36 protein-coding genes and 1 pseudogene (2 of these 37 only partly in view) are annotated in these 57,671 nt (G+C 75.4%); 29 read left to right on the plus strand and 8 right to left on the minus strand.

Annotated features, from left to right (window positions below; genetic code table 11):
• From HCN08_RS13180 to HCN08_RS13205, 6 genes and pseudogenes are all read left to right on the plus strand, one after another.
• Nucleotides 1–109, plus strand: the final stretch of a protein-coding gene (locus HCN08_RS13180) for an SDR family NAD(P)-dependent oxidoreductase (protein WP_407648753.1). The gene continues 10,856 nt to the left of window position 1, outside the view; the window shows 109 of its 10,965 coding nt (coding positions 10,857–10,965); the start codon falls outside the window, past its left edge; it ends in the stop codon at nucleotides 107–109.
• 18 nt (nucleotides 110–127) lie between these two features.
• A pseudogene (locus tag HCN08_RS13185) lies at nucleotides 128–8,611 on the plus strand (SDR family NAD(P)-dependent oxidoreductase); the annotation flags it as partial.
• Between the two features lie 144 nt (nucleotides 8,612–8,755).
• Nucleotides 8,756–9,655, plus strand: a complete 900-nt coding sequence (locus HCN08_RS13190) for a proline iminopeptidase-family hydrolase (RefSeq protein WP_167983211.1) — start codon at nucleotides 8,756–8,758, stop codon at nucleotides 9,653–9,655.
• Between the two features lie 169 nt (nucleotides 9,656–9,824).
• Nucleotides 9,825–10,691 carry a hypothetical protein gene (locus HCN08_RS13195; protein ID WP_167983212.1) on the plus strand — a complete coding sequence of 289 codons (867 nt, stop codon included), beginning with the start codon at nucleotides 9,825–9,827 and terminating at the stop codon, nucleotides 10,689–10,691.
• Between the two features lie 64 nt (nucleotides 10,692–10,755).
• Nucleotides 10,756–13,866, plus strand: coding sequence for a non-ribosomal peptide synthetase (locus HCN08_RS13200; protein ID WP_167983213.1), 3,111 nt, complete (start codon nucleotides 10,756–10,758; stop codon nucleotides 13,864–13,866).
• Nucleotides 13,867–13,931: 65 nt separating this feature from the next.
• The gene (locus tag HCN08_RS13205) at nucleotides 13,932–14,885 is read left to right on the plus strand and encodes an asparaginase (RefSeq protein ID WP_167983214.1); all 954 of its coding nucleotides are present in this window, start codon (nucleotides 13,932–13,934) and stop codon (nucleotides 14,883–14,885) included.
• A 118-nt stretch (nucleotides 14,886–15,003) separates the two neighbouring features.
• Here the strand turns inward: HCN08_RS13205 and HCN08_RS13210 are convergent, their stop codons facing one another.
• Nucleotides 15,004–15,735, minus strand: coding sequence for an ABC transporter permease (locus HCN08_RS13210; RefSeq protein ID WP_167983215.1), 732 nt, complete (start codon nucleotides 15,733–15,735; stop codon nucleotides 15,004–15,006).
• A gap of 12 nt (nucleotides 15,736–15,747) precedes the next feature.
• On the minus strand, nucleotides 15,748–16,713 hold the full coding sequence (locus HCN08_RS13215) for an ABC transporter ATP-binding protein (RefSeq protein ID WP_167983216.1): 966 nt from the start codon (nucleotides 16,711–16,713) through the stop codon (nucleotides 15,748–15,750).
• Between the two features lie 210 nt (nucleotides 16,714–16,923).
• Here HCN08_RS13215 and HCN08_RS13220 point away from each other — a divergent pair, with 210 nt between their 5' ends.
• The 7 genes from HCN08_RS13220 to HCN08_RS13250 all read left to right on the plus strand — a co-directional run bounded on the left by HCN08_RS13220 (nucleotide 16,924) and on the right by HCN08_RS13250 (nucleotide 34,625).
• Nucleotides 16,924–17,817 carry a hypothetical protein gene (locus HCN08_RS13220; protein ID WP_167983217.1) on the plus strand — a complete coding sequence of 298 codons (894 nt, stop codon included), beginning with the start codon at nucleotides 16,924–16,926 and terminating at the stop codon, nucleotides 17,815–17,817.
• Nucleotides 17,801–18,826 (plus strand): ACP S-malonyltransferase, encoded by a 1,026-nt coding sequence (locus HCN08_RS13225; RefSeq protein ID WP_167983218.1) that lies wholly within the window; start codon nucleotides 17,801–17,803, stop codon nucleotides 18,824–18,826. Before HCN08_RS13220 ends, HCN08_RS13225 begins: the two co-directional genes overlap by 17 nt.
• A gap of 7 nt (nucleotides 18,827–18,833) precedes the next feature.
• Nucleotides 18,834–19,082, plus strand: a complete 249-nt coding sequence (locus HCN08_RS13230; protein WP_167983219.1) for a phosphopantetheine-binding protein — start codon at nucleotides 18,834–18,836, stop codon at nucleotides 19,080–19,082.
• A 13-nt stretch (nucleotides 19,083–19,095) separates the two neighbouring features.
• Nucleotides 19,096–20,679: an AMP-binding protein gene (locus HCN08_RS13235; protein WP_167983220.1), complete on the plus strand. Its 1,584-nt coding sequence runs from the start codon at nucleotides 19,096–19,098 to the stop codon at nucleotides 20,677–20,679.
• 131 nt (nucleotides 20,680–20,810) lie between these two features.
• Nucleotides 20,811–22,292: an AMP-binding protein gene (locus HCN08_RS13240; protein WP_167983290.1), complete on the plus strand. Its 1,482-nt coding sequence runs from the start codon at nucleotides 20,811–20,813 to the stop codon at nucleotides 22,290–22,292.
• A gap of 131 nt (nucleotides 22,293–22,423) precedes the next feature.
• A complete protein-coding gene (locus HCN08_RS13245) occupies nucleotides 22,424–23,617 on the plus strand; it encodes a type III PLP-dependent enzyme domain-containing protein (RefSeq protein WP_206318762.1) in 1,194 nt (397 codons plus the stop codon).
• Nucleotides 23,618–23,927: 310 nt separating this feature from the next.
• Nucleotides 23,928–34,625 carry an SDR family NAD(P)-dependent oxidoreductase gene (locus tag HCN08_RS13250; RefSeq protein ID WP_456319007.1) on the plus strand — a complete coding sequence of 3,566 codons (10,698 nt, stop codon included), beginning with the start codon at nucleotides 23,928–23,930 and terminating at the stop codon, nucleotides 34,623–34,625.
• Between the two features lie 140 nt (nucleotides 34,626–34,765).
• On the opposite strand, the gene HCN08_RS13255 is transcribed toward HCN08_RS13250, so the two are convergent.
• A complete protein-coding gene (locus tag HCN08_RS13255; RefSeq protein ID WP_167983223.1) occupies nucleotides 34,766–35,761 on the minus strand; it encodes a ketoacyl-ACP synthase III family protein in 996 nt (331 codons plus the stop codon).
• A 228-nt stretch (nucleotides 35,762–35,989) separates the two neighbouring features.
• Between HCN08_RS13255 and HCN08_RS36145 the strand changes: the two genes are divergently transcribed.
• Nucleotides 35,990–37,183 carry a sensor histidine kinase gene (locus HCN08_RS36145; protein WP_167983224.1) on the plus strand — a complete coding sequence of 398 codons (1,194 nt, stop codon included), beginning with the start codon at nucleotides 35,990–35,992 and terminating at the stop codon, nucleotides 37,181–37,183.
• Nucleotides 37,184–37,219: 36 nt separating this feature from the next.
• On the opposite strand, the gene HCN08_RS13265 is transcribed toward HCN08_RS36145, so the two are convergent.
• Nucleotides 37,220–38,161 (minus strand): NmrA family NAD(P)-binding protein, encoded by a 942-nt coding sequence (locus HCN08_RS13265; RefSeq protein ID WP_167983225.1) that lies wholly within the window; start codon nucleotides 38,159–38,161, stop codon nucleotides 37,220–37,222.
• A gap of 111 nt (nucleotides 38,162–38,272) precedes the next feature.
• On the opposite strand from HCN08_RS13265, the gene HCN08_RS13270 reads away from it, so the two are divergent.
• Entirely contained in the window at nucleotides 38,273–39,160 is an 888-nt protein-coding gene (locus tag HCN08_RS13270) for a TetR/AcrR family transcriptional regulator (RefSeq protein WP_240970047.1), read from the plus strand.
• Here HCN08_RS13270 and HCN08_RS13275 read toward each other — a convergent pair.
• Entirely contained in the window at nucleotides 39,100–40,080 is a 981-nt protein-coding gene (locus HCN08_RS13275; RefSeq protein WP_167983226.1) for a TIGR03557 family F420-dependent LLM class oxidoreductase, read from the minus strand. The two genes, HCN08_RS13270 and HCN08_RS13275, sit on opposite strands and share 61 nt — an antisense overlap.
• Nucleotides 40,081–40,325: 245 nt before the next feature.
• Between HCN08_RS13275 and HCN08_RS13280 the strand changes: the two genes are divergently transcribed.
• The 3 genes from HCN08_RS13280 to HCN08_RS13290 all read left to right on the plus strand — a co-directional run bounded on the left by HCN08_RS13280 (nucleotide 40,326) and on the right by HCN08_RS13290 (nucleotide 42,725).
• Nucleotides 40,326–41,075 carry a D-Ala-D-Ala carboxypeptidase family metallohydrolase gene (locus HCN08_RS13280; RefSeq protein ID WP_167983227.1) on the plus strand — a complete coding sequence of 250 codons (750 nt, stop codon included), beginning with the start codon at nucleotides 40,326–40,328 and terminating at the stop codon, nucleotides 41,073–41,075.
• A 203-nt stretch (nucleotides 41,076–41,278) separates the two neighbouring features.
• Nucleotides 41,279–42,025 carry a DUF4097 family beta strand repeat-containing protein gene (locus HCN08_RS13285; protein WP_167983228.1) on the plus strand — a complete coding sequence of 249 codons (747 nt, stop codon included), beginning with the start codon at nucleotides 41,279–41,281 and terminating at the stop codon, nucleotides 42,023–42,025.
• 229 nt (nucleotides 42,026–42,254) lie between these two features.
• Nucleotides 42,255–42,725 (plus strand): ATP-binding protein, encoded by a 471-nt coding sequence (locus HCN08_RS13290; protein WP_167983229.1) that lies wholly within the window; start codon nucleotides 42,255–42,257, stop codon nucleotides 42,723–42,725.
• 157 nt (nucleotides 42,726–42,882) lie between these two features.
• On the opposite strand, the gene HCN08_RS13295 is transcribed toward HCN08_RS13290, so the two are convergent.
• The gene (locus HCN08_RS13295) at nucleotides 42,883–43,758 is read right to left on the minus strand and encodes an RNA polymerase sigma factor SigF (RefSeq protein ID WP_167983230.1); all 876 of its coding nucleotides are present in this window, start codon (nucleotides 43,756–43,758) and stop codon (nucleotides 42,883–42,885) included.
• Nucleotides 43,759–43,917: 159 nt separating this feature from the next.
• Here HCN08_RS13295 and HCN08_RS13300 point away from each other — a divergent pair, with 159 nt between their 5' ends.
• Genes HCN08_RS13300 through HCN08_RS13335 form a run of 8 tightly spaced genes read left to right on the plus strand, consistent with a single transcriptional unit; the run spans nucleotide 43,918 to nucleotide 51,626 of the window.
• The gene (locus tag HCN08_RS13300; RefSeq protein WP_322974421.1) at nucleotides 43,918–44,289 is read left to right on the plus strand and encodes an STAS domain-containing protein; all 372 of its coding nucleotides are present in this window, start codon (nucleotides 43,918–43,920) and stop codon (nucleotides 44,287–44,289) included.
• 56 nt (nucleotides 44,290–44,345) lie between these two features.
• Complete coding sequence (locus HCN08_RS13305; RefSeq protein ID WP_167983232.1) at nucleotides 44,346–45,191, plus strand: STAS domain-containing protein; 846 nt, start codon at nucleotides 44,346–44,348, stop codon at nucleotides 45,189–45,191.
• Nucleotides 45,188–45,565 carry an STAS domain-containing protein gene (locus tag HCN08_RS13310; protein WP_167983233.1) on the plus strand — a complete coding sequence of 126 codons (378 nt, stop codon included), beginning with the start codon at nucleotides 45,188–45,190 and terminating at the stop codon, nucleotides 45,563–45,565. Before HCN08_RS13305 ends, HCN08_RS13310 begins: the two co-directional genes overlap by 4 nt.
• 8 nt (nucleotides 45,566–45,573) lie before the next feature.
• Nucleotides 45,574–45,990 (plus strand): anti-sigma regulatory factor, encoded by a 417-nt coding sequence (locus HCN08_RS13315; RefSeq protein ID WP_167983234.1) that lies wholly within the window; start codon nucleotides 45,574–45,576, stop codon nucleotides 45,988–45,990.
• Complete coding sequence (locus tag HCN08_RS13320) at nucleotides 45,987–47,153, plus strand: ATP-binding SpoIIE family protein phosphatase (protein ID WP_167983235.1); 1,167 nt, start codon at nucleotides 45,987–45,989, stop codon at nucleotides 47,151–47,153. The genes HCN08_RS13315 and HCN08_RS13320 overlap by 4 nt, the downstream gene beginning before the upstream one ends.
• Nucleotides 47,150–48,979, plus strand: a complete 1,830-nt coding sequence (locus HCN08_RS13325; protein ID WP_322974422.1) for an ATP-binding protein — start codon at nucleotides 47,150–47,152, stop codon at nucleotides 48,977–48,979. The genes HCN08_RS13320 and HCN08_RS13325 overlap by 4 nt, the downstream gene beginning before the upstream one ends.
• Nucleotides 48,976–50,571: a SpoIIE family protein phosphatase gene (locus HCN08_RS13330; protein WP_167983236.1), complete on the plus strand. Its 1,596-nt coding sequence runs from the start codon at nucleotides 48,976–48,978 to the stop codon at nucleotides 50,569–50,571. The genes HCN08_RS13325 and HCN08_RS13330 overlap by 4 nt, the downstream gene beginning before the upstream one ends.
• Before the next feature lie 44 nt (nucleotides 50,572–50,615).
• Complete coding sequence (locus tag HCN08_RS13335) at nucleotides 50,616–51,626, plus strand: helix-turn-helix transcriptional regulator (protein ID WP_167983237.1); 1,011 nt, start codon at nucleotides 50,616–50,618, stop codon at nucleotides 51,624–51,626.
• Here HCN08_RS13335 and HCN08_RS13340 read toward each other — a convergent pair.
• Nucleotides 51,617–52,552 carry an SDR family oxidoreductase gene (locus tag HCN08_RS13340; protein WP_206318737.1) on the minus strand — a complete coding sequence of 312 codons (936 nt, stop codon included), beginning with the start codon at nucleotides 52,550–52,552 and terminating at the stop codon, nucleotides 51,617–51,619. The two genes, HCN08_RS13335 and HCN08_RS13340, sit on opposite strands and share 10 nt — an antisense overlap.
• A 218-nt stretch (nucleotides 52,553–52,770) precedes the next feature.
• Between HCN08_RS13340 and HCN08_RS13345 the strand changes: the two genes are divergently transcribed.
• Nucleotides 52,771–54,555, plus strand: a complete 1,785-nt coding sequence (locus HCN08_RS13345) for an MOSC and FAD-binding oxidoreductase domain-containing protein (RefSeq protein ID WP_322974423.1) — start codon at nucleotides 52,771–52,773, stop codon at nucleotides 54,553–54,555.
• Between the two features lie 21 nt (nucleotides 54,556–54,576).
• Here HCN08_RS13345 and HCN08_RS13350 read toward each other — a convergent pair whose 3' ends face one another.
• Nucleotides 54,577–55,029: a winged helix-turn-helix transcriptional regulator gene (locus HCN08_RS13350; RefSeq protein WP_167983239.1), complete on the minus strand. Its 453-nt coding sequence runs from the start codon at nucleotides 55,027–55,029 to the stop codon at nucleotides 54,577–54,579.
• A gap of 153 nt (nucleotides 55,030–55,182) precedes the next feature.
• Here HCN08_RS13350 and HCN08_RS13355 point away from each other — a divergent pair, with 153 nt between their 5' ends.
• Both HCN08_RS13355 and HCN08_RS13360 read left to right on the plus strand, forming a co-directional pair.
• Nucleotides 55,183–56,529 (plus strand): MFS transporter, encoded by a 1,347-nt coding sequence (locus tag HCN08_RS13355; RefSeq protein WP_167983240.1) that lies wholly within the window; start codon nucleotides 55,183–55,185, stop codon nucleotides 56,527–56,529.
• A gap of 309 nt (nucleotides 56,530–56,838) precedes the next feature.
• Nucleotides 56,839–57,671, plus strand: the 5' portion of a protein-coding gene (locus HCN08_RS13360; RefSeq protein WP_167983241.1) for an isopenicillin N synthase family dioxygenase. It continues 190 nt past the right edge of the window; only the first 833 of its 1,023 coding nucleotides appear in the window; the start codon lies at nucleotides 56,839–56,841; its stop codon lies off the right edge, out of view.

Consider the following 57,671-nt stretch of genomic DNA (forward strand, 5'->3'; position numbering starts at 1 on the left):
GGACACCAGGAAGAGCGCCGACGACGGCACCGACGTCACCTCCCGGCTGTCGGCGGCCAGCAAGGACGAAGTGCTCGACTTCATCACCAACGAGCTGGGGATCTCTTGAGGACCGCGGCGGGGAAAGGCGTACACAGTGGCTGACGAGAAAGAGTTGGTCGACTACCTCCGGCGGCTCGCGGCGGACCTGCACGACACCCGGCGGCAGCTGCGGGAGAACGAGGACCGGGCGCGCGAGCCCATCGCCATCGTCGGCATGGCCTGCCGCTACCCCGGCGACGTCAGCTCGCCCGACGACCTGTGGCGGCTCGTCGCGACCGGCGGCGACGGCATCGGGCCCGCGCCCGACGACCGCGGCTGGCAGGTCATGACCGACACCGGCGCGGCCGGCGCCGGCGCGCAGGCGCTGCGCGAGGGCGGCTTCCTGCACGGCGCGACCCGCTTCGACGCCGGCTTCTTCGGCATCTCGCCGCGCGAGGCGCTGGTCATGGACCCGCAGCAGCGCATCGCGCTGGAGGCGGCCTGGGAGGCCGTCGAGCACGCCGGCATCGACGCGACACGGCTGCGCGGCAGCCGCACCGGGGTCTTCCTCGGGGTGGCCAGCGCCGACTACGTGTCCGTGGCGCAGCGCATGCCCGAGCTCGCCAAGGGCTACATGATGACCGGCATCGGCACGTCCGTGGTGTCCGGCCGGGTCTCCTACGTCCTCGGCCTGGAGGGCCCGGCCGTCACCGTCGACACCGCGTGCTCCTCCTCGCTGGTCGCCCTGCACCTGGCCGCGCAGGCGCTGCGCTCCGGCGAGTGCACGCTCGCGCTCGCCGGCGGCGTCACCGTGATGTCCACGCCCGGCGTCTTCGTCGACTTCAGCAAGCAGAGCGGGCTCGCGCCCGACGGCCGCTGCAAGGCGTTCGGCGGCGCCGCGGACGGCACCGGCTTCGCCGAGGGCGTCGGCATGCTCGTCGTGGAACGCCTCTCGGACGCGCGGCGCAACGGGCACCGGGTGCTCGCGGTGGTGCGCGGCTCGGCGATCAACCAGGACGGCGCCTCCAACGGCCTGACCGCCCCCAACGGCCCTTCCCAGCAGCGGGTGATCCGGCAGGCGCTCGCCAACGCCCGTGTGCCGGCGGCCGAGATCGACGCCGTCGAGGCGCACGGCACCGGAACGGTGCTCGGCGACCCGATCGAGGCGCAGGCGCTGCTCGCCACCTACGGGCAGGAGCGGCCGGCCGAACGGCCGCTGTGGCTCGGCTCGCTCAAGTCCAACATCGGCCACGCGCAGGCCGCGGCGGGCGTCGGCGGCGTCATCAAGATGGTCATGGCGATGCGCCACGGCGTGCTGCCGCAGTCCCTGCACATCGACGAGCCGACCCCGCACGTGGAGTGGGACACCGGCGCGGTCGCCCTGCTCACCGAGGCACGGGAATGGGAGGCCGCCGAGGGCCGCCCGCGCCGCGCCGGCGTGTCCTCCTTCGGCATCAGCGGCACGAACGCGCACATCATCCTTGAGGAGGCGACGGAGCCCGAGCCCGCCGAGGGCGAGGAGTCCGCCGCCCCGGCCGCCGGGACGCCGGCGGGCGGCGTCGTGCCCTGGGTGCTCTCCGCACGCTCCGAGCCCGCCCTGCGCGGCCAGGCGGAACGCCTGCTCGCGGCGGTGGGCGGCGCGGGCGCCGGCGGCGCCGCGGACGCCGCCGCCTTCGACGGCGGGCGGCTCGTCGACACCGCGTGGTCGCTCGCCGGCGGGCGGGCCGCGCTGGAGCACCGGGCCGTGGTGGTCGGCGGGTTCGACCGGCTCACCGCGGGGCTGGCGGCGCTGGCCGGCGGGGAGCCGGCCGCGCAGGTCGTCAGCGGCGTCACCGGGACGGTCGGCAAGACCGTGTTCGTCTTCCCCGGGCAGGGTTCGCAGTGGCTGGGGATGGCGGCGGGGTTGCTGGAGTCCTCGCCGGTCTTCGCCGAGCGGATGCGTGAATGTGCCGCCGTGCTCTCGGAGTTCGCGGACTGGTCGCTGCTGGAGGTGCTGGAGGACGAGGCGGCGCTCAAGCGCGTCGATGTGATCCAGCCGGTGCTGTGGGCCGTCATGGTGTCGCTGGCCGCGGTGTGGCGGTCGGTCGGGGTCGAGCCGCAGGCCGTACTCGGGCACTCCCAGGGCGAGATCGCGGCGGCGGCCGTCTCGGGTGTGCTGTCGCTGCGGGACGCCGCGAAGGTCGTGGCCCTGCGCAGCAAGGCGATCATCGCCCTGTCGGGCCTGGGCGGCATGGCCTCGGTGGCGCAGCCCCAGGAGCTGGTACGGGAGCGGATCGCCGCGTGGGACGGGAAGTTGTCCGTCGCCGCCGTCAACGGCACCGCCTCGACGGTGGTGTCGGGTGAGGTCGGGGCGCTGGAGGAGCTGCTGGCCGCGTGCGAGGCCGACGACGTCCGGGCCCGCCGCATCGACGTGGACTACGCCTCGCACTCCGCCCAAGTCGAGACCATCCGCGAGGACTTGGCCCGGCTCCTGGCCGGGATCGAGCCGCGCCGCGCCGAAGTCCCCTTCTACTCCACCGTGACCGGCGGCTGGGTCACCGGCACCGAACTCGACGCCACGTACTGGTACACCAACCTGCGGGAGACCGTCGGCTTCGAGCCCGCCGTGCGGGCCCTGCTCGGCGAGGCGTTCTGGACGTACGTCGAGTGCAGCGCCCACCCGGTGCTCGCGATGGCCGTGCAGGAGACCGCCGAGGACGCCGGCATCGACATCGTCGGCGTCGGCACGCTGCGCCGCGGCGAAGGCGGCTGGGACCGGTTCCTGACCTCCGCCGCCGAGGCGTACGTCCGCGGCGTCGCCGTCGACTGGCCGTCGCTGCTGCCCGGCGGCGCCCACGTGGACCTGCCGACGTACGCCTTCCAGCACGAGCGCTACTGGCCCAAGGGTGGCGCGCCCGGCAACGCCACCGGGCTCGGCCTGCGCTCCACCCGGCACCCGCTGCTCGGCGCGGCCACGTCGCTGGCCGGCAGCGACGGCGTGCTGCTCACCGGCCGGGTCTCGCTCCAGTCGGCGCCCTGGCTCGCCGACCACCGGGTGGGCGGGCGCGCCCTGATGCCCGGCACCGCCTTCGTGGACCTGGCGGTACGCGCCGGCGACGAGGTCGGCTGCGACGTCGTCGAGGAGCTGACGCTCCAGGCGCCGCTGGTCTTCCCCGAGCAGGGCGGCATCCGGCTGCAGATCGTCGTCGAGGGCCCGGACGAGGCCGGCCGCCGGCCGTTCGGCATCCACGCGCAGACCGGCGACGACGAGCCCTGGACGCGGCACGCCACCGGCGTGCTCGCCACCGGCGCCCGCAGCACCACGCTCGGCGTCGACAGCTGGCCGCCCGCCGAGGCCGAGGCCCTCGACACCGCCGGCGTCTACGACGGCTTCGCCGCCATGGAGATCGGCTACGGTCCGCTCTTCCGCGGCCTGCGCAAGGCATGGCGGCTCGGCGACGACATCATCGCCGAGGTCGAACTGCCCGGCGAGGCGGGCAACTTCGCACTGCACCCGGCGCTGCTGGACGCCGCCCTGCACCCCATGGTGCTCGGCGTCGTCGAGACCGACACCGACGCGCCCGGCCCCTGGCTGCCCTTCGCCTGGCGCAACGTCGCCGTCCACGCCACCGGCGCGACCGCGCTGCGCGTCCGGCTCGCGCCCGCCGGCCCCAACGCGGTCGCGCTGACCGTCGCCGACGCCGGCAACGCCCTCGTGGCGTCGGTGGAGTCGCTGGTGGTCCGGCCGCTCGCCGAGGCCGGCGACGACGCGGGCCCCGCCGCGCACCGCCGCTCGCTCTTCCGCGTCGACTGGCAGCCGCTGCCCGCCGACAAGGGCGCGCTCCCGGTCTCGGCCGCCGTCGTCGGCGACCCCGGCCTCGCCGTCAGCGGCGCCCTCGGCATGCTGCCGCACCCGGACCTCGCCGCCCTGCGCGAGTCCGTCGCCGCGGGCACCCCCGCCCCCGACGCGGTGCTTGTGCCGTGCCCCGCCCCCGCCGAGGGCGAACTGCCCCAGCGGGTACGGGAGTCGGTCACCGCGGCCCTGGAACTGGTCAAGGAGTGGCTGGCCGACGAGGCGTTCGCCGACTCCCGCCTCGTCCTGCTCACCCGCGGCGCGGTCGAGGACCCGGCCCGCGACGGCGCCGCGCCCGAGGACCTGCCCGGCGCCGCGCTGTGGGGCCTGGTGCGCTCGGCGCAGACCGAGAACCCCGGCCGCGTCGTCCTGCTCGACACCGACGGCACGCAGGGCTCCTTCGACGCCCTGCGCACCGCCCTCGCCACCGACGAGCCGCAACTCGCCCTGCGCGAGGGCACGGCGTACGTCCCCCGGCTCGTCCGCGCCGAGCTGCCCGACACCCCCGCGGACACCGGCAGCTGGGACCCGGACGGCACCGTCCTGGTCACCGGCGCGACCGGCACCCTGGGCCGTACCGTGGCCCGCCACCTCGTCGCCGACCGGGGCGTACGGCACCTGCTGCTGCTCAGCCGCAGCGGCGCCGAAGCGCCCGGCGCCGCCGAACTCGCCGAAGAACTCATAGCGTTGGGCGCCTCGGTCGACTTCGCGGCCTGCGACGCCGCCGACCGCGACCAGCTCGCCGCCGCCCTCGCCCTGATCCCCGCCGACCGGCCGCTGCGCGGCGTCGTGCACGCCGCGGGCGCGCTCGCCGACGGCGTGCTCGGCTCGCTGACCGCCGAGCGCCTGGAGCCCGTGCTGCGCCCCAAGGTGGACGCGGCCGTGCACCTCGACGAGCTGACCCGCGACGCCGACCTGACCGCCTTCGTGCTCTTCTCCTCGCTCGCCGGCACCGTCGGCGCGGCCGGCCAGGCCAACTACGCCGCCGCCAACGCCTTCGTCGACGCCCTCGCCCGCCGCCGCGCCACGCAGGGGCGGCCAGCGGTGGCGCTGGCGTGGGGCATGTGGTCCCGGCTCAGCGGCCTGACCGGGCGGCTGGACGACGCCGACCTGGCACGTATGGCCCGCTCCGGGCTGGTGGGGCTCAGCGACGAGGACGGGCTGGCGCTGCTCGACGCGTCCGTCGCCTCCGGGCAGCCCGCGCTCGTGCCGGCCGGGCTGGACCTGTCCGCGCTGCGGGCCGCCGCCGCGGCCACCGGAGCACTGCCCGCGCTCTTCCGCGCCCTGGTGCGGATGCCCAACCGCCGTACGGTGGAGGCCGCTTCGGCCGCCGCCGACACCCTGCTGGACGACCTCGCCGCGGCCACCGAGAGCGACCGGCCGCGGATCGTGCTGGACGTCATCCGCTCCCAGGTCGCCGCGGTCCTCGGCTACGCCGGGCCGTCCGCGGTCGACACCGCGCGGCCCTTCCGCGAGATCGGCTTCGACTCGCTGACCGCCGTCGAGTTCCGCAACCGCCTCTCCCGCGCCACCGGCCTGAGGCTGCCCGCGACCCTCGTCTTCGACTACCCGACCGCGACCGTCCTGGCCGACCACCTGCTCCAGCACGTCACCGGCGGCACCGCGACCGCCCGTCCCGCGGCGGCCGTTCACACCGCCGGGAGCGACGAGCCCATCGCCATCGTCGGGATGAGCTGCCGCTTCCCCGGCGGCGTCGACTCGCCCGACGCGCTGTGGCAGCTGGTGGCCGACGGCGTGGACGCGATGTCCGGCTTCCCGACCGACCGCAACTGGGCGGTGCCCGCGCCCGACACCGCCGGCTACACCCCGCAGGGCGGATTCCTCTACGACGCCGCCGAGTTCGACGCCGCCCTGTTCGGCATCAGCCCGCGCGAGGCGCTCGCGATGGACCCGCAGCACCGGCTGTTCCTGGAGGCCGCGTGGGAGGCCGTGGAGCGGGCCGGCATCGACGCGACGACACTGCGCGGCAGCGACACCGGCGTCTTCGGCGGCCTGATGTACCACGACTACCTCGCGCAGCTCGCCCATGTGCCCGCCGACGCCGCCGGGTTCATCGGCACCGGCACCTCCGGCGGGGTGCTGTCCGGCCGGGTCGCCTACACCTTCGGCTTCGAGGGCCCGGCCGTCACCGTCGACACCGCCTGCTCCTCCTCGCTGGTGGCCCTGCACCTGGCGGTGCAGGCGCTGCGCAGCGGCGAGTGCTCGCTCGCGCTGGCCGGCGGTGTCACCGTGCTGTCCACGCCCGGCGCGTTCGCCGACTTCGGACGGCAGGGCGGGCTGTCCCACAACGGCCGCTGCAAGTCCTTCGCGGGCGCCGCCGACGGCACCGGCTGGGGCGAGGGCGTCGGGGTGCTGCTCGTGGAGCGGCTGTCGGACGCCCGGCGCAACGGCCACGACGTGCTCGCCGTCGTGCGCGGCACCGGCGTCAACCAGGACGGCGCGTCCAACGGCCTGACCGCCCCCAACGGCCCCGCCCAGCAGCGCCTCATCCGGCACACCCTCGCGCAGGCCCGGCTCACCGCCGACCAGGTGGACGTCGTCGAGGGCCACGGCACCGGCACCACCCTCGGCGACCCCATCGAGGCGCAGGCACTGCTCGCCACCTACGGCCAGGGCCGGCCCGCCGACCGGCCGCTGCTGCTCGGGTCGATCAAGTCCAACATCGGCCACACGCAGGGCGCGGCCGGTGTCGCCGGCGTCATCAAGATGGTCATGGCCATCCGCAACGGCGTCGCGCCGCGCACCCTGCACGTCGACGAGCCGTCGCCGCACGTGGACTGGTCGGAGGGCGCGGTGCGGCTGCTCACCGAGGCAGAGCCGTGGCCGGAGACCGGACGGCCGCGGCGCGCCGCCGTGTCGTCCTTCGGCATCAGCGGCACCAACGCGCACGCGATCATCGAGCAGGCCCCGCCCACCCCGGAGCCCGCCGCCGCCGAGCGCCCCGCCGCGGCCGGCCCCGTGCCGTGGCTGCTGTCCGCCCGCACCCCGGCGGCGCTCGCCGGGCAGGCCCGCGCGCTGCTCGCGCACGTCGGCGCCGACCAGGACGCCGACGTGCGCGACATCGGCTACTCGCTCGCCGTCACCCGGGCCCGCTTCAAGCACCGCGCCGCCGTCGTCGGCACCGACCACGCCGCCATGCTGCGCACCCTCGCCGAACTCGCCGACGGCGGCAGCCCCGCCGAGGCGCCGCGCGGCACCGCGGACCCGGGCCGTACCGCCTTCCTCTTCACCGGCCAGGGCAGCCAGCGGGCCGGCATGGGCCGCGAACTGCACGCCGCCCAGCCTGTGTTCGCCGCGTCCTTCGACGAGTGCTGCCGGCTGCTCGGCCTCGACCCGGCGGTCGTCCTGGACGGCGCGGGCGACCTGGACCGCACCGGGACCACCCAACGGGCGCTGTTCGCCCTGGAGGTGGCGCTCTTCCGGCTGCTGGAGTCGTGGGGCATCAGGCCCGACCTCGTCGCCGGCCACTCCGTCGGCGAGATCGCCGCCGCCCATGTCGCCGGCGTGCTGTCGCTGCCCGACGCGTGCGCCCTCGTCGAGGCCCGCGGCCGGCTGATGGAGGCGCTGCCCGAAGGCGGCGCCATGGTCTCGGTGCGGGCCGCCGAGCAGACCGTACGGCCGCTGCTCGACGGGCTGGAAGGCGTCGATGTCGCCGCCGTCAACGGGCCGGCGTCCGTGGTCATTTCGGGGGCGGCCGAGGCGGTGCACGCCGTCGCCGCGAGGCTCGCGGAACAGGGCGTCAGGACCCGGCAGTTGACCGTCAGCCACGCCTTCCACTCGCCGCTGATGGACCCGATGCTCGACGACTTCCGGGCCGTCGCCGAGGGACTGTCGTACGCGCCGCCGCGGCTGACCGTCGTCTCCGCGCTGACCGGCGCGGTCGCCGGCGACGACATCCGCACCCCCGGCCACTGGGTGCGGCACGTCCGCGACACCGTGCGGTTCGCCGACGCGGTGGCGGCGCTGGCCGCCGAGGGCGCCCGTACGTTCGTGGAGCTCGGCCCGGACGGGGTCCTCACCGCCATGGTCCGCGACGCGCTCGCAGGCACCGGAGAACGCGTCACCGCCGTGCCCGTGCTGCGCCGCGACAGGACCGAGGCGGCGAGCGTGGCCGGCGCGCTCGCCCAGCTGCACGCGTGCGGCGCCGACCCGGACTGGACGGCCGTCTTCGCCGGCACCGGCGCCCGCCGGGTGCCGCTGCCGCCGTACGCCTTCCAGCGCGAGCGCTACTGGCCCACCCCCGCGGGCGGCGCCGCCGCGTCCTACCCCGGCGCCGGGAGCGGCGCGGACGACGCGGGCTTCTGGACCGCGGTCGAGGCGGGCGACCCGGCCGCGCTCGCCAAGCTGCTCCAGGCCGACGGCGACCGCGGCGAACTCGCCGCCGTGCTGCCGCTGCTGGCCGCCTGGCGGCGGCGCTCCCGCGAGCAGGCCGCGGCCACCGCGAATACGCAGGCCGCCCCGGCGGCCCCGGCCGCCGACGAGGGCCCGGCGCTGCGCGAGCGGCTCCGGGCGCTGCCGCCGCACGAGCGCCTGGAGCTGCTGACCTCCGTCGTCGTCGCCGAGACCGCGACCGTCCTCGGCCACACCGGCAGCGGCGCCGTCGAGGCCGGCAGCGAGTTCTTCGACCTGGGCATGTCGTCGCTGGCCGCGGTGGACCTGCGCAACCGGCTCGGCGAACTCACCGGCGTGGAGCTGGCCGTGGACGTCGTCTACGACCACCCGACCCCGGCCGAGGTGGCCGGCCACCTCGCCGCGGAACTGGCCTGACGCCGGTCCGCCCCCCCGAAGACCGCCGGGCCCGGCCGCCAACCGCCGGGCCCGGCTCCGTACCGCCGCCCCACCCGCCCCAAACCGCCCGCCACGACACCCCGGAGAACCACCATGATCCCCCAGCCGACCCGGAAGGGCACCGCGCCCTTCCGCGGCCACAAGACCTGGTACCGGGTCACCGGCGACCTCGCCGGCGGACGCCCGCCGCTCGTCGCGGTGCACGGCGGCCCCGGCAGCACCCACGACTACCTGCTGCGGCTCGCCGAACTCGCCGCCGAGGGGCAGCCGGTGGTGCACTACGACCAGCTCGGCAACGGCGGCTCCAGCCATCTGCCGGGCGAGAAGCCCGACTTCTGGACCGTCGACCTCTTCCTCGACGAACTCGACAACCTGCTCGCCCACCTGGGCATCACCGACGGCTACGTGCTGTTCGGCCAGTCCTGGGGCGGCATGCTGTCGGCCGCCCACGCCGCCCGCCGCCCTGCCGGGCTGCGCGGCCTGGTCATCGCCAACTCGCCCGCCTCGATGCCCACATGGCGGCAGGAGATGACCGCCCTGCGCGCCGCCCTGCCGGCGCAGGCCCAGGCAGAGCTGCTGCGGCACGAAGAGGGCGGCACCACCGACAGCCCCGCGTACTTCGAGGCCGCCATGGCCTTCTACGACCGGCACGTGTGCCGCACCAAGCCGTGGCCGCGCGAGGTCGCCGCGACCATGATGGAGATCTACAACGACCCCACGGTCTACTTCACCATGAACGGCCCCAACGAATTCCATGTCGTCGGCACGCTCAAGGACTTCACCGTCGAGCCGCTGCTGCCCCGCATCACCGCCCCCACCCTGGTGATCAGCGGCGAGCACGACGAGGCCACCCCGGCGACGGTGCGCCCGTACGCCGAGCTCATCCCCGGCGCGCGCTGGGAGATCGTCGCCGGCTCCAGCCACATGCCGCACGTCGAGGCACCCGAAGCCTTCGACGCGGTGCTGCGGAAGTTCCTCGCGGAGCTGGGGTAGTGGCGCTGGGGTAGCGGTAGGGGCGGCTAGGGGTTCCGGGCCCGGCCCGCGCCGCCCTAGCGTTCCCGCGTCGGCGGGAACCCTCACACCGGGCCGAAATCCTCGCCGGGCCGCGCCTCCCACCGGAGCGCGCACCCGGCCCCGCGCACTCTTCAGGAGACTCGCTCGCATGGACACGCGCAACGACACGCTGCACTCGTGGAAGGTCGTCACCCCCGCCGAAGGCGCCGAGGGCGGCCAGGGCGGCGTGAGCGGTGAGGTCGTCGTCGCCGTCGACTTCCCCGTCACCGGCCGCCCCGAAGCCGGCTTCACCGACCTCGCCGGGCTGCTGGCCCCCGGCCGCGCCTTCTGGCAGACCGTCCCGCCGCCCGTCGTGCCCGGCTCCGGCGCCGGCGTCGAGACCTACGTCGGCGGCTGGGCGGACGAACTGACCGGCTCCGGGCTGGTCGTGCGCGGCATCCTCGGCTTCTGCGTCGGCTCGGTCTACGCCGCCGCGCTCGCCGACAAGGTCACCGCCGCGCAGGGCAGCGCGCCCGCGCTCATCCTCTTCGACCCCGAGCCGGCCACCGTCACCACCCTCTACTGGCAGTTCGAGAAGATGGTCGGCAACCTCGCCGGCGTCCTCACCGACGACGAGGCCGACGCCGTACGCCGCAAGGCCGAGGCGCTGTCGAAGGCCGACCCCGACGACGTGACCGCCTTCGCGGCGGAACTGCACGCCATGTTCCACCCGGTGGCCGTCGAGGCGTTCGGCCGGCTGGGCCTGGACGCCGAGCACACCGCCGAGGTGCTGGACCTCTTCGCGGCCTTCATCTCCTACCTCTCGGTCGCCGGCCAGCTCGACCCGTCCGCCGCCTGGAAGGGCGCCACCGCGATCAGCTCGGCCGGCCCGAACAGCGGCCTCAACCCGCACCGCGCCCACCCCGGCCAGGACAGCGACCTGGTCGCCCGCGAATACCGGCTGGACGTCCCGCACGCCGAACTGCTGCGCTCCGCCGACGCCGCCAGGACCGTCGACGAACTGCTGCGCGGCTGACCGCCCGCCCCGCGCCGGGCACGGACCCCCAGGCCGTCCCGGCCAGGAACGTTAAGGACTAGTGATGGACGCTGTCGCCGCCTCCCGCAAGGAACAGGCGCTGTGGCTGCTGGAGAGCTTCGTTCCCGACTCCGGCGTCAACAACCTCTCGACGGCCTTCCGGGTGGCCGGCGACCTCGCGCCGCAGCTGCTCCAGGACGTGGTCGACCGCCTCGTGGCCCGCCACGAGGTGCTTCGCACCGTCTTCCGCGAGCAGGACGGCACGCTGCTGCGCCAGGTGCTCACGACCGGCGCCGTACGCGTTGCCGTCGAGCCGCTGGCGCCCGCGGGCGGCACCGCCGAGGACGACCTGACCCCGTACATCGCCCGGCCCTTCCGCACCGACGGCAGCCCGCTGCTGCGCGCGGCGCACCTGCGGCACCCGGACGGCGACGTCTTCTGCGTCGCCGTCCACCACTCGGTCTTCGACGGCGCCTCCTCGATGATCCTGCTGCGCGAGGCCGCGACGCTCTACGAACTGCTCGCCGGCGGCCACGACGTGCCCGCCGAGCTCGCCGCGCCCGTACCGGCGTGGACCCCGCCGCCGCCCTCCGAGGCCAGCGAGCGCTTCTGGCGCGAGCAGCTGGACGGCTTCCGCCCCACCGACCTGGCCCTGCGCTGCGAGAAGCCCGGCGGCTCGCAGACCACGCTGCTCGGCGGCGTCGTCAACCACGAGCTGTCCGCGCAGGCACTCGCCGTCGTCCGCCGCCTCCAGCGCGCCCTGCGCGCCCCCGAGGCCGTCGTGCTGCTCGCCGCGTACTACGTGCTGCTCGCCGCGCACGGCGCCGGGCCCGACCTGACCGTCGGGTCGCCGGTGAGCCTGCGCGGGCAGGGCGAGCAGGACCGGATCGGCTACCACATCAACGTGCTGACGCTGCGGGCCCGCGTCACCCCCGAGGAATCGTTCCGCCAGCTGGTGTCCGCCACCCGCAAGGTCTTCCTCGGCGCCATGGCGCACGCCGACTACCCCGTCGACGACCTGCTGGAGATCGTGCCGCGCGACGACGCCGCCTGGCGCAACATCCTCTTCCGGCACGTCTTCAACTACGCGCCCATGGCCGGCGCGACCGAGTTCACCCTCACCGGCCTGCCCGCCCGGCAGATCGTCGCCGAGAACGGCTCCAGCAAGTTCGACCTGGAGTTCTTCGTCTCCTCCGCGGCCGACCGCCTCCAGGTGCGCGCCGCCTACTACGCCGACGTCTTCGAGCACGCCGACGTCGAGGCGCTCGTCCAGCGCTACGAGGCGCTGCTGCTCACCCTGGACACCGCGCACGACCGGCCCATCGGCGAGCTGCGGGTGTGGAGCCCGCGGGACACCGCCGTCATCGGCGCCGCCAACGCCACCGAGCGGCCCGTCCCGTACGGCTCGGTCCTCAAGGCCGTGGCCGCGGTCGCCGCCGCACGGCCCGCCGCGACCGCGCTGCGCGACGGCGACCGGGACGTCAGCTACGCCGCCCTGTGGACCGGCGCCCTGCGGGTCCGCGACGACCTGCGGGCCGCCGGCATCGGCCGCGGCGACGTCGTCGCCCTGGCCGCGCCCCGCGGCCCGGAGCTGGCCGCGGGCGCGCTGGGCGTCTGGCTCGCCGGCGCCGCCTACCTGCCCCTGGAGCCGAGCCACCCGGCCTCCCGGCTGGCCTACCAGCTCCAGGACTCCGGGGCCAGGGCCGTGCTGCGCGGCGCCGGCACCGCCCTCGACTGCGGGCAGACCCCCGCCCTCACCCTGCCCGCGCTGCCCGACGCCGCGGACACCGCGCCGCAGACCGACGCGGCCACCCCGTCCTCGGGGGAGTGCGCCTACCTGATCTACACCTCAGGCTCCACCGGCCGCCCCAAGGGCACCCTCGTCGGCCACGGGGCGCTCGCCAACCTCGTCGCGCACTTCGCCGACGAGCTGTCCGCCAAGGACACCGACTCCGCGCTGTGGCTGACCACCTTCAGCTTCGACATCTCCGCGCTGGAGCTGTTCCTGCCGCTGACCGTGGGCGGCGCCGTCGTCGTCGCCCCCGACGAGGCACGCACCGACGGTACCGCGCTCGCCGACGTGCTCGTACGCCACGACGTCGGCATCGTGCAGGCCACCCCGACGACCTGGCGGATGGTGCTGGACCAGGCCGGCGACCGGCTCGGCGGGCGCCGGGTGCTCAGCGGCGGCGAACCGCTGCCGCTCGCGCTCGCCCAGCGGCTGGCCGCGACCGGCTGCCGACTGCACAACGTCTACGGGCCCACCGAGACCACCATCTGGTCCACCTCAGGCGCCGTGCCCGAGGACGTGGCCCGCGTCGACGTCGGCGGGCCGCTCGCCAACACCCGGCTGTTCGTCGAGGGCCGGCCCGGGCAGGAGCTGCCGGTCGGCGTGAGCGGCGAGCTGTGCATCGCCGGCGCCGGCGTCGCCCTCGGCTACCACGGCCGCCCCGAGCTGACCGCCGAGCGCTTCGGCGACCACCCCGAGCACGGCCGCTACTACCGCACCGGCGACCTCGCGCGCTGGCTGCCCGGCGGCCGGATGGAGATCCTGGGCCGCGCCGACCGGCAGATCAAGCTGCGCGGCAACCGCATCGAGCTCGGCGAGATCGAGGCCGTGCTGCTGGAGCACCCGCAGGTGCGCGGCGCGGCCGTCGTCGTCGCCGGCGACCCGGGCTCCGACGCCGTACTGACCGCCTTCGTGGTCGTCGGCGACCCGGCCGCCACCGGCACCCTGTGGGAGCACGCCCGCGGCACCCTGCCGCCCGCCGCCGTCCCGCAGTCCTACGTCGCCGTGGAGTCCTTCCCCATGACGGGCAACAACAAGGTCGACATCCCCGCGCTCACCCGGCTCGCCGAACAGCACCGCGCCGAGGCGGAGTCGGGGACGGATACCGCCAACTCCCCTGCCACCGCGCCCGGTGACGACCCGGTCGTCGACTTCCTGGTCGGCCAGTGGGAGAAGCTGCTGCGCCGCACCGACCTCGGCCCGGACGCCAACTTCTTCGCCAGCGGCGGCCATTCGCTGCTCGGCGCGGTGCTCGTACAGCGCGCCGAGGCCGAGTTCGGGGTCCGGCTGAAACTCACCGAGCTCTTCGACCACCCCACCCCGGTCGCGCTGGCCGCCCGCGTCCGCGCGCTGCCGCCCCGGGAGGACGGCGCCGCCGGCGCCTGACGACACCCAGGTCCCCGCCCCCGCGCGGGGCGGGGACTTCCGCACCGCCGAACGAGGACACGCACATGAACGCACCCGCCGTGATGGCCCACGTCCTGAGATCGAGCATGGTGGAGAGCGTGCACCGCGGTTCGCTGGTGCTCCTCCACCCCGACGGATCGACCGCGTACGCCGCCGGCGACACCGACTCGCCGATCTACCCCCGCTCCAGCAACAAGCCGCTGCAAGCCGCCGCGATGCTGCGGGCCGGCGCCCGGCTGAGCGGGCGCTGGCTCGCGCTCGCCGCCGCCAGCCACGCGGGCGAGCCCTTCCATGTGCAGGCCGTCCGGGAGATTTTGGACGCCGCCGGCGTCGGCGTCGAGGCGCTGGGCTGCCCGGCCTTCCTGCCCAAGGACGTCGGGCAGCGCATCGCCATGGTGCGCGACGGCGACCCCACCGACCGCCGGCTGACCATGAACTGCTCCGGCAAGCACGCCGGGATGCTGCTCGCGTGCGTCACCAACGGCTGGCCCGTCGAGGGCTACCTCGACCCGCGGCACCCGCTCCAGATCGCCGTCAACGCCGAGATCGAGGCCGCCACCGGCGAACCCATCGCGCACATCGGCACCGACGGCTGCAACGCGCCCGCCGCCGCCTTCAGCCTCACCGGCCTCGCCCGCGCCTTCCAGCGGCTCGGCGCCGCCGCACCCGGCACCGCGCTCGGCAACGTCGCCGACGCGATGCGCGCCCACCCCGAATACGTCGCGGGCACCCACGAGCCCGACACCTGGCTGATGAGTGCCGTGCCCGGACTGCTCGCCAAGAGCGGCGCCGAGGGCGTCCAGGCGGTCGCGCTGCCGGACGGCCGGGCCTTCGCGTACAAGATCGAGGACGGCAGCGAGCGCGCCATGGGCCCGGTGCTGGCGCAGGTGCTGCGGCAGTGCGGTATCGACTCGCCGGTCCTGGAGCGGCTGGACACCGTCCAGCAGCCGCAGCCCGGCGCCGTCCCCACCGTCATCGAGGCCGTCGCCTTCACGTAGCCCCCGCGGACCTCGGTACGCAGGGGGTACGTACGGCGGCGCGCCCGGCACATGGTGTACGTGCCGGGCGCGCCGCCGTCTTCAGCGTGCAGGGTTCTTCTGCGTGCAGGGTCGAGGCTCAGCGGGCGCTGTCGCGCTGGTAGCGGAAGACCACGGCGACGCCCAGGACGACGGTCCAGGCGGCCAGCATGCCGATCGCGGTGCCGAGGTCGCTGATGCCGGTCACGGCGGCCCGGCCGATGTCGGCGAGCCAGTAGCTCGGCATGACCTTCGAGACGTGCTGGAGCCAGTCCGGGAAGCTCGTGGTCGGCATCAGCACACCGCCCAGGAAGCCCAGCAGCAGCAGCGCCGCCCCGAAGTAGCCCGACACCGTCTCGGCCTTGGCCATCTGGCCCAGCAGCGTGCCCAGCACCGCGAAGGGCAGCGTCGCCACCCAGGTGCCCAGCACCAGCTTGGCCCAGTCGCCCGACGACAGGTGCACGTCGTTGAAGCGGCCGACGATCGACATCAGGATCGGCGCCGGCAGCGTGATCATCATGCCCACCGTGACCTTCGCCGCGAGATACGCCTGCGGTCGCAGCGGGGTGAGCCGCAACTGCCGCTGCCAGCCCGACGACCGCTCGATCGCGATCCGCGACCCGACGATGAGGGTGGCGTGGATCGAGCCCCACGCGGCGAAGCTGCACATCAGGTACGCGGCGTAACTGATGTGCGTCCCCGGCACGTCGCCCTTGCCGTACGCCGAGATCTCCAGCAGGTACAGCACCACCGGGAGCGACAACGAGAAGATCCAGAACCGCCGGTTGGTGACCAGGCGCTTGAACTCCAGCCTGACAAATGCGATGTTCACGGTTCTTCGTCCTCAGCTGTTGGTGGGGGGCTTCGCGTCGTCGGAGGTCAGCAGCAAGAACGCCTCCTCCAGGCCCATCGACTTGATCTCGATGTCGTGCGCCCGCGGGTACATCGCGAGCAGCGCCTGCACGGGCGCGTCCGAGGCCGAGCACTTCAGCTCGAACCGGTCGCCGCGCTGCGTGCCGTCCAGCACGCCCGGCAGCTTCAGCAGCTGGCCGAGGTCGCCGCCCGGCACCACGACCCGCAGGATGCGGCCCGACGCGGCGGACTTGATCTGCGAGACCGTGCCGTCGCGGACGATCTTGCCGTGCCGCATCAGCACCACCCGGTCGGCGAACTCCTCGGCCTCCTCCAGGTAGTGGGTGGCGAAGACCACCGTGCGGCCCTCGTCGGTGAAGTGCCGCATCGACTCCCAGAACTCCCGCCGGGTCGCGACGTCCATCGCCGCCGTCGGCTCGTCCAGGATCAGCAGGTCGGGGTTGCCGACCAGGGCCACCGCGAACCGCACCCGCTGCTTCTGCCCGCCCGACAGCCGGGTGCTGCGCTGCTTGGCGAGGTCGGCGACGCCGGCCCGGCGCAGCGCCTCGGCGACCGGCATCGGGTGGGCGTGCAGCGCGGCCACCATCGCGACGATGTCGTACACCGACGCGTCCTCCAGCAGGGTGCCCTCCTGGAGCATCGCGCAGACCTGGCTGGCGCGGATCGCCTCGGTGGGCGTCCGCCCGAAGACGGTCACGGTGCCGGAGTCGGGCCGGGTCAGGCCCAGGATCATGTCGACCGTGGTCGACTTGCCCGCGCCGTTCGGGCCGAGCAGGGCCACCACCTCACCGCGGTGGATGGTCAGGTCGACGCCGTCGACGGCGACGCGTTCGTTGTAGCGCTTGGTCAGGCCCGAGATGTGGATGGCGGCGTCGCCGGGCCCGTTCTCGGTGCCGGGTCCGGCCGACTCGTGAGTCGCCGTCGCGGTTTTCTCCATACCCATGAGTGTGCGAGTCGCGGGGCCGCCGGGAAATGGATGCTGTCACCGGTCACCCATGACATCTGTCATGGGTCGGATGCCCTCTCGGCCGCCCCGCCCCACGGCGGTGCGGAGGATAGGGGCCCCTAGCCCCCGCTTAGGGGTGTGGGGCCCTGGTCGGCGGTGTGAAACTCGGACGGGAAAACCACCGGAATGGAGTGAGTGCACGTGGTCGCGATGCTCGGAAACGGTGCCTCCCGTTCCTTCGACGGCACCGGAAAGCCGGATCTGCTGGTACGGGTCGGCGAGACCGGAGAGGTCTTCGTCCTTCCGCACAGCGGTGCGTTCGCCGGCTCCGCGACGTTTTCCGAACCGGTCCTGATCGCCCGCGACATGGGCTGGCAGACCTTCGGATTCGTCCGCGCGCTGGACAACGGGGACGGGCTGGCCGGCGTACTGGCCTTCAGCCTGGAGCAGATCAACCCGGGCGTGGACGGCGAGCACGGGCTGTTCCTGTTCCCGAACACCGGCGGGCTGCGCGGCCTGGACACCCTCGGCGCGCCCGTGCGCATCTCCGGCAAGCGTGACGACGGCCGGCTGTGGGAGACCGTCGGCATGGCCGACATCTCCGGCAACGGCGCCGACGACACCTTCTCGCGCGGCTGGGACGGCACCAACGTCGACTGGTTCCCGCACACCGGCACCGTGGTGCCCAACGACACCTACGACAAGACGCCGCACCGCCTCACCGAGGTCGCCGTCGACGACTTCCCGCTGGCCATGGCCGACTTCACCGGCAACGGCACCCTCGACCTGCTGGTGCGCCGCGCCGACGGCGATCTCGACCTGTTCGTCTTCGCCGACGGCCACGACCTCGCGCACTCCCTGGAGGCCGGCGAGGGCACCTGGTACACCGTCGGCCGCGGCTGGGACGCCTACCGGCACATCACCCTCAGCGACGTCGACCTGGACGGCACGCCCGACCTGCTCGCGGTCGACGGCGAGGGCGCGCTGCTGGCCTTCCGCAACACCGGGAAGCTGCTGCCGGGTGCCGCCGAGGACCTTTTCCAGGAGCCCGTCACGATCGGCGAGGGATTCCAGCGATATGACGTCGTCTGCTGACACCGCCGCCGCTACCGGCGCGGCCGGCCGCACCGCGCTGGTATTCCCCGGAATGAGCGCGCTGAAATACGCCGACGTCGCGCGCTTCATGCTCACGAACCCGATCGCCCGGCGGCTGCGCGAAGAAGCCGACGACGCCCTCGGATATTGCCTGGCCGACCATTACCGGGACGCCGAGGAGGACTACGCGGAAAGCGCCCAGGCGGCCTTTCTGCTGAACTGCACGGCACTGGCGCAATGGGCGGTCGGCGCATTCGGATTCACGCCCGTCGCCTGCGCGGGACCCAGTTTCGGGGCCAAGGCCGCGGCCTGTTTCAGCGGCGCCCTGGGATTCGCCGACACGATACGGCTGACCGTGGAGCTGGCCCGCTGCGAGCAGGACTACTTCCGCACCGAGCACACCGACGTCGTCACCCAGTCCTTCGTGCGCACCCCCGAGGAGGGCCTGCGCGAACTGCTCGCCGGGATGGACGCGCGCGGCCAGTGGTACGAGGTGTCCTGCCACGTCGACCGCGACTTCTTCATGGTGTCGCTGCGCGAGCCGGGCCTGGACGCCTTCACCGCCGGCATCCGCGCGCTCGGCGGCCTGCCGCTGTACGCCATGCGCCCGCCCATGCACTGCGCGGCCTTCGCGCCCTTGCGCGAGCGGGCCGCCGCCGTACTGGACGGCTTCACCTTCGCCGACCCCGCGCTGCCCGTCGTACGCGACCAGGACGGCGCCGCCGTCACCACGGCCGCGGGCGTACGGGAGATGCTGCTCGACGGCTTCGTCCGCCCCGTGCGCTGGCCCGACGCCGTACGGGGCCTGCGCGACCTGGCCGTGACGCGGGTGTGCGTCGCCGGGCCCGACACCCTGTGGGGCCGCGTCCCGTGCACCGTCGAGGCCTTCGACGTGCTGGCCGCCTCGCCGCGCGCGGCCCTGCGCCCGCGCCGGTACGCGCCCTGGGCGCCGCCGGCCCCCGTAACGGCCCTGGCCCCGGTCTCGGCCGCCGCTTCCGTGAAGGGATGAACCACCCATGTGGGACGAGGAATTCGAGCGTATCCTGCGCGACCGGCTGCCGTTCCTGCCGCCGGACGAGCCGCTGGAGGCCGACCTGGACCTGACCGCGAACGGCCTGGACTCCATGGGCATCGTCGACCTCATGGTCACCCTGGAGCGCGAGTACGACGTGCGGTTCGGCGGCGACCTGCTGTCGCTGGAGACCTTCTCCACCCCGGCGGTGCTGTGGAAGACCGTCACCGCCCTGACCTCGCCCGCCGCGTGAGCCCCGCCCCGCCATGGACCGCACCCTGGACGACCTGACGCCCCGCCCCGCGGCCCCCGCCCCGGCCCCGTACGACCGCGGCCTGCGGCCCTTCCGCCCGCTGCACCACCGCTTCCTGCGCGGCCTGGCCGCCGCCGAGCACGGCACCGCGCTGCTCGCCGGGGACCGCGGCATGACCTACGCCGAGGCCCACGAGCTGGCCCTGACCTGGGCCGGGGCGCTGCTGGACCGGTGCCCCCGCCCGCCGCGGGCCGTCGCCGTCCTCGGCAACAAGACCGCCGAGGCGTACGTCGGCGTGCTCGCCGCGCTCTACACCGGCGCCGCCGCCGTACCGCTGCACCCCGACTTCCCCGTCGCCCGCAGCAGGGCCGCGCTGCACGCCGCCGGCGCGGAGGCGCTGATCGCCGACCCGGCCGGCTCCGCGATCCTCACCGACCTGCTCGACGGCGCCCCCGCCATGCCCGTCCTGGTGCCCGACCAGGCGCCCGTCACAGGACCCGCCCTCGACGCGCCGCGCACCGCCGGGCCCGACGACACCGCGCTGATCCTGTTCACCTCCGGCTCCACCGGCCGCCCCAAGGGCGTCCGCGTCACCCACGGCGGCGCCGACCACTACTTCGGGATCATCGACGAGCGCTACGGCTACGGCCCCGGCGACCGGCTCTCGCAGACCTTCGACCTCACCTTCGACTGCGCCCACTTCGACCTGTTCGCCGCGTGGGGCACCGGCGCGAGCGTGGTCGCCGTACCGCAGAAGGCGTTCTTCGCGCTGCCGGAGTTCACCGCCCGGCACGACCTGACCGGCTGGTTCTCCACCCCCAGCGTCATCGCCTTCGTCCAGCGCGCCGGCGGCCTCGGCCCGGGCGCGCTGCCGTCGCTGCGGCACAGCCTGTTCGCCGGCGAGGCCCTGACCGTCGCCGACGCGGCGGCCTGGCAGCAGGCCGCGCCCGGCTCGGCCCTGGAGAACATCTACGGCCCCACCGAGCTGACCATCACCATCGCCGGCCACCGGTTTGACCCGCTGCGCTCGCCGCGGATCGCCGTCAACGGCATCGTGCCCATCGGCGCCGTCCACCCCGGGCACCGCGCCCTGCTGCTCGCCGAGGACGGCAGCGCACGCCAGGACGAGGGCGAACTGTGCGTCGCCGGGCCCCAGACGACACCCGGCTACCTCGACCCGGCCGACGGGCAGGGCCGGTTCCTGGACCGCCCCGAAGGCCGCTACTACCGCACCGGCGACCGGGTGCGCCGGCTGCCCGGCGGCGAACTCGCCTACCTGGGACGCTCCGACGCGCAAGTGCAGGTGCACGGCTGGCGCGTGGAGCTCGCCGAGATCGACCACGCCGTGCGCGGCTGCGACGGCGTCCAGGACGCCGTGACGGTCCACGCCGGCGGCGAGCTCGCCGTCTTCTACACCGGCCGCGAGCAGCCCGCCCTGCACATCGCCGCCGAACTGCGCCGCACCCTGCCAGAACCCCTCGTGCCGCGCCGCTACCGGCACCTGGAGCACTTCCCGCTGAACGCCAACCGCAAGATCGACCGCACCGCGCTGACCGCCCTGGCCGGCGCCCGCCGCGGACCGGCCGCCGGCGGCTGAACCGCCCGCCGCGGCGCCCCCGGGGCCCGCCGGCCGACGATCGGTCACACGACTAGGAGAAGAACCCCGTGCACGCTTCCACGGTCACCACCGACCTCCCCGACGAACTCGGCGGCACGCACATCACGACCGTGCCGGGCTTCCTCGACGCCGTGGCCGAGGCCGCCCCCGGGCGCCCCGCCCTGCGCGACTCCGCAGGCGAGGGGTGGACGTACGGCGAGTACGCCCGCGTCGTGTCCGGCTACGCCGCCTGGCTCACCGAGCAGGGCGTCCGGCACGGCGACCGGGTCCTGGTCCGGCTGCCCAACACCCGCGACATGGTCGCGCTGCTCTTCGCCGTCACCCGCCTCGGCGCGGTCTTCGTCCCCGTCAACCCGGCGATGAAGGACTACCACCTGGTCTCCGTCGTCGGCGACTGCGAGCCCGTCCTGGTCGTCGCCGACGACCGCGCCGTCACCGCCGTGCAGAAGCTCACCGACGTGCCCGTACGGGCCGTGGGCGCCGCCCGCGAGGCCGCACAGGCCCGCCCGGCCGGCGCCCCGCCGGTGCCCAACGCCGCCGCACCCGGCGACGTCGCCGTGCTCATCTACACCTCCGGCAGCACCGCCGCGCCCAAGGGCGTGGTGTGCCCGCACGCCCAGATGGTCTTCGCGGCCTCCTCCGTCGGGCAGGTCCTCGGCTACCGCGGCGACGACGTCGTCTTCTGCCGGCTGCCGCTGCCCTTCGACTACGGCCTCTACCAGGTGCTGCTGGCCTGCCGGGTCGGCGCCGAGCTGTTCCTGTCCGGCTCCGAGCCCGACTACACGCTGCTGGAGCGCATCGTGGAGTCCGGCGCGACGATCGTGCCGCTGGTGCCCGCGCTCGCCTCGATGGTGAGCTGGCTCGCCGAACGCGAGCCCACCCCCACCAAGGTGCGGATGTTCACCAGCACCGGCGCCGCGCTGCCGCAGTCCACCATCGACGCGCTGCGCACCCACTTCTCCGACGCGGCCGTGGTGCGGATGTACGGCATCACCGAGTGCAAGCGCGTCACCGTCATGCCGCCCGACGAGGAGCTGGAGCGCCCCGGCTCGGTCGGCCCGGCCATCCCCGGCACGACCGTCACCATCATGGCCGAGGACGGCACCGTGCTGCCGCCCGGCGAGATCGGCGAGATCACCGTCACCGGGCCCAACGTCATGGCCGGCTACTGGAACGCCCCCGAGGTCACCGCCCGCACCTACCGCACCGACCCGGCCACCGGCCGGACCCGGCTGCACACCGGCGACTGGGGCAGCATGGACGCCGACGGCTACGTCTACTTCGACGGCCGGCGCGACGACCTGTTCAAGCGCAACGGCGTGCGGATGTCCACCATCGAGATCGAGGCCGCCGCGATGGACGTGCCCGGCATCCGCGCCGCATGCGTCCTGCTGCCCACCGACACCCGGGACCTGGTCATCTGCGTCAGCGGCGACGTGCGCCCCGGCTTCGTGCTGCGCGAGCTGGCCAAGCGCCTGGAGACGGCGAAGGTGCCGGCCACCTGCCACGTCATCGAGGACTTCCCGCTCACCGCCAACGGCAAGAACGCCCGCAAGGTGCTGCTGGAGCTCATCGACGGGACGGCGAAGTGACCGCGCCCGCCGCGCCCTCGGGGCGCACCCCGGCAGCGGCCGACGGCACGCCCGGCGGGGACCGCCGCGCGGCCGGCCGGCACTCCACCGCCGCGCGCAACGCCGAACTCGCCGCGCGCTACGGCACACCGCTGTACGTCTACGACCTCGACCGGGCCACCGCCGCCCGGGACGCGCTGCGGGCCGTGCTGCCCGAACAGGCCACGCTCTTCTACTCGTTCAAGGCCAACCCGCACCCGGGCCTGGCCCGCGTCTTCGGCGAGGGCGGCGAGGGCACCGCCTGCCGCGCCGAGGTCAGCTCCACCGGCGAGCTCGCCAACTCACTCGCCGCGGGCTTCGACCCGGCCCGGACCCTCTACACCGGGCCGGGCAAGACCGGCGAGGAGATCGGCGCCGCGCTCGCCGCCGGCGTGCGGTGGTTCTCCGTCGAGTCGCCCGGCGACCTGCGCAGGGTCGGCGCCGCCGCGCAGGACCACGGCACCACCGCGCAGGTCCTGCTGCGGATCAACGCGGCTGCCTCCGGCGCCTCGACCAGCATCCGCATGACCGGCGCGCCCTCGCAGTTCGGCCTGGACAGCGAGACGCTGCCCGAGCTGATGCCCGAACTGCTGGCGGTGCCCGGCACGAAGGTCGCGGGCGCGCACTTCTTCCCGCTCAGCAACTCCCGCGACGAGCAGAGCCTCGTCGACGAGTTCACCCGCAGCATCGGCGAGGCCGCCGGTCTCGCCGAACGGCTCGGCCTGCCGCTCGACGTCCTCGACATCGGCGGCGGATTCGCCGCGCCCTACGCCGTGCCCGGCGAACTGCCGGTCTACGACAAGCTGAAGGCCGAGCTGGAGCAGGCCCTCGACACCGCCTTCCCGCGCTGGCGGGACGGCACCCCGCACCTGGCCTTCGAGTCCGGCCGCCACCTCGCCGGCACCACCGGCGAGCTCGTCACGGCGGTCACCAACGTCAAGACCAGCCGCGGTCGCACCTTCGTGATCCTCGACGCGGGCATCAACACCCTCGGCGGCATGGCCGGCCTGGGGCGGCTGCTGCCGCTCGCGGTCAAGCCCGACGAGCTGCCGGAGTCGGAGGAGCAGCTGCAGCGCGCGAGCCTGGTCGGCCCGCTGTGCACCCCCGGCGACATCCTCGGCCGCGACCTCGACGTCCGCGCCCTGGCCCCCGGCGACCTGGTCACCGTCCCCAACGTGGGCGCGTACGGGCCGACCGCGAGCCTGCTGGGCTTCCTCGGCAGGCCCGCGCCCGCCGAGGTCGTCGTCCGCGGCGGCGAGATCGTGTCCGCCTCCCGGCTCGAACTGGCCCGCACCGACCTCGGTTGACGGCCGCGCAACGCAACTGACGGCCCACCCGCGGCCGTTCGGCGGCCCAACCGCCGCCGGACGGCAACGGACCGGCCACCCAAGGCTTTTGACGAACGACAGGTGGAGCAACGCAATGAGCGGGTCGGACTCGGTCGTACGACAGCTGGCATCGCTGCCCGAGGTCGAGCAGGAACTGCGCCTGCTGCGCCTGGTGCTGGAGCACACGGCGGCGGCACGGCCGCGCGACGCCGGGGGAGAGGGCGACGGCGTCGGGGCGGCCGACGCCGACCGCACCTTCCAGCAGCTCGGCTTCGACTCGCTGTCCTCGGTGGAGCTGCACCGCAGGCTGTGCGAGGCGCTGGGCGCCGCGCTGCCCGTCACCGCCGTCTACGACCATCCGAGCCCCGCCCTGCTCGTACGGCACCTGCTCGCCGAGCTGTTCGGCCGCACCGCGGGCGCGGCGGCGCTGCCCGAGGCGATGCCGGCGGCCGAGGACGGCGACCCGGTCGCGATCGTCGGCCTGGCCTGCCGCTTCCCCGGCGGTGCGGACGGCCCGCACCGGCTGTGGGAGCTGGTCGCCGAGGGCCGCGACGCCGTGACCGGCTTCCCCGCCGACCGCGGCTGGGACCTCGACGCGCTCTTCCACCCCGACCCCGACCACCCCGGCACCACCTACGCCCGCGCCGGCGGATTCCTGCACGAGGCCGCCGACTTCGACGCGGCCTTCTTCGGCATCGCACCGCGCGAGGCTGTCGCCATGGACCCGCAGCAGCGGCTCGTGCTGGAGACCGCGTGGGAGGCCCTGGAGCACGCCGGGATCGACCCGGAGCGGATCCGCGGCAGCCGCTCCGGCGTCTTCGTCGGCGTCGAGCCGCAGGAGTACGGGCCGCGGCTCGCCGAGGCGCCCGAGGGCAGCGAGGGCCATCTGCTCACCGGGCAGGCCACCAGCGTCACCTCGGGGCGGATCGCGTACGCGCTGGGCCTGGAGGGGCCGACGCTCAGCGTCGACACCGCGTGCTCCTCGTCGCTGGTCGCGATCCACCTCGCGGTGGCCGCGCTGCGCCGCGGGGAGTGCGCGCTGGCGCTCGCCGGCGGGGTCTCGGTGATGTCCAGCCCCGGCACGTTCGTGGCGTTCAGCCGCGCGCGGGGCCTGTCGGCCGACGGGCGCTGCAAGGCGTTCTCCGCGGACGCCGACGGCACCGGCTGGGCCGAGGGCGCGGGCATGGTCGCCCTGGAGCGGCTGTCCGACGCCCGCCGCCTCGGCCACCGCGTCCTCGCCGTCGTCCACGGCTCGGCCGTCAACCAGGACGGCGCGTCCAACGGCCTGACCGCCCCCAACGGCCTGTCCCAGCAGCGCGTCATCCGGCAGGCCCTCGCCAGCGGCGGCCTGGCCCCCGCGGACATCGACGCCGTCGAGGCGCACGGCACGGGCACCCGGCTCGGCGACCCGATCGAGGCGCAGGCGCTGCTCGCGACGTACGGCCAGGACCGGGCCGAGGACCGGCCGCTGTGGCTCGGCTCGCTCAAGTCCAACATCGGCCACGCGCAGGCCGCGGCGGGCGTCGGCGGCGTCATCAAGATGGTCATGGCGCTGGAGCACGACACGCTGCCGCGCACCCTGCACGTCACCACCCCCACCCCGCACGTCGACTGGTCGTCCGGCGAGGTCGCCCTGCTGACCGACCCCGTCCCCTGGCCCCGCGGCCCCCGCCCGCGCCGCGCGGGCGTCTCCTCCTTCGGCATCAGCGGCACGAACGCACACCTCATCCTGGGCGACCCGGAGCCGTCCGCGCCCGGTACGGAGCCCGCGGCGACCGCACCGGCCGCCGCGCCGCCTGGCGCCGCCGCAGACCCCGCCGGGACGGCGCAGGCGGCGGAGCCCGGCCGTGCGTCCCGCGACGCCCAGGCCGCTGCCACAGACCCCGCCGGCACGGCGCCGGAGGCGGACCGCTCACCCGCCTCCGGTGCGCCGGCGGAAGGAAGGGCCGGTGCGGAGCAACCCTCACCCTCCGCACCGGCCGTCAGCATCTGGACGGTGTCGGCCCGCTCCGAGGCCGCGCTGCGCGAGCAGGCCCGCCGGGTCGCCGGGCTCGCCGGCCGGCACTCGCCCGCCGACCTCGGCTTCTCGCTCGCCGCGACCCGGGCGGCACTGGAGCGCCGGGCCGCGGTCGTCGGCGACGACCCCGCCGCGATGACCGCGGCCCTGCACGCCCTCGCCGACGGCACCGCCGCGCCCGGCCTGCTCCAGGGCACCGTACGGCCCGGCCGCACCGCCTTCCTCTTCACCGGCCAGGGCAGCCAGCGCCCGGGCATGGGCCGGGAGCTGTACGCCGCCCACCCCGTCTTCGCCCGCGCCTTCGACGAGGCGTGCGGCTACCTGGACCTGCAACTCGACCGCCCGCTGCGGGACGTGGTCTTCGCCGGCGCCGCCGACCTGGACCGTACGCAATACGCGCAGCCCGCCCTCTTCGCCCTGGAGGTCGCCCTTTTCCGGCTCGCCGAATCCTGGGGCCTGGCACCGGACTTCGTCGCCGGCCACTCCGTGGGCGAAATCGCCGCCGCGCATGTCGCGGGCGTGCTGTCGCTGGAGGACGCCGCGACGCTCGTCGCCGCCCGCGGTGTGCTGATGCAGGAACTGCCCGCGGGCGGCGCCATGGTGTCGGTCCGAGCACCGGAGGCGGAGGTCCGCGAACTCCTCGCGGACATCGGCTCGGTGGACGTCGCCGCCGTCAACGCCCCCGACGCCGTGGTCATCTCCGGCGACGAGGAGCCCGTCCTCGACCTCGCCGCGCTGCTCGCCGAACGCGGGCGCCGCACCCGGCGGTTGCGGGTCAGCCACGCCTTCCACTCACCCCGCATGGCCCCGATGCTCGCGGAGTTCGCCCGGATCGCCGCCGTCCTGACCTACCGCGAGCCGGTCCTGCCCGTCGTCTCCACCGTCACCGGTGAGCTGGCCGCGCCCGGCCGGCTCACCGACCCCGACTACTGGGTCCGCCAGGTCCGGCACGCGGTCCGCTTCGCCGACGCCGTGCGCTGGCTCGACTCCCGCGGGGTGCGCAACTACCTGGAGCTGGGCCCCGACGCGGTCCTCACCGCGCTGGCCCAGGACAGCGTCGAGGACGGCACCGGCACCGTGCTGGCCGCGGCACTGCGCCGCGACGTGCCCGAGCCGCGCGCCTTCGCCACCGCAGCCGCCGCGCTGCACGTCCACGGCGCCGCCGTCGACCTGGCCGCCGCCCACCCCGGCGGGCGGCGCGTCGAGCTGCCCACCTACCCCTTCCAGCGCCGCCGCTACTGGATGGACTCCGGGGCCGGCGGCGCCGACGCCGCCGGCCTCGGGCTCACCCCGGCCGAGCACCCGCTGCTCGGCGCCGCCGTCGAACTCGCCGACGCCGAAGGGCTGCTGCTCACCGGCCGGATCGGCCTGCGCACCCACCCCTGGCTCGCCGACCACGCCATCGCCGGCTCCGTGCTGCTGCCCGGCACCGCCTTCGTCGAACTCGCCCTGCACGCCGCGGAACGCGCCGGCTGCCGCACGCTGGACGAACTCACCCTCGCCGCACCGCTGGTGCTGCCGCCCGACGGCACGGTCGAGCTGCAGATCGCCGTCGCCGCCCCCGGCGCCGACGGCCGGCGCGCCCTCACCGTCCACTCCCGCCGCTCACCCGGCACCCCCTGGACCCGGCACGCCGAGGGCGCCCTCCTCGAACTCCCGGCCCCCGCACCGGCGTTCGACGCCGCCGCCTGGCCGCCGCCGGGCGCCACCGCCGTGCCCCTCGACGGCTTCTACGACCGCCTCACCGCCCAGGGCTACGGCTACGGGCCCGTCTTCCAGGCGCTGCGCGCGGTGTGGCGGCACGGCGACGAGGTCTACGCCGAGGTCGCCCTCGACGCCGAGGACTCCACCGCCGCCGCCTTCGGCCTGCACCCGGCCCTGCTGGACGCCGTCCTGCACGCGGTGGGCATGGAACCGGACGGCGCCGAGGCCGCGGGCGTGGAGTTGCCCTTCGCGTGGTCCGGCGTCACCCTGGCCGCGGTCGGCGCGAGCGCGCTGCGCGCCCGTATCACCCCGCGGCCCTCCGGCGCCGTCTCGCTCGCCCTGGCCGACCCGGCCGGCGCGCCGGTCGCGGCCGTCGAGAACCTGGCCTTCCGCCCGCTCACCGCCGCCCCGGCCGGCACCGCGCCGCGCGCGCTCTTCCGCGTGGAGTGGACGCCGCTGCCCACCGCGCCGGCCGCCGCGGCCACGCCCGACGTGCTCGCCGTGCCGCCCGCCGGGGGCGACGTGCTCGCCGCCGTACGGGAGGCCACCGCGACCGTGCTGGCCGCGCTCCAGGAGCGGCTGGCCGCCGACACCGAGGCCCCGCTCGCCGTGGTGACCTCGCTCGCCGCCGGGCCGGGCGCCACCGACCCGGCCGGGGCGGCCGTCTGGGGCCTGGTGCGGGCCGCGCAGGCGGAGAATCCCGGCCGCTTCCTGCTCGTCGACACCGACACCCCCGCCGACCCGGCCGCCGCGGCGTCCGCCGCCGCGGCGAGCGGCGAGCCCGAGACCGTGCTGCGCGACGGCCGGCCGGCCGCCCCGCGCCTGGTGCGGGCCGAGGCCGGCGCGCCCGGCGCGTGGGGGAGCGGGGGAACCGTCCTGATCACCGGCGGCACCGGTGGCCTGGGTGCCGTGGTGGCCCGGCACCTCGTGGCCGAGCGGGGCACGCGTGCGCTGGTCCTGACCAGCAGGCGCGGCCCGGACGCACCCGGTGCCGCCGGTCTGCACGCCGAACTGACCGCGCTGGGCGCCACGGTGCGGATCGTCGCGTGCGACGTGTCCGACCGCGCCGCGCTCGCCGCGCTGCTGGACGGCATCGGCGACGACCTCACCGCCGTCGTCCACACCGCCGGCGTCGTCGACGACGGCACGATCGGCTCCCTGACCCCCGACCGGCTCGCCGCCGTCCTCGCCCCCAAGGCCGAGGCCGCCTGGCACCTGCACGAGCTGACGCGCGAGCGCGACCTCGCGGCCTTCGTGCTCTTCTCCTCCACCGCCGCGACCCTCGACGGCGCGGGCCAGGGCAACTACGCCGCCGCCAACGCCTTCCTCGACGGCCTCGCCGCGCACCGCCGCGCCCAGGGCCTGCCCGCGGTCTCCCTCGCGTGGGGCCTGTGGGAGACCGCGACCGGCATCACCGGCCACCTCACCGCCGCCGACCACCAGCGCATGGCCCGCGACGGCTACGCCCCGCTCCCCACCGCCGAGGGCCTCGCCCTCTTCGACGCGGCGACCGGAACGGCCCCGTCCCCCGACGCCGCCGCGCCCGCCCACCTGCTGCCCGTACGGCTCGACACCGCCGCCGCGCGCGAGACCGTACCGCCCATGCTGCGCGCCCTGCTGCGGCCCACCGTCCGGCGCGCGGCCGGGAAGGCGGCCGGCCCGGCGCAGGTGCCGCTCGCCGCACAGCTGTCCGCGCTGTCCGGCGCCGACCGCAGGCGGCACCTGCTGGGGCTGGTCCGCGCCCAGGTCGCCGACGTGCTCGGCCACACCGACCCCGAGGCGGTCGAGGCCGGCACCGCCTTCAGCGCGATCGGCTTCGACTCGCTGTCCGCCGTGGACCTGCGCAACCGGCTCACCGCCGCGACGGGCCTGCGGCTGCCCGCCACGCTGCTGTTCGACTTCCCCAACCCCACCGTGCTCACCGAGCACCTGTACGCGACCCTCCTCGGCGCGGAGGAGCCCGAGGCAGAGGCGCCCGGGCCGGACGCGGCCGACGTGGACGCCGACCCGATCGCGATCGTCGCGATGAGCTGCCGCTACCCCGGCGGTGTCACGACCCCCGAGGAGCTGTGGGAGCTGGTCGCGGAGGGCCGCGACGCGGTGTCCGCCTTCCCCGGCAACCGCGGCTGGGACCTCGACACGCTCTTCGACCCCGACCCGGACCGCTCCGGCACCACCTACGCCTCCGAGGGCGGATTCCTGCACGACGCCGCGGACTTCGACGCCGGCTTCTTCGGCATCAGCCCGCGCGAGGCCATGGCCACCGACCCGCAGCAGCGGCTGCTGCTGGAGGTCACCTGGGAGGCCGTCGAGCGCGCCGGCATCGACCCGCTCGCGCTGCGCGGCAGCCAGACCGGCGTCTTCGCCGGCGTCATGTACCACGACTACGCCTCCCGGCTCGGCAAGGTGCCCGAGGGCGTCGAGGGCTACCTGGGCAACGGCGCCCTGGGCAGCGTCGTGTCCGGCCGGGTGTCGTACACCTTCGGCTTCGAGGGCCCGGCGGTCACGGTGGACACCGCGTGCTCGTCCTCGCTGGTCGCGCTGCACTGGGCGATCCAGGCGCTGCGCCGCGGGGAGTGCTCGCTCGCGCTGGCCGGCGGCGTCACCGTGATGTCCACGCCGGACACCTTCATCGACTTCAGCCGGCAGCGCGGCCTCGCCCGCGACGGGCGCTGCAAGTCCTTCGCCGCCGCCGCCGACGGCACCGGCTGGTCCGAGGGCGCGGGCGTGCTGCTGCTGGAGCGGCTGTCCGACGCCCGCCGCAACGGCCACCCGGTGCTGGCCCTCGTGCGCGGCTCCGCCGTCAACCAGGACGGCGCCTCCAACGGCCTGACGGCTCCCAACGGCCCCTCGCAGCAGCGCGTCATCCGCCGCGCGCTCGCGACCGCCGGGCTCGGCACCGCCGACGTGGACACCGTCGAGGCGCACGGCACCGGCACGGTGCTGGGCGACCCGATCGAGGCGCAGGCGCTGCTGGCGACCTACGGCCAGGACCGGGCCGAGGACCGGCCGCTGTGGCTCGGCTCCATCAAGTCCAACCTCGGCCACACGCAGGCCGCGGCGGGCGTCGCGGGCATCATCAAGATGGTGATGGCGATGCGCCACGGCGTCATCCCGCCGTCCCTGCACGTCGACGAGCCGACCCCGCACGTCGACTGGGAGTCCGGCGCGGTCCGCCTCGCCACCGAGCCCGTCCCCTGGCCGCGGACCGGCCGCCCGCGCCGCGCGGGCGTGTCCTCCTTCGGCATCAGCGGCACCAACGCGCACACCGTCATCGAACAGGCCCCCGCCGAGCTCGCCGGCGAGCCGCCGGCCGCACCGGTGACGACCGCGGGACGCACGGCAGCCGCCCGTCCGGACTCCCACGGCGGGTACGTCACCTGGGTGCTGTCCGCGCGCAGCCAGGAAGCGCTGCCGCTGCAAGCCGCGCGGCTGCGCGCATGGGTCGCCGGGCGGCCCGGACTCGCCCCGCGCGACGTCGCGTTCTCGCTCGCCACCAGCCGGGCCGCCCTCGAATACCGCACCGCCGTCACCGGCACCGGGCGGGACGAGCTGCTGGCCGCGCTCGACGGCGTCACGCGCGGGGAGTCCGCCGCCAACCCCGGCAAGACCGCCTTCCTCTTCACCGGCCAGGGCAGCCAGCGCGCCGGCATGGGGCGCGAACTGCACGCCGCCCACCCGGTGTTCGCCGCCGCCTTCGACGCGGCGTGCGGCGCGGCCGGCCTCGACCCGGCGGCGGTCCTCGGCGGCACGGTCCCGCTGGACGCCACCGGGACCGCCCAACCCGCGCTGTTCGCCCTCGAAGTGGCGCTCTTCCGGCTGCTGGAGTCCTGGGGCGTGCGGCCCGACCTGCTGGCCGGGCACTCCGTCGGGGAGATCGCCGCCGCGCACGTCGCCGGGGTGCTCACCCTCGCCGACGCCGGCACGCTCGTCGCGGCCCGCGGCCGGCTCATGCAGGCGCTGCCCAAGGGCGGTGCGATGGTCGCGGTGTCGCTCCCCGAGGCCGAGGCCCGAGAACTCCTCGGCGACCGGCAGGACGTGGGGATCGCCGCGGTCAACGGGCCCGCCTCCGTGGTGCTTTCCGGCGCCGAGGACGGCGTGCTCGCCCTCGCCGCCGAGGCCGCCGCGCGCGGCGCGAAGACCCGCAGGCTGCGGGTCAGCCACGCCTTCCACTCGCCGCTGATGGAGCCGATGCTCGACGCGTTCCGCTCCGTCGTCGCGGAACTGGCCTTCGCCGAGCCGCAGTTGCCGATCGTCTCCACGCTGACCGGCGAGCCCGCCGGCGACGACCTCCGCACCGCCGACTACTGGGTGCGGCACGTCCGCGAGGCCGTACGCTTCCACGCCGCCGTAGGCGCCCTGGAGGCCGCGGGCGTCCGCACGTACCTCGAACTCGGCCCGGACTCCGTGCTGTCGGCGATGGGCCCGGACTGCCTGCGTACGCCGGAGGCCGCCGCGTTCGTGCCGCTGCTGCGGCAGGGCAGGCCCGAGCAGCGCACCCTCGCCGAGGGCGTGGCCCGCGCGCACAGCCGGGGCGTCCCGGTGGACTGGGCCGCGTCGCTGCCCGGCGCCCGCCGGGTGGACCTGCCGACGTACGCCTTCGACCGCACGCGCTACTGGCTCGACGCGGTCGGCGTCAGCGGCGACGTCGCCGACCTCGGCCTCGCCGCGGCCGAGCACCCGCTGCTCGGCGCGAGCGTGCCGCTCCCGGACAGCGACGGCCTGCTCTTCACCGCCCGGCTGTCCATCCGCAGCCACCCGTGGCTGGCCGAGCACACCGTCGCCGGCACGCCCGTCGTGCCCGGCGCGGCCCTCGTCGAGATGGCGCTGGCCGCCGGCGCCGAACTGGGCTGCGCCACCCTCGACGACCTCACCCTCGAAGCCCCGCTGGCGCTCGCCTCCCCGGCCGACGTCCAGCTCGTGACCAAGCCGGCCGGCCCGCACGGCCACCACGCCGTCACCCTCTACGCCCGCCCCGCCGGCGCCCCGCCCGCCACCCCCTGGACCCGGCACGCCACCGGCACCCTGACGCCCGGCACCTCCGGGCCCGGAGCGACGCAGGCCGCCCTCACCGAGTGGCCGCCGCCCGGCGCCGAACCCGTCGACACCGGCGGGCGCTACGCCGAACTGGCCGCCGCCGGGCTCGGATACGGGCCGCTCTTCCGCGGCCTGCACGCCGCCTGGCAGCACGGCACCCACACCTACGCCGAGGTCGCGCTGCCCGAAGACGCCGCCGACACCGGCGCGTTCGGGCTGCACCCCGCGCTGCTGGACGCCGCCCTGCACGCCATCGGCGTGGCCGACGGCGACCCCGAGGCCGACGCGACGCTGCCCTTCGCGTGGAGCGGCGTCACCCTGCACGCCACCGGCGCCACCCGGCTGCGGGTACGGATCGCGCCCGCCGCGGGCGACGCCGTCACGCTCGACCTGGCCGACGCCACCGGCGCGCCGGTCGCCCGGATCGACGCGCTCGCGCTGCGCCCGCTCGCCGCCGGCAGCCTCACGGCCGGGACCCGCTCGCTCTTCCGGGTCGAATGGACCACGCCGGCCGAGCCCGCCGGCCTGCCCGCCGGCGCCACCGTTCTCACCGTGCCGCCCACCACGGGCGACGTCCCCGGCGCCCTGCGGGAGGCCACCGCGACCGTGCTGGCCGCGCTCCAGGAGCGCATCGCCGGCGACACGGACGGCCCGCTCGTCGTCGTGACCTCCGGCGCCGCGGGCCCCGACGTCACCGACCCGGCCGGAGCGGCCGTGTGGGGCCTGGTACGGGCCGCGCAGGCCGAGCACCCGGGCCGCTTCCTGCTCGTCGACACCGACGACCCGGCGGCCCTCGACCTTGCCGCGCTGCCCGGCGCCGCCGAGCCCGAGACGCTGCTTCGAGGCGGCACCGCCCGCGTACCGCGGCTGGCCCGCGCCGACGCGAGCGAGGCACCGCGCTGGGGCGAGGGCGCCGTCCTGATCACCGGCGGCACCGGCGGCCTCGGCGCGCTCGTCGCCCGCCACCTCGCCGGCACGCACGGGGTGCGGCGGCTCGTCCTGACCAGCCGCCGCGGCCCCGACGCTCCCGGCGCGGCCGAACTGCGCGAGGAGCTGGCCGCGTTGGGCGCCACCGCCGAGATCGTCGCGTGCGACCTCGCCCAACGCCCCGCGCTCGCCGCCCTGCTGGCCGGCATCGGCGACGACCTCACCGCCGTCGTGCACGCCGCCGGCGTCGTCGACGACGCGGTCGTGGCGTCGCTGACCCCCGACCGGCTCGCCGCCGTTCTCGCGCCCAAGGCCGAAGCGGCTTGGCACCTGCACGAGTTGACGCGCGAGCGGGACCTTGCGGCCTTTGTCCTCTTCTCCTCCGTCGCCGGCACCCTCGACGCCTCCGGCCAGGGCAACTACGCCGCCGCCAACGCCTTCCTCGACGCCCTCGCCACGTATCGCCGTGCGCAGGGCCTGCCCGCGGTCTCCCTCGCGTGGGGGCTGTGGGACACCGCGACCGGCATCACCGGCCACCTCACCCAGGCCGACCTCGACCGGATGGCCCGCGCCGGCGAGGGCGCGCTGCCGGTCGCCGAAGGGCTCGCCCTCCTCGACGCCGGCACCGGCCCCGGCGCCGCACCGCACCTGCTGCCGGTACGGCTCGACCTCGGCACCCCGCGCGAGGCCGAGCGCATCCCGGCGCTGCTGCGCGCACTGGTCCGCACCCCGGTGCGCCGCGCCGTACGCGAGGTCCAGGCGGCGCCCGAACTGCCGCTGGCCGAACGGCTCGCCGCGATGACCGCGCGCGAGCGCCGGCGGCACCTGCTCGGCCTGGTCCGCCGGCATGTCGCCGATGTGCTCGGGCACGCCGACCCCGCCGCCATCGACGCCGAACGCGGCTTCGGCGACCTCGGGTTCGACTCGCTGGCCTCGCTGGAACTGCGCAACCGGCTCGGCGCCGCCACCGACCTGCGGCTCCCGGCCACCCTCATCTTCGACTACCCGACGCTGGACACCCTCGCCGACTACCTGCACACCGAACTCGTCGACGAGGACGCGGCGGCAGCCGCGCAGGAAGCCCGGGACAGCGAGCCCGCCGACTCCCTGGAGGCCGAACTGGCCCGCCTGGAGGACGCGGTGAAGGCCGCGGCCCCCGGCGCCGACCAGGGCGTCCGGATCGCGGTACGGCTGCGGGAGCTGGCCGAGCGCCTCACCGCGGCCACCGGCGAGGACTCCCTGGAGACGGCCACCGCCGAGGAGCTGTTCTCCATCCTCGACGGCGAACTCGCCGACGACTGAGCCGAGTCGGCGGCCGGCACCGGCCGCCGCACATACGCGACGGCTCCCGACCACGAACCACCGGTCGGGAGCCGTTCACCGCGCTGCCGTCCCCGTGCCCGGCGGCGCGCGAAGCATCAGCGCGAAGGATCAGCGAAGGATCAGAAGGAAGGCACTTCCTGGATTTCCAGCACCACCGCGGTGCAGGAGAATCCCGCGCCGCCGCCGAACAGCATCACCACGTCGCCGGGAACGACCGAACCCTTGCGCAGAATGTCCTCAAGACCGGCGAACTGGTCGCCCGCCCCGAGATGCCCGGTGCGCCGCCCGAATTCCCAGCTCGTCTGCTCGGCGCTGAATCCGTAGAGCTGCGCGTAGAGATTGTCGTCGATTCCGCCCCGGGTCGCCGCGTCGGCCACCCGCTTGACGTCCTCGATCTTCACCCCGGCCTCTTCCAGCGCCTGGTCGCGCGCGGCGTGGATGCGCCCGAAGAGCCGGGTGTAGATTTCCGTGGCGTCCACCTCGGCGGTGAACTCCTTGTACGGCGCGACCAGGTCCACCGGCACCTGCGGGTCCGGCGGCAGCTCGTCCAGCGGCCGGGTGCCGCGCGCCATCCCCTCGAAGTGGTTGTCGCTCGTCGTCACCGTCGACAGCACCCGCGCGAAGCCGCGGCCCTTGGCGAGCACCAGGGCGGTGCCGCCGTCGCCGTACATCGCCTTGCCGTGGGTGTTCCACTGGTCGATCGCCGGAGCTGCGAACCTGTCGCCCGTGGTGAGCAGGACCGCGCTGCCGCGGGTCCCCGCGGTCAGGTGGCTCGCCGCCAGTTCGAGCGCGCCCACGCCGGCGTTGCAGCGCTGGAGCACGTCGTAGGCGGGCACGTGCACCGACAGCGCCTGCGCCGCCACGTAGGAGGCCGTCGCCCAGATGCTGCGGCCCTGGAACCATATGTAGCTGTGCAGCAGCAGCCCGAATTCGGCCGGGTCGATCCCGGACCGCTCCACGGCCGTACGCCCGGCGTTGACGGCGAATTCCGGCCCCGATCCCTGCTCGGCCACCAGCACCGAGCGGTAACCGAGTTCGGCGGCCCTGCCGGCCTCGACAAGGCCCTTTTCGATCGCCGTCTCCACGGTCGTCGCCGGCGGGAGATCCGTTCCCACGCCCGCAACGTAGATGTCCTGCCAGCGCATTGACCACCGTCCATGTATCGCGAATCCAAGTGTGGCGCGCGGTCGCCCGGAACGGTCAGGAGAATTCGGCGGGGCCGCGCTTCCCACAGGGCAAGCTATGGTTGCCCGCACGGGCGCGGAACCCCTAGCCGCCCCTAGCGCCCCCTAGCCCAGATCAGCCCCGACCATCCCTGGCAACCAGCCCTCACACAGGCGGACATGGACCTCGAAGCGGAAGAAACAGCAGACGCGGCACCGCTGTTCGCGGAGTTCGACACCCGGCAGTGGCCGGCCTGGCTCGGCGAGCGCAACGCCCGGGTCAAGGACGGCGGTTCGGCCGCGAGCCGGCAGGCCCGGGTGCGCGGGTACCTCGGGCCCGCCGTCATCCTGCTCTTCCTCATCGGCCCCCTGCAGTCCGCGCTGGACGCGGACGACCTCTCCGGTACGGGCAAGGCGCTCGCGCTCGCCGACCTCGTCCTCTACGCGGCCGGCTTCGTGCTCGCCCTGCGCTTCGGGGCGCGGGCCTCGCACCGCGCCAAGGTCGCCGCGACCGGCCTGCTGCTGCTGCTCGGGGTGGGCGTGCCGCTCACCCAGCAGGACATGGCGCAGTCGGTCTACCTGCTCTACGCGATCATCGTCGCCGGGGTGCTGCTGCCGGTGCGGTGGAGCCGCCGGGTCGGGATCGGCGTCGCCGCGGCGCTCGTCGCCGTGTCGTGGATCCGGGACGGCAGCGCCGAGTGGACCGACGCGCTCGCCCTGGTCGCCGTGACGTTCGCCGTCAGCGCGCTGCTGATGCTCAACGTCACCATCTCCCGGCTGCGCGCGGCCAACGCCGTCATCGCCGAGTTCGCCACCACCTCGGAGCGCACCCGGCTCGCCCGCGACCTGCACGACCTGCTCGGCCACAGCCTCGCCACCATCACCGTCAAGGCCGGCCTGATCCGCCGCATGATCGAGAGCGACGCGGACGGCGCCGCCACCCTCGCCGAGGCCCGCGACGTCGAGACGCTGTCCCGGCAGGCGATGTCCGAGGTGCGCGCCGCCGTCACCGGCTACCACCGCATCTCGCTGGACGGCGAACTCGCCGGCGCCCGCGACGCCCTGCGCGCCGCCGGCATCGAGGCCGACATCCCCACCACCGCCGGCGACCTCGCCCCCGACCTGCGGGAAGCCTTCGCGTGGGTGCTGCGCGAGGGCGTCACCAACGTCATCAAGCACAGCGGCGCCACCCACTGCCGCATCACCGTCGGCCCCACCCACCTGGAGATCCACGACGACGGCCGCGGCGCCCCCGGCACCCCCACATCCGGCAACGGCCTGCGCGGCCTCGCCGACCGGCTCCGCCCCGTCCACGCCACCCTCACCACCCCGCCCACCCCCACCGGCTTCACGCTGCGCGCCGAAGCCTCCTGACCCCGCCCGCGGGCCCGGCCCCCGCCTCCGAAGGGGCTAGCGCGGCGGGTCGGCGGCGAGTAGGGCCCGCAGCGCGGCGGTGCCGCCCTCGTCGAGCCAGTCCGACAGGGTGCGCAGGCCCGGGTGGATGACACGCAGCGCCTCGATGTCGGCGTGCCAGCGCTGCCCTTCGAGCCAGCGCTGCCGCACCGCGGCGATCTCCGGGCCGAGCGCGGCGGCCTCCTCGCCGGTGAGCTGCTCGTACCGCAGCGGGAACCCGGTCGCGTCGGCGATCAACGCGACGGCCTCGGCCGGCGTCGGCTCGTCACCGGCCAGCTCCAGGGTGCGGCCCGCGAAGCGCTCGGGCCGGTCGAAGGCGAGCGCCGCGAACTCGGCGATGTCCGCCAGGGCGATCATCTGCAGCGGCTGGTCCGGCGGGAAAAGGTGCCGGTGGACGCCGTGGGCGAAGCCGTCGACACCGAGGCCGGACGAGCCGAGGTAGTTCGTCATGAAGCGCACCGGCCGCAGCACCGTCACCAGCGGGACGCGCTCGCGCAGATACCGCTCGATGCCCCGCTTGCCCGGCGCCGCGAACGCCGCGCCGCTCGTCGAGGCCACCCCGGTGAAGACCACCTGGCCCACCCCCGCGGCCACCGCCGCGTCGGTCAGGGCCCGGCCGCGGGCCAGCTCCAGCGCGTGGTCGCTGCCGCCCGGCCCGAACGTCACCGGCGGCACCGCGAAGAGCGCCATGGCGCCCTCCAGCGCCGGGGCCAGGGTGCCGGGTTCGTCGAAGTCCGCGACGGCGAGCTCGGCCCCGGCGTCCGCGAGCGCCACCGCGGCGGGCGCGGACTTGTCCCGTACGAGGGCCCGCACCGCCCGGCCGCCGGCCAGCAGCCGGCGCGCGGTCGCACCGCCCTGCCTGCCGGTCGCGCCGGTCACGGCGACGGGCCCGCCGGTGGACCCGGGTCCGCCGGGGGTACGTGCGGGTGTGGCGGTCATGGCGTCCTCCCCTTCCCCGGGCGGCCGTTCGGCACGGCACAGCGGATGGACCCGGGGGACAGATGGAATACTTCAACCCGGTTGGGTGCCGTCCTCAAGGGGTTCCGTGACATGACCGACAACGACGACATGACCGCGAAGACCGTACCGAGCAGCGGCGGCAGCAGCACCGGCACCAGCGGCGGCACGGGCAGCACCAGAACCGGCGACCGCGCCGACGCCCGCCGCAACCGCGCCAAGGTCCTCGCCGCCGCCGGCGACGCCTTCGCCGCGGGCGGCCTGGATGTCCCGCTCGGCGAGATCGCCCGCCGCGCGGGCGTCGGCGCCGGCACCGTCTACCGGCACTTCCCGAGCAAGCAGGCCCTGCTCGAAGCGGTGTTCGCCCAGCACCTGAGCGACCTGGCCGCCTCGGGGGAGCGCCGCATGGCCCGGTCGGAACCCGCCGACGCCTTCTACGGGTTCGTGCGGGACGTCGTCGAGAAGTCCCACCGCCGCGGCGCCGTCTGCGACCTCGTGGCCGCCGACGCGAGCTGGCCGCGCCCGGTGCTCACCGCCTCGCTGCTGCGCTTCCGCCAGGTCCTCACCGCGCTGCTGCACGCCGCGCAGCGCGCCGGCGGCGTCCGCGCCGACATCGGCCCCGACGACGTCGTGTCCCTCACCGTCGGCTGCGCCGCGGTCCTCACCGCCCGCCGCGACCGCCCCGCGGGACTGCGGCTCGTCCAGCTCACCCTCGACGGCCTCCGGCCGCCCGGCTCCGTCACGAAAGACCCGGGCTTGCGTGACACCGCCGCCCGCTGCGAGGAGTGCGGCGCCGCCCTCACCGCCCACCCCACCGGCCGCCCGCCGCGCTTCTGCGGCGCAACCTGCCGCCAGCGCGCCCACCGCCGCCGCGCCGCGCCCCACGGCACGGCGCCGGCCGGCGAGTTCGCGGACGCCCCTCAGCCGGCGTCCGCGGCTGGGCCCAGCCCGCGCAGCCGCCCGTCCAGCTCGCGCGCGTAGAAGTCCAGGAAGCCGTCCGGGTCCGGCCCGGCGTTCTGCAGCACGATCCGGTCGAAGCCCGCGTCCAGATAGCGCTGCACGGCCGCCACGTAGCGGTCCGGCTCGGGCCCACACGCGAACTTCGCCAGCACGTCCTCGACCCGCACCGTGCCGGTGGCGGCCTCGAAGTTGACCGGGTTGGGCAGCTCGCTCATCACCTTCCAGCCGGTCAGCGCCCACCGCGACGTCGTCCACGCGGCCTTCGCCGCGCTCCGCTCGTCCGTCGCCCACGCCACCGGCACCTCGGCGTACCGCGGCCCCGAGCCGCCCGCCGCCCGGTAGCCGGCGACGATCGACGGCTCGTCCTCGGTCGCGAACAGCCCGTCGCCCAGCTCCGCCGCCAGCGACGCCGAGTCCGGGCCGCTCGCGGCCACCGCGATGAGCGGCAGCCGCTCGGGCAGGTCGAAGACCCGGGCGTCGGCCAGCCGCAGGTGCCGGCCCTCGTAGGACTGGTAACCGCCGCGCCACAGCAGCCGGATGATCTCCAGGGCCTCCCGCAGCAGCTCGTGGCGCACCCGGACGGCGTCCGGGAAGCCGGTGCCGACGACATGCTCGTTGAGCCGCTCCCCGGAGCCGACGCCCAGCACGAACCGGTCGCCGCTGACGAGCGCGAGGGTGGCCGCGGCCTGCGCGACGACCGCCGGGTGGTAGCGGACCGTCGGGCACGTCACGCCGGTGGCCAGGCCGATCCGCTCGGTGCTTGCCGCGATCGCCCCGAGCACCGTCCAGGCGAAGGGGGAGTGCCCCTGGACGTCCAGCCACGGGTGGAAGTGGTCGCTCATCTCGACGAAGTCGAAGCCCGCGGCCTCGGCGCGTACCGCCTGCCGGACGAGCTCGCGCGGCCCGAAGGCCTCCGCGGCCAGCTTGTAACCGATCTCCATGCCGCCATCCTCGGCCCGCCGCCGCCCCGCGCCCCGGACCTCGTCCCCGCCGGGCGGCCATCCCATCCGAACGGCGGACCGCGCGCCCCGGCCCTACCCCCGCCCGTACTCCCGCTCGCGCCCGCCACCCGCCCGGCGGGCAATGTTCGCGCTCCCGCCTCTTGAGCACCTCACGCACCAGCGGCATGCTGGGGGCGCCCGCTCCCGCGGGCGTACGGTCCCGGCCGGTCACCGAGAGGACAACGATGGCCTCGTCTTCCTTCCCCTTCGACCGCCGCACCCTGCTGCGCGGCACCCTGGCCGCCGGCGCGGGTGCCGTGCTCGGGCCGGTCCTGCTGACCGGCGCGGCCTCCGCCTACTCCTGGTCGCGCACCCTCCAGCAGGGCATGACCGGCGCGGACGTCACCGAGCTGCAGATCCGGGTCGCCGGCTGGGCGACGGCGAGCCCCGCCCACACCCGGGTCGCCATCGACGGCGACTTCGGCCCCGGCACCGCCACCGCGGTCCGGCTCTTCCAGTCCGCCTACGGCCTCGCGTCGGACGCGATCGTCGGCCCGGCCACCCAGGCGCAGCTCAACGCGCTCCAGCAGTCCGACGGCTCGACGGTCCATTTCAACTTCAGCGAGTTCACCGACCGGGTCAGCGGCACCTTCGCCGGCGGCAAGGTCAGCGCCGCCGCGGCCAAGGAGAACGCCCGCCGGCTGATGTACAAGCTCGAAGCCCTGCGCAAGAAGCTCGGCAACGTGCCCATCACCGTCAACTCCGGCTTCCGCAGTATCGCGCACAACGCCTCGGTCGGCGGCGCGAGCGACAGCATGCACCTGTACGGCACGGCCGCCGACCTCGGCGTCGCGGGCGTGGCCAACAAGACCGTCTACAAGAAGGCCGAGACCTGCGGCTTCTCCGGCCTGGAGACGTACACCGAGGACCACCAGCACGTCGACAGCCGCGCCGACCTCGGCCGCGCCTGGTGGTGGGAGAACGGCACCATCTGAACCACCTGACGGTACGTATCCCGGCGCCGGCCGTCTCCCGCCGGCGAAGGGGTACGGAAAGCCCGCGCACGAACCCGGGGGGTTTTCCCGATGGCCGGGGCGGGCGCGTGGTCGATAGCGTCGACGAGCCGGCCCACCAGGCCCGCGAACAGCGCTTTCCTCGCGCGACCGCCACGACCTTGCCTCACGGGGAGACACACCTCATGCGCCAGCCGCGCCGCACCTTCGGGACCCTCACGGCCACCACCGTCGCCCTCGGCGGCCTCGGGCTCACCCTGGTCTCGTGCAACGCCGTCAAGGGCCGGACCGCCGAGGACGACAGCGCCCTGACCGGGACGATCACCTCCGTACGGCTGGACAACGGCTCCGGCGCCGTCTCGGTCACCGGCGTCCCGGACGGCACCGCCCTGTCCATGCACCGGAAATACGACTACCGCGGCCACAAGCCGGCGAAGACCGCACCCCGGGTCGAGGACGGCGTGCTGGTGCTCGGCGGCTGCGGCGCCAAGTGCTCGGTCGACTACACCGTGCGCGTCCCGGCCGGCATCCCGGTCACCGGCAGGTCCAGCAACGGCGCCGTCCACCTCTCCCACGTCGGCGCCGTCACGGTGACGAGCGGCAACGGCCGGGTCGACATGGACGGGGTGACCGGCGCCGTCCACGTCGGCACCGGCAACGGCACCGTCACCGCCAAGGGCCTCACCGGCGGCGCCGGCGTCCAGGTCACGACGTCCAACGGCCGGGTCGACCTCGCCCTCGGCGCCCCCGCCGACGTCCAGGTCACCACGTCCAACGGCGCCGCCACCCTCACCGTCCCGCACGGCTCCTACCGTGTGTCCGCCACGACCCGCAACGGCCATAAGGACGTCACCGTGCCCGACGACCCGGCCGGCCGCAACCGGCTCGACGTGCGGACGGCCAACGGCGCCCTCACCGTGCGGCAGGGCTGACCGCCGGGCGGCCGGCGGCCCGCGGACCGGCGGCGAAACAGGCCCCGCGCCCCCGGACCGGCACCCCGGGCGCGGTCGGCCGGCCTGCGTGCGCGGAATCCGGGCATGCGGACGGGTGGAGGTTGATATACATGGGTCCGTTGCTTCCGGTTCTGCTCACCCCGGTGGTCGCCCGCCCGCCCGGGAGCGGGCCCGCGCCTCGGGCGGCGGCAACGGGAAGGGGAGAGCGATGTGGGGACAGCGGAAGCTGACCGCGCCGGTGGGAAGCGCCGGCTCCGGGCCTGCTTCTTCCGGCCGGGTGCGCGAGGTCTACGCCGGTGAGCCGGGCGCCATCGGTGCCGCGCGCCGGCTGGCCGCCGCCTTCCTCGACGACGTGCGGACCGCGGGCACCGCGGTCGGCCCGCAGTGCGTGGCCGACGTGCAGCTGGTCGTCAGCGAGCTGGTCACCAACGCCGTCAAGCACGCCGGCGGGCCCTGCGGCGTCGAACTGCGCCTGCTCGACCGGGACACCGTGCTGGAGATCGCCGTCTGGGACGGGTCCGCGCACGGCGCCACCGTCATGGAGCCCGACCCGGAGCGCGTCGGACGGCACGGCATGGAGATCGTGACGGCGCTGTGCGGCGGCTTCGAGGTCACCCGAGTCCCCGAGGGCAAGCGCATCACGGTCCGGATGGACCTGCGCCCGGCGCCGGTGGCCTGAGCCGCCCGCAACACCCGCCCCCCCCGCGCCATGTGCGCACCTCCTGCGTCACGAGCCGACGGAGCAGGCACACGGAGCAGGCACGCAGAGGCAGCAGAAATCCCCTGGCACCGCCCGGTGCCAGGGGATCGTCGTACGCCGCCGTAAGGGCCGGGCCTCAGCGCTCGGTCAGCATTCCCGCCCGCAGCTTGGCCAGCAGCCGGGAGATGAGCCGCGAGACATGCATCTGCGAGCAGCCCAGCTCCGCGCCGATCTCGGCCTGCGTCATCTCCTCGCCGAACCGCATCTGCAGGATGCGGCGTTCGCGCTCGGTGAGCTTGTGCAGCATCGGCGCGAGCGCCTGGAAGTCCTCGACGAGCTCCATCGCCGGGTCGCACTCGCCCAGCGTCTCGGCGTACGTACGGCCCTCGTCGTCCTGGCCGTCACCCGCGGGCATGTCCAGCGAGCCGGCCGTGTAGCCGTTGGACGCCACCAGGCCCTCGATGACCTCCTCCTCGGAGATCTCCAGATACGCGGCCAGTTCCGCCACCGTCGGCGGCGCGTCGAGGACCCCGGTGAGGTGGTCGCGCGCCTTGGCCAGCTCCACCCGCAGCTCCTGGAGCCGGCGCGGCACATGCACCGCCCACGAGGTGTCACGGAAGAACCGCTTCATCTCGCCCACGATGTACGGCACCGCGAAGGTGGTGAACTCCACCTCGCGGCTGAGCTCGAACCGGTCGATCGCCTTGATCAGCCCGATGGTGCCGACCTGGAGGATGTCCTCCATCTCCTCCGGGCCGCGGCCCCGGAAGCGCCGGGCCGCGAACTGCACCAGCGACATGTTCATCTCGATGAGCGTGCCGCGCACGTACGAGAACTCGGCCGTGCCCTCCTCAAGTGACTGCAGCCGGGCGAAGAACAGCCGCGACAGCTCCCGAGCGTCGCGGGGGGAGACCTTCGCGGGCTCCGCCACAGCCGGGAGGTCGTCCAGTGAGGAACGGGTGTGGCCGGTCGGTATCGACGGCAGAGCCGTCGCTGCGGATTGCGCGGACATCGTCTCTCTTCACCTCGCATCGCCGAGTGGGACATTCTGGCCCTACCCGGCTTCGGAGGGCTTACACAACTTCGCCGGGGAGTCCGTCGCCGCACACCGGCCCGCCCCGTGCGTACCATGGCGCCCCTGGGACCCGCCCGGTGTGCGAAGGAGGAACCCGTGAGCGACCCCCGTCCCCAGCCCCACCACGACCCCGTCCTGACGGTGACCGCCGGGCCGCACGCCGCGGGCCCGGCGCTGATCACCGTCACCGGCGAACTGGACTTCTCCACCGCCGCGGACCTGCGCGACACCCTCGACGACACCCCCATGACCGCCGCCGGGCTGGTGATCGACCTCACCGGCCTGCGCTACTGCGACTCCACCGGGTTGACCGTCCTGGTCACCGCCTTCCAGCAGGCCAAGCGGGCCGGTGCGCCACTCGCCCTGGCCGGCCTGAACGCCACCCTCAACCGGGTCTTCGACATCGCGGGACTGCATGCGATCTTCCCGTCCTACCCGACGGTAGACCAGGCGGTGCTCGCGATCTGACCGCGCCGGGCCATGCCGTAGTCTCGCTCCGAACGATTGAACGAGAGGGGCGCGCCATGGCGCACGACGAGTCGGACAAGTTGGTGGGCCTGCTCACCGACGGCCAGGACGACTTCACGGCCACGTGGATACGTATCGTGACGTCCACGCTCGCCGGCCGGCTCACCGCCGCCGAGATCCAGCAGGACCTCACCGAGATGTACCAGGCGCTGCTCACCGCCCTGCGCGACGGCGGACTGCACACCAGGGGCGAGGCGTACGGCGAGGTCCGCAGCCTGCTGACCGAGCTGTCCCGCAACCGGGCCCGGCAGGGCTTCACCCCGACCGAGACCGCGGTGAGCCTGTTCTCCCTCAAGGAGGTGCTGGAGCCCGCGCTCAGCAGCCCCGAGGACGTCAGCGCCTACCTCCAGTTCTCCCGGGTGCTGGACGACCTCGGTCTCTACACCGTCGAGGTGCATGCCAAGACCCGCGAGGAGATCATCTCCGCGCAGGCCGAGCAGCTGCTCGAACTGTCCACGCCCGTGGTGAAGTTGTGGGACGGCATCGTCGGTGTCCCGCTGGTCGGCACGCTGGACTCGGCCCGCACCCAGGTCGTGATGGAAAAGCTGCTCCAGTCGCTGCTCGACCAGAACGCCACCCACGCCATCGTCGACATCACCGGTGTCCCGTCCGTCGACACGCAGGTCGCCCAGCACCTGCTCAAGACCGTGGTGGCCGCCCGGATGATGGGCGCGGAGTGCACCATCTCCGGTATCCGCCCGCAGATCGCGCAGACCATCGTGGCGCTGGGCATCGAGTTCGGCGACATCACCACCAAGGCGACCCTCGCCGACGCCCTGCGCCATGCGCTGCGGCGCATCGAGCAGAACAGGGAGACGGCGCAGATCGGCGGCCTGCTGTGACCGACCGGGTGCCGATACTCAAGATCGGCGACATCCTGCTGGTCTCCATCCAGGTCGACCTGGAGGACCAGATGGTCCTCGACCTCCAGGACGACCTGTCCCGGCGGATCGTGGAGACCGAGGCGCGCGGTGTCGTCATCGACATCTCCGCGCTGGAGATCGTCGACTCCTTCGTCGGCCGGATGCTCGCCACCATCGCCGCGATCTCCCGGGTGCTCGGCGCCGAGACCGTCGTCGTCGGCATGCGCCCGGCCGTCGCCATGACGCTGGTCGAACTGGGCCTGTCGCTCGGCGGGGTGCGGACCGCGCTCAACCTGGAGCAGGGGATCGGCGCGCTGCGCCGGGCCCGGAACCAGGGCCCGGTAAGCCGGTGATACCCGGCGTGGAGCCGGCCGAGGAGACCGCGGCCGAGGAGTCGCACATCGTCGCCAACGCCGATGTGGTCAAGGCCCGGCAGACGGTACGGGCGTATGCGCAGCGCGCCCGGCTGTCACTGGTGGACCAGACGAAGCTGGTCACGGCGGCGAGCGAACTGGCGCGCAACACCCTCACGTACGGCGGCGGCGGGACGATGCGGGTGAGCGTCGTGACGCGGGGCACCAGGACCGGCGTGAAGGTGGCCTTCCACGACGAGGGGCCCGGCATCCCGGACCTCGACCTCGCGCTGACCGACGGCTGGTCCTCCGGCAAGGGCATGGGGCTGGGGCTGAGCGGCGCCCGCCGGCTCGCCGACGAGTTCGACCTGGTGTCGCAGGCCGGCAAGGGCACGCATGTCGTGGTCGTGAAGTGGGCGCGATGAGCCCTGTCGATCCTGCCGACCCCGGAGGCCGCGCCGCCGCCGGCCGCGGCACCCCCGCAGACCCCGCCGGGCCCGCCGGCCGTGACAGCACCGCAGACCGTGCCGACCCCGCCGGCCGCGTGCTCGGGTGGGCCGAGGCCGGCGAGGTGCTGTGGCTGCGCTCCGACCAGGGCCTGGCCTCCGCCGGGCGGCGCGAGGCCGCCGTGCTCGCCCGCAAGGCCGGCCTCGGCGACCAGCGCGCCGCCGACCTCGCGCTCGCCGTCACCGAGGCCGCCACCAACATCCAGCGGCACGCGGTCGACGGCGCCCTGGCGCTGCGGGTGACCGCCCTCGCCGGCCGGGCCGCCGTCGAGGTGCTGGCCCTCGACAGCGGACCCGGCATCGCCGACGTCGCCGCCGCCCTGCGCGACGGCACCTCGACCACCGGCACCCTCGGCGTGGGCCTGGGCACCATCAGCCGGCTCGCCGACGACTTCGCCCTCCACACCCTGCCCGGCCGCGGCACCTGCGTCCACGCCCGCTTCGACGCCCCCGCCCCGCCCGGCGGCCCGGCCGCCGCCCCGCCCGGCGTGCGGGTCAGCGGCCTGACCCGGCCGATCAGCGGCGAGACGCAGTGCGGCGACACCTGGGCGGTGCGCGAGCACCCGGTCGCCGGCGGCCCGCCGCACCTGCTGGTCATGATGTGCGACGGCCTCGGCCACGGCCCGCTCGCCGCCCGGGCCGGCGACGAGGCGCGTACCGCCTTCCGTACCAGCCGCGCCGCCGAACCCGCCGCGATCCTCGCCGACATCCACACCGGGCTGAAGGGCACCCGCGGCGCCGCCGTCGCCGTCGCCCGCGTCGACCCGCGCGAGCGGCGGGTGGCGCTGTCCGGCGTCGGCAACATCACCGCCCTCGTCCTCGGCGCAGACAGCCGGCAGACCCTGATGTCCGTCCCCGGCATCGTCGGGTCCAGCCTCGGCCGCCCCCGGACCTTCAGCGCCGGCCTGCCGCCCGGCAGCGCCCTTGTGCTGCACTCCGACGGCCTCAACAGCCGCTGGCAGCCGGGGCAGTTCCCGGGCCTGATCGCGCAGGCGCCGCCGCTGATCGCCGCGCAGCTGCTGTGGCAGGCCGGCACCCGGCGCGACGACGCCGGTGTCGTCGTGGTCAAGGTGCCGTCGTGACCGCACACCCCACCGCACCCGCGCCCGGCGGTCCCGCCGCGCCGGACGACGACCCGCTGTGCCTGTTCTCGCTGGCCGTCACCGACGAGCGCGCGCTCATCGCGATGCGCCGCGACGTCCAGGAGGCGTGCCGCCGGCTCGGCATGTCGGAGGCCGACACCGTACGGCTGGCCACCGTCGTCGGCGAGGTCGGCCGCGGCCTGCTCGGCGCCCGCGCGCTCACCGGCCGCCTGGTGCTGGAGGAGGCCGAACGCCCGCGGCTCATCGCGGAGTTCGGCTGGTCGGGAGCGGTGCGCCCGGCGCCCGACGCGTTGCAGGCGGCCGGCCGGCTGCTGCACACCAGCCGCTGGGACGCCACCCCGTTTCCGCGCCTGGTTCTCGGGCAGCCGCTTCCCGTGACACCGCGGCCCCTCGCCGAGCGGGCCGCCGACGTACGAGAGGAGCTGAGGGGACTGGCCGGCGTGAGCATGGGCGAGGAGCTGCGCAGCCAGAACCGCGACCTCCTCGCCGCCCTCCAGCAGGCCCGCGCCCACCAGGAGGAGCTCCAGCGGCTCAACCAGGAGCTGGAGGAGACCAACCAGGGCGTCATGGCCCTGTACGCCGAGCTGTCCAGCGAGCTGGAGGCCACCAACAGCGGAGTCGTCGCCCTCTACGCGGAGCTGGAGGAGAAGACCCGCGAGCTGAGCCTGCTCAACGAGGCCAAGACCCGCTTCTGGGCCAACGTCAGCCATGAGCTGCGCTCCCCGGTCAACGGCGTCATCGGCCTGACCCGGCTGCTGCTCGACCCCGGCGCCGACCCGCTCACCGCGGAACAGGCCCAGCAGGTCCATATGATCGCCGGCGCGAGCAGTACCATGCTCGCCCTGGTCGAGGAACTGCTCGACGTCGCCAAGGCGGAGTCCGGGCGGCTGGAGCCGGAACTGGTCCCGGTCGACCTGCGCATGGTGCTGCACCAGCTGCACGGCACCCTCAGCGGCACCGCCCGCCCCGGCGTCCCGCTGGTCGTCCCCGACGTGCTGCCCGACAGCCCGGCAGGGCCCCTGGTCACCGACGAGGTCATGCTCACCCGGGTGCTGCGCAACGTGCTGTCCAACAGCCTGAAGTTCACCGAGCACGGGCGGGTCGAGCTGACCGTGGACTTCACCGAGCGCGCCGGGCACCCCTGGTGCGTGCTGACCGTCACCGACACCGGCGTCGGCATCCCGGTCGAGGAACAGGCCCGGGTCTTCGAGGAGTTCTACCAGGTCCGCGGCCCGCACCAGCGGGCCCGCTCCGGCACCGGCCTCGGCCTGCCCTACGCGCGCCGGCTCACCGAGCTGCTCGGCGGGCGCATGATGCTGGACAGCGCCCCCGGCGCCGGCACCACCGTGACCGTCGAGATCCCCTCCGGGACCGCACCGCGCCCCGGCGACCCCGCCGGCGGCGGCCCGCGCCTGGAGCGGGTCGTCCTCGTCGACGACGACCCCGTCTTCCGCACCACCGTACGGCCCGCCCTCGCGCAGCTCGCCCGCGAGGTCACCGAGGTCGGCGTCAGCGCGCAGGCCATCGCCGTGATCCGCCGCGAGCGCCCGGACGCGGTCCTGCTCGACCTCACCATGCCGCCGCCCGACGGCTACCAGCTGCTCGCCCGGATGGCCGAGGACCGCGAGCTGGACCGGGTCCCGGTGGTCGTGCTGACCGCCAACGACCCGTCGGGCGTGGACTCCTCCCGGCTCGTGCACGCGCTGGCCGTCCTCGGCAAGACGCATCTGACGACCGCCCGGCTGGCCGACGTGCTCTCCCCGGTGCTGCCCCGGCCGCGCGACCCCGGGACGGCGCGGCCGTGACCGCGACGGGGCCCGCGCCGGGCGAGGGCGCCCGGGTGCTGCTGGTCGACGACAACCCCACCAACCGGTACGTGCTCGGCACCCACCTGCGGCGGGCCGGGCACGAGGTGCTGGAGGCCGAGGACGGCCGCGGCGCCCTCGACCTGCTGCGGCACACCGCCGAACTGCCGGAGATCGCCGTGATCGACGTGCGGCTGCCCGACATGACCGGCTTCGAGGTCTGCGAGTCGGTCAAGGCCGACGCCAGGACGGCGGGACTGCCCGTCATCCACGTCTCCGCGGCGGCCATCAGCGTCACCGACCGCGCGCAGGGCCTCAACCGCGGCGCGGACGCGTATCTCACCGAGCCCGTCGCGCCCAACGAACTGCTCGCCACCGTGGGCGCGGTGCTCCGCTACGCCCGGGCCCGGCAGCGCGCCGAGACGCTCGCGACCCGGCTGGCCGAACTCAACCGCGCCACCCTGGACTTCTACCGCGCCGACAGTGTCGCGGACCTCGCCGCCCGGGCCGCGGGCGGCGCCGCGCGGATGTTCGGCACGCATGCGCTGGTCGTCGTCCGCACGGCCGAGGACGGCCTGGTCCAGGCGCTGCGCACCCCCGGCGGCGCCCCGGTGCCCGAGGGCTCCGAGCGGTTCGCCCGCGAGGTGATGCGGCTGCGGGCCCGCGACGACGCGGGCGTCCACATGGAGACCGTGCCGGCCGGCCGGCTCGCCGGCACCGATCCGCTCACCGGCGGCAGCGCGCCGCTCGCCGTCGCCGTGGCCCGCGTCAAGGGCACCGGCTCGGCGGCGGCCGTCGTGCTGCCGCGCGGCGCGCTCGGCGACGACGACCCCGAGGTGCTCACCCAGCTCGCGCACGCCTGCGCCCTGTCGCTGGAGGCGCTGCGCTCCTACCGCGAGGAGCACGCGCTCGCGCTGACCCTCCAGCGCACCTTCCTGCCCGCCTCGCTGCCGGCCAGCCCGCTCGCCGAACTCGCCGTGCGCTACCTGCCGGCCGGCCAGACCGCGGAGATCGGCGGCGACTTCTACGAGGCGCTGCCGGTGCCCGACGGGCTGATGCTGGCCGTCGGGGACGTCACCGGGCACTCGCTGGACGCGGCCGTCGTCATGGGCGAGCTGCGGCACGCGCTGCGGGCGTACGCGCTGGAGGGCCACGGGCCGCATGTCGTGCTGGGCCACCTGGAACGGCTGCTGCACCAGGTCGGCTCGCCGGTGGGCGCGACGCTGTGCGTGGTGCTGGTGGAGGAGTCCGGCCGTGCCGTCCAGATCGCCAACGCCGGCCATCTGCCGCCGGCGATCCGCGAGCCCGGCGGCGCCACGTACTTCCTGCGCGACCACGGCCCGATGCTCGGCCTCGGCCTCCCGCACCCGCCCGCCGTCCGCGTCCCCCTCCCGGCCGGCACCCGCCTCGTCATGGTCACCGACGGCCTCCTCGAACGCCGCGGCGGCGACCTGGACGAGGCGATGACCCGCATGGCCGCGCTGCTGACCACCGCCCCCGACGACGTCGAGTCCGTCTGCGACCTGCTCCTGACCCACTTCCCACCCGACGGCGACGACGACGTGGCCCTGATGGCAGCCCGCCTGCGCTGACGCCGCGTCCGTGGTGGGCGGGCGGATCGGGGATGCTTGGCCGCATGCGTGCTGCTCGACTGATCCGTATGGCGCTGCTCGTGCAGTCCAGGCCCGGGCTGACCGCTGCCGCGCTCGCGCGTGAGTTGGAGGTGTCCGCGCGGACCGTGATCCGTGACGCGCAGGCGCTGCAAGAAGCGGGCGTGCCCATACGGGCCGAGCGGGGCAGGGGCGGCGGCTACCACCTCGCGCCGGGGCACCGTACGCGGCTCACCACGCTGCACCCCACCGAGGCCGAGACGCTGTACCTCTCCGGCCTGCCGACCGCGCTGCGCGACCTGGGCCTGTCCGACGCGGCCGGCGCCGCGCGGCTCAAGCTCTCCGCGACGCTGCTGCCCTCGCTGCGCGCCGCCGCCGAATCCTCCGTGCGGCGCTTCCACCTCGACGCCCCGGCCTGGTTCCGCGAACCCTCCGCGCCGCAGGTGCTGCCCGAGCTCGCCCGCGCGGTGTGGTCCGACCGCACCGTCGAGCTCGGCTACGCCCGGCCCGCCGGCGAGGACGCCGCGCCGCACACGGTGACCCGGCGGCTGGAGCCGTACGGGCTCGTCCTCAAGGCGGGCGTCTGGTACGTCGTCGGCCGCGTCCCGCAGGCGGCGCAGTGGCGTACCTACCGCGTGGACCGGATACGCGAACTCACCGATACGGGCCCGGAGTTCGCGCGCGACCCCGGCTTCGACCTCGCCGGCTACTGGCAGGCGCACTCCGCCGCCTTCGCCCGGGCGCTGCTGCGCGAGACCGTACGGCTGCGGCTGACGCCGGAGGGCCTGCGCCGGCTGCCCGGCGTGGCGGACCCGGCCGGCGCGGCCGAGGCGCTGGCCTCGGCGTCCGCGCCCGACGCCGCCGGGCGGGTGACGCTCGACCTGCCGGTGGAGTCGCAGGACGTCGCCTTCGCCCAGCTGTGCGTGCTGGGCGCGGACGCCGAGGTGCTGGCGCCGGCGGCCCTGCGTGCCCGCTTCCGCACGCACGCGCGGGGCCTGGCCGCGCTCTACGCCGGCGCCGACGGCGATCAGCGGTAGTCCTCCGCGGGCGCGTCCTTGCCGTCGTGCACCACGTCCTGGATGTAGCCCCACGCGTCCGGCCGGCTGCCGTCCACGTCCCGCACCCCGTAGACCCGGGCCAGCTCCGCGCTGGAGGTGGACCTGCCGTTCCAGCGCGCGGCCCGCTCCGGGTCGGCGGCGAGCGCGGCGAGGCCGCGGGCCAGATACCGCGGCGACTCCGCGATGGCGAACACCGGGTCCTTGGCGACCGCGTCCCGCCAGTTCTCCTCGGTCACGCCGAAGTGCGCGAGCATCTGCTCCGAGCGCAGGAAGCCGGGCGTGACGGCGACCGCCGTCCCCCCGTACGGCGCCAGCTCCTCGCCGAGCCCGAAGGCGATCCGGATCGGCGCGTTCTTGGCGAGGTCGTAGTACAGATTCTCCCGGTAGCGCGCGTTGTACTCCGCCGTGCCGTCGGTGACCTCGACATGCAGCGGCGCGTCGGAGCGGATGAGCAGCGGCAGCGCGAGCGCGGCGGTCACGACGTGCGAGCGCACCCCCAGGTCCAGGATGCGCAGCCCGGTGTCCAGCGGCGTCTCCCAGCTCTTCTTGCCGAAGACGGAGCCGGCGAGCAGGTGCTCCCCGCCCCACAGGTCGTTGACCAGGATGTCCAGCCGCCCCCGCTCGCCGTCGATCCGCCCGACGAGGGCCCGTACCCGCTCCTGGTCCAGGTGGTCGGTCGGCACGGCGATCCCCTCGCCGCCGGCCGCGGTCACCAGCTCCGCGGTCTCCTCGACGGTCTCCGTCCCGCGCCCGACCTCGCTGACCTGCTCCCGCGTCGTCCGCCCGGTGACGTAGACGGTGGCCCCTGCGCGCCCCAGCTCGACGGCGATCGCCCGCCCCGCCCCCCGCGTCGCCCCGGCGACGAGCGCGATCCGGCCGGCGAGCGTTTTCGTGGTGTTGTCCATGCTTCCACGGTGCACGCCAAAGGTGACAGCTCCCGTCACCATTCCCCGCGGCCCCGTTCTTTTTGCTCCGGCCCGGGAACCCGCCCTACAGCGCGCGCACCGCTGTGCCGCCGCGCGGCGACCGCGGACGTACGCGCGTACGCTGGCGGGAAGGACCGGGAGGAACCGGGAGGAACCGGGGGGACGCGGGGGCGGGGCGACCCGAGGGAGGTGGCGCCGTGGCCGGGCTGGTAGCCGTGAGCGTGGGGATGCCGAAGGACGTGCCCTGGCACGGGAAGACCGTCCGCACCGGCGTGTACAAGCAGCCGGTGAGCGGGCCGCGGATGGCGCGGCGGCTCAACATCGACGGTGACGGCCAGGGCGATCTCCACGGGCACGGCGGGGAGCAGCGCGCGGTGCTGGTCTACCAGGCCGACTCCTACCGCCACTGGGCCCGGGAGATGGGCCGCGACGACCTCACGCCGGGCATCTTCGGGGAGAACTTCACCGTCGACGGACTGCCGGACGACGAGGTCTGCATCGGCGACCGCTACCGCGTCGGCGGCGCGCTCTTCGAGGTCACGCAGCCCCGGGTGACCTGCTACCGGGTGGGCCTGCGGCTGGGGGAGCCGCGCATGGCGGCGCTGCTGGTCGCGCACCACCGCCCCGGGTTCTACCTGCGGGTGATCGAGGAGGGCGAGGTCGAGGCGGGGCAGGAGATCGTCAAGGTCGCCACCGGGCCCGAGGCGATGACCGTCGCGGAGATCGACGCGGTGCTCTACCTGCCCGGGCACACCCGCGAGCAGGTCGAGCGGGCGCTGCGGATCCCCGCGCTCAGCCCCGGCTGGCAGGCGTCGCTGCGCACCCTGCGCGACCAGGACGCCGGGGGCGGCCCGGGCGCGGGCGGCGCCCCGGCCTCCGGCAGCGCCGGCCTGAACACCGCGGCGACCGCCCCGCCCCCGGCGTGGCCGGGCTTCCGCCCTCTGGTCGTCACCCGCATCGAGCCCGAGAGCCGCAGCGTCTTCTCGCTGCACCTGGCCGCCCCCGACGGCTCCGCGCTGCCCGACGCGCTGCCGGGGCAGTTCCTCACCGTCAAGGTCCGGCCCGACGGGAGCGGCCCGCCGCTGATCCGCAGCTACTCGCTGTCCGGCGAGCCCGGCACCGGCACGTACCGGATCAGCGTGAAGGCCGAGCCGCACGGCGCGGCCAGCAACCGCCTGCGCCGCCATGTGCGCACCGGCGACCGCCTGGACTGCGCCGCGCCCCGCGGCACCTTCTGCCTCGCCGACGGCGACAACCCGGTGGTGCTGCTCTCCGCGGGCGTCGGGGTCACCCCGGTGCTGGCCATGCTGCACACCCTGGCCCACGACCACTCCGACCGCGAGGTGTGGTGGCTGCACGGGGCGCACGACGGCGCGGAGCACCCGTTCGCCCGGGAGAGCCGGGAGCTGGTCGGCGCGCTCGCGCACGCCCGCGCGGAGGTCTACTACAGCAGGCCGGCCGCCGGCGACCGCCGCGGCGTCGACTACACCGACACCGGCCACCTGTCGCCCGAGCGCGTCCGGGGCCTCGGCCTGCCCGCCGAGGCCGACGCCTACCTGTGCGGGCCCGAGGGCTTCATGGCCGGCGTCACCGGCGCGCTCGCCGACGTCGGGCTGCCCGCCTCCCGCGTCCACACCGAGACCTTCGGCGCGACCGCCGCGCTGACCCCCGGCATCAAGGACCACGCCGCCACCGCCCCCCACCAGCCCGCCGACCGCACCGGCACCGGCCCCACCGTGTCCTTCGCCCGCAGCGGCCTTGAGGTCCCGTGGGACGACGCCCGGGACTCGCTGCTGGAACTCGCCGAGGCGTGCGACGTGCCCGTCCAGTGGTCGTGCCGCACGGGCGTCTGCCACACCTGCGAACTCCCGCTGCTGTCCGGCAAGGTGGCCTACTCGCCCGACCCCGTCGAGCCGCCCGCCGAGGGCGACGTGCTGATCTGCTGCTCCAGGCCGACCCAGGAGGTCGTCCTCGACTTGTAGCGCGCCCCGGGCCGCGCCGGGTCAGCGGCCGGCGACCTTGCGGACGGTCGTGTCGTCCGGGTCCAGCCGGCGCCCGTCGGCCGACCGCACCTCCAGGGCCCGCAGGGGCCGCCCGTCGCGGCGGTCGACGAGCTGAGAGTGCGGCTCCCCGGGGGCGAAGGAATTCTGCTCGCCCCATTGCCGCAGGGCCACGACGACCGGGAAGAGGGCCCGGCCCTTCCCGGTCAGGACGTACTCGCGGTAGGCGCTGCCGTCCGAGGCCGGCACGGTCTCCAGGACGCCGCCGGCGACCAGGGTGCGCAGCCGGGCGGTGAGGATGTTCTTGGCCACGCCGAGGCCGCGCTGGAACTCCCCGAAGCGCCGGCTGCCGTCGAAGGCGTCCCGCACGATCAGCAGCGACCACCAGTCGCCGATCGCGTCCACCGAGCGGGCGACGGGGCATTCGCTGTCGTCGAAGCGGGTCCTGGTCACCATGGCGTGCCTCGCTCCCTCCGCGGACCCGGCCAGATCCGGTTGCAACATGCTACCAGATACGGCTACCGTCACCGCTGGTGGCAAGTTGCAACCAGAAGCCGCCGGACAGCGGCGGAAGCGCCGCGAGACGGCCGCGAGAGGCAGGGAGCGCCGATGCCCGGCAACGAGGAACCCCGGACCGCGGGCCCGCAGAGCCCGCCGTTCACCCTGTCCCGCCGCGTCGTCGCGCTCTTCGCCGTCGCCTGCGGGACCGCCGTCGCCAACGTGTACTTCGCCCAGCCGCTCCTGGTGACCATGGGCCGCGACCTCGCCCTGAGCCCGGCCCTGGTCGGCGGCGTGGTCGCCCTCACCCAGGCCGGCTACGCGCTCGGCCTGCTCCTCCTCGTCCCGCTCGGCGACATCGCCGACCGCCGGCGCCTGGTCGTCGGCCAACTGCTGGGCCTGACCGCCGCGCTGGCCGTGGTGGCGACCGCCCCCACCGCGCCGGTGCTGCTCGCCGGCCTGGCCGCGGTGGGCCTGCTCGCGGTCGTCACCCAGACCCTCGTCGCCTTCGCCGCCTCCCTCGCCCCGCCCGCCGCGCGCGGCCGGGTCGTCGGCCTGGTCACCAGCGGCGTGGTCGTCGGCATCCTGCTCGCCCGCACCGCCTCCGGCGCCGTCGCCGACCTCGCCGGCTGGCGCGCGGTCTACCTCGCCTCCGCCGCGCTCACCGCCCTGCTCGCCCTCGTCCTGCACCGGGTACTGCCCCGCCGCGCCCACCCGCCCGCCACCCTGCGCTACGGGCAACTGCTGCGCTCCACCGTCACCCTCTTCGCCCGCGAACCGCTGCTGCGGGTCAGGGCGGTGTTCGCGCTGCTGGTCTTCGCCGCCTTCAGCACCCTGTGGAGCAGCGTCGCCCTGCCGCTGAGCGCGCCGCCGTACGACCTGTCCCACACCGCCATCGGCGCGCTGGGCCTGCTCGGCGCCGCCGGGGCGCTGGCCGCGGGCGCCGCCGGGCGGCTGGGCGACCGCGGGCACGCCGGGCCGACCACCGGCGCCGCCTTCGCGCTGCTCACCGCCTCCTGGCTGCCGCTGGCCCTCACCCGCAGCTCGCTGTGGGCGCTGGCCGCCGGCGTGGTCCTGCTGGACCTCGCCGTGCAGGCGGTCCACGTCACCAACCAGACCCTCATCCACGCCCTGCACCCGGACGCCGGGAGCCGGCTCATCGGCGGCTACATGGTCTTCTACTCCGCCGGCAGCGCCACCGGCGCCCTCGCCGCGACCGCGCTCTACGCCGCGGCCGGCTGGGCCGCGGTCTGCGCGCTGGGCGCGGCCTTCAGCGTCCTCGGGCTCGTGCTGTGGGCGCTCACCCGGCACATGACCGCCCGTACCGCCCCGCACCCGACCCCGGGCGCGACCGCGGCCCCGCATATGCCCCCGGACCCGGGCATCCCGGCGGCGACGGGCCGTCACCTTGCCCCAGGGGCAGAGGGGGTGGACGGCCGGTGCGGGGGTGTGTTTTGATCCCGTGCATGAGGACTCCTGGCCAGGCCGCGGCACACACCGTGCTGCTCGACCCGTTCTGGGTCGGCCGCCGCGCCGACCAGTTCGACCAGATCTGTCGCTGAGCGCGCCTCCGCCGCCCGCGACACCGCCCTCCCGGTCCCGCCTGCCTCCCAGGTGACCGGCGTTCCCCGGCGCGACCGCGCGGCGGCACCCCGCCGCGCGACGCCCGCAGCACCCGACCCGTACCACCGGTACGGGCACTCCGGCGCCCGCGCGCACCCGCCGTGACCCACGGCCGCCAGCCGCAGGCCGACCCGGAGGACTCCCATGGCGCAGCACCCGCCCCTGCCCGTCGTCGACATCTCCGCCTTCCGCGACCCCGCCGCCGATCGCGACGCCTTCCTCGCCGGGCTGCGCGCCGCCGCCCACGACGTCGGCTTCTTCCTCGTCACCGGCCACGGCTTCCCGGCCGCCCTCCAGGAGGAGGCGCTCCGGGCCGCACACGACTTCTTCGCGCTGCCCGAGGAGCGGCGGCTGGAGATCGAGAACGTCAACTCCCCGCACTTCCGCGGCTATACGCGCACCGGCACCGAGCACACCGCCGGCCGGGCCGACTGGCGCGAGCAGCTCGACATCGGGCCCGAGCGCGAGCCCGTGCCGACCGCCCCCGGCGACCCCGACTACCTGCGGCTGATCGGCCCCAACCAGTGGCCCTCCGCGCTGCCGGGGCTGCGCGGCACCGTGCTGCGCTGGCAGGCCGAGGCGCTGCGGGTCGGCCGCGAGGTGCTGCGGGCGCTCGCCGCCGCCCTCGGCCAGGACGAGGACCACTTCGACCGCTGGTTCGACGACGAGGCGGCCGTCCACCTCAAGATCGTGCACTACCCGCCGCGGCCGGCCCGCGACGCCGACCAGGGCGTCGGCGCGCACAAGGACTACGGCTACCTCGCGCTGCTCCAGCAGGACGGCGTCGGCGGGCTCCAGGTGCGGCGCGACGACGGCGGCTGGACCGATGTGCCGCCGGTGCCCGGCGCGTTCGTCGTCAACATCGGCGAGATGCTGGAGATCGCGACCGGCGGCTACCTCAAGGCCACCGCGCACCGGGTGGTCAGCCCGCGGGCCGGCGTCGACCGCTACTCCCTGCCGTTCTTCCTCGCCCCGCG

Origin of the sequence: Actinacidiphila epipremni, assembly GCF_012034175.1 — a bacterium.
Taxonomy (GTDB): domain Bacteria; phylum Actinomycetota; class Actinomycetes; order Streptomycetales; family Streptomycetaceae; genus Actinacidiphila; species Actinacidiphila epipremni.

What these genes read in the sequence shown, in the direction of transcription:
- HCN08_RS13305 (WP_167983232.1), top strand. Translation starts at nt 44,346, where the DNA reads ATGGCGCACGACGAGTCGGACAAGTTGGTGGGCCTGCTCACCGACGGC.
- HCN08_RS13230 (WP_167983219.1), top strand. Translation starts at nt 18,834, where the DNA reads ATGTGGGACGAGGAATTCGAGCGTATCCTGCGCGACCGGCTGCCGTTC.
- HCN08_RS13225 (WP_167983218.1), top strand. Translation starts at nt 17,801, where the DNA reads ATGACGTCGTCTGCTGACACCGCCGCCGCTACCGGCGCGGCCGGCCGC.
- HCN08_RS13280 (WP_167983227.1), top strand. Translation starts at nt 40,326, where the DNA reads ATGGCCTCGTCTTCCTTCCCCTTCGACCGCCGCACCCTGCTGCGCGGC.
- HCN08_RS13285 (WP_167983228.1), top strand. Translation starts at nt 41,279, where the DNA reads ATGCGCCAGCCGCGCCGCACCTTCGGGACCCTCACGGCCACCACCGTC.
- HCN08_RS13355 (WP_167983240.1), top strand. Translation starts at nt 55,183, where the DNA reads ATGCCCGGCAACGAGGAACCCCGGACCGCGGGCCCGCAGAGCCCGCCG.
- HCN08_RS13270 (WP_240970047.1), top strand. Translation starts at nt 38,273, where the DNA reads ATGACCGACAACGACGACATGACCGCGAAGACCGTACCGAGCAGCGGC.
- HCN08_RS13265 (WP_167983225.1), bottom strand. Translation starts at nt 38,161, where the DNA reads ATGACCGCCACACCCGCACGTACCCCCGGCGGACCCGGGTCCACCGGC.
- HCN08_RS36145 (WP_167983224.1), top strand. Translation starts at nt 35,990, where the DNA reads ATGGACCTCGAAGCGGAAGAAACAGCAGACGCGGCACCGCTGTTCGCG.
- HCN08_RS13340 (WP_206318737.1), bottom strand. Translation starts at nt 52,552, where the DNA reads ATGGACAACACCACGAAAACGCTCGCCGGCCGGATCGCGCTCGTCGCC.
- HCN08_RS13275 (WP_167983226.1), bottom strand. Translation starts at nt 40,080, where the DNA reads ATGGAGATCGGTTACAAGCTGGCCGCGGAGGCCTTCGGGCCGCGCGAG.
- HCN08_RS13205 (WP_167983214.1), top strand. Translation starts at nt 13,932, where the DNA reads ATGAACGCACCCGCCGTGATGGCCCACGTCCTGAGATCGAGCATGGTG.
- HCN08_RS13190 (WP_167983211.1), top strand. Translation starts at nt 8,756, where the DNA reads ATGATCCCCCAGCCGACCCGGAAGGGCACCGCGCCCTTCCGCGGCCAC.
- HCN08_RS13290 (WP_167983229.1), top strand. Translation starts at nt 42,255, where the DNA reads ATGTGGGGACAGCGGAAGCTGACCGCGCCGGTGGGAAGCGCCGGCTCC.
- HCN08_RS13235 (WP_167983220.1), top strand. Translation starts at nt 19,096, where the DNA reads ATGGACCGCACCCTGGACGACCTGACGCCCCGCCCCGCGGCCCCCGCC.
- HCN08_RS13295 (WP_167983230.1), bottom strand. Translation starts at nt 43,758, where the DNA reads ATGTCCGCGCAATCCGCAGCGACGGCTCTGCCGTCGATACCGACCGGC.
- HCN08_RS13195 (WP_167983212.1), top strand. Translation starts at nt 9,825, where the DNA reads ATGGACACGCGCAACGACACGCTGCACTCGTGGAAGGTCGTCACCCCC.
- HCN08_RS13320 (WP_167983235.1), top strand. Translation starts at nt 45,987, where the DNA reads ATGAGCCCTGTCGATCCTGCCGACCCCGGAGGCCGCGCCGCCGCCGGC.
- HCN08_RS13215 (WP_167983216.1), bottom strand. Translation starts at nt 16,713, where the DNA reads ATGGAGAAAACCGCGACGGCGACTCACGAGTCGGCCGGACCCGGCACC.
- HCN08_RS13200 (WP_167983213.1), top strand. Translation starts at nt 10,756, where the DNA reads ATGGACGCTGTCGCCGCCTCCCGCAAGGAACAGGCGCTGTGGCTGCTG.
- HCN08_RS13350 (WP_167983239.1), bottom strand. Translation starts at nt 55,029, where the DNA reads ATGGTGACCAGGACCCGCTTCGACGACAGCGAATGCCCCGTCGCCCGC.
- HCN08_RS13335 (WP_167983237.1), top strand. Translation starts at nt 50,616, where the DNA reads ATGCGTGCTGCTCGACTGATCCGTATGGCGCTGCTCGTGCAGTCCAGG.